Source organism: Hymenobacter sublimis (genome assembly GCF_023101345.1).
Classification (GTDB): Bacteria; Bacteroidota; Bacteroidia; order Cytophagales; family Hymenobacteraceae; genus Hymenobacter; species Hymenobacter sublimis.
This window is the reverse complement of the sequence record NZ_CP095848.1, coordinates 4544983-4602653: the sequence shown is the minus strand read 5'-3', so window position 1 is coordinate 4602653 and position 57671 is coordinate 4544983. Positions and strand designations below refer to the sequence as shown.

The 57671-nt window shown below is 60.2% G+C and carries 45 protein-coding genes (2 of these 45 only partly in view); 30 read left to right on the top strand and 15 right to left on the bottom strand.

The features are described 5' to 3' along the window. Both MWH26_RS19280 and MWH26_RS19275 read right to left on the bottom strand, forming a co-directional pair. A protein-coding gene (locus MWH26_RS19280; protein WP_247975546.1) for a PA14 domain-containing protein crosses the window boundary here: on the bottom strand, positions 1 to 2103 show its 5' portion. It extends 774 nt beyond the left edge of the window; the window shows 2103 of its 2877 coding nt (coding positions 1-2103); it begins with the start codon at positions 2101 to 2103; its stop codon lies off the left edge, out of view. A gap of 406 nt (positions 2104 to 2509) precedes the next feature. Further along, positions 2510 to 3088, bottom strand: a complete 579-nt coding sequence (locus tag MWH26_RS19275; protein WP_247975545.1) for a hypothetical protein — start codon at positions 3086 to 3088, stop codon at positions 2510 to 2512. A 160-nt stretch (positions 3089 to 3248) separates the two neighbouring features. On the opposite strand from MWH26_RS19275, the gene MWH26_RS19270 reads away from it, so the two are divergent. Next, on the top strand, positions 3249 to 4196 hold the full coding sequence (locus tag MWH26_RS19270) for a 3-oxoacyl-ACP synthase III family protein (RefSeq protein ID WP_247975544.1): 948 nt from the start codon (positions 3249 to 3251) through the stop codon (positions 4194 to 4196). Between the two features lie 99 nt (positions 4197 to 4295). On the opposite strand, the gene MWH26_RS19265 is transcribed toward MWH26_RS19270, so the two are convergent. Next, entirely contained in the window at positions 4296 to 6410 is a 2115-nt protein-coding gene (locus tag MWH26_RS19265) for a matrixin family metalloprotease (protein ID WP_247975543.1), read from the bottom strand. A 160-nt stretch (positions 6411 to 6570) separates the two neighbouring features. Between MWH26_RS19265 and MWH26_RS19260 the strand changes: the two genes are divergently transcribed. Further along, on the top strand, positions 6571 to 7254 hold the full coding sequence (locus MWH26_RS19260) for a hypothetical protein (protein ID WP_247975542.1): 684 nt from the start codon (positions 6571 to 6573) through the stop codon (positions 7252 to 7254). A 185-nt stretch (positions 7255 to 7439) separates the two neighbouring features. On the opposite strand, the gene MWH26_RS19255 is transcribed toward MWH26_RS19260, so the two are convergent. After that, positions 7440 to 8354, bottom strand: coding sequence for a DUF72 domain-containing protein (locus MWH26_RS19255; RefSeq protein ID WP_247975541.1), 915 nt, complete (start codon positions 8352 to 8354; stop codon positions 7440 to 7442). A 381-nt stretch (positions 8355 to 8735) separates the two neighbouring features. Between MWH26_RS19255 and MWH26_RS19250 the strand changes: the two genes are divergently transcribed. From MWH26_RS19250 to MWH26_RS19230, 5 genes are all read left to right on the top strand, one after another. Beyond that, positions 8736 to 9554 carry a septal ring lytic transglycosylase RlpA family protein gene (locus MWH26_RS19250; RefSeq protein WP_247975540.1) on the top strand — a complete coding sequence of 273 codons (819 nt, stop codon included), beginning with the start codon at positions 8736 to 8738 and terminating at the stop codon, positions 9552 to 9554. A gap of 168 nt (positions 9555 to 9722) precedes the next feature. Then, positions 9723 to 10349: an outer membrane beta-barrel protein gene (locus MWH26_RS19245; RefSeq protein WP_247975539.1), complete on the top strand. Its 627-nt coding sequence runs from the start codon at positions 9723 to 9725 to the stop codon at positions 10347 to 10349. A gap of 282 nt (positions 10350 to 10631) precedes the next feature. After that, positions 10632 to 11237: an outer membrane beta-barrel protein gene (locus MWH26_RS19240; protein WP_244694506.1), complete on the top strand. Its 606-nt coding sequence runs from the start codon at positions 10632 to 10634 to the stop codon at positions 11235 to 11237. 101 nt (positions 11238 to 11338) lie between these two features. Further along, positions 11339 to 13774 (top strand): penicillin acylase family protein, encoded by a 2436-nt coding sequence (locus tag MWH26_RS19235; protein WP_247975538.1) that lies wholly within the window; start codon positions 11339 to 11341, stop codon positions 13772 to 13774. A 51-nt stretch (positions 13775 to 13825) separates the two neighbouring features. Further along, positions 13826 to 14209 carry a hypothetical protein gene (locus tag MWH26_RS19230; RefSeq protein WP_247975537.1) on the top strand — a complete coding sequence of 128 codons (384 nt, stop codon included), beginning with the start codon at positions 13826 to 13828 and terminating at the stop codon, positions 14207 to 14209. Between the two features lie 78 nt (positions 14210 to 14287). Here the strand turns inward: MWH26_RS19230 and MWH26_RS19225 are convergent, their stop codons facing one another. Further along, complete coding sequence (locus tag MWH26_RS19225; protein ID WP_247975536.1) at positions 14288 to 15526, bottom strand: alpha/beta hydrolase family protein; 1239 nt, start codon at positions 15524 to 15526, stop codon at positions 14288 to 14290. 394 nt (positions 15527 to 15920) lie between these two features. Here MWH26_RS19225 and MWH26_RS19220 point away from each other — a divergent pair, with 394 nt between their 5' ends. The 3 genes from MWH26_RS19220 to MWH26_RS19210 all read left to right on the top strand — a co-directional run bounded on the left by MWH26_RS19220 (position 15921) and on the right by MWH26_RS19210 (position 18960). Next, positions 15921 to 16352, top strand: a complete 432-nt coding sequence (locus MWH26_RS19220) for a BlaI/MecI/CopY family transcriptional regulator (RefSeq protein WP_247975535.1) — start codon at positions 15921 to 15923, stop codon at positions 16350 to 16352. Continuing rightward, positions 16309 to 17730, top strand: a complete 1422-nt coding sequence (locus MWH26_RS19215) for a M56 family metallopeptidase (protein ID WP_247975534.1) — start codon at positions 16309 to 16311, stop codon at positions 17728 to 17730. The genes MWH26_RS19220 and MWH26_RS19215 overlap by 44 nt, the downstream gene beginning before the upstream one ends. Before the next feature lie 192 nt (positions 17731 to 17922). Further along, positions 17923 to 18960 (top strand): hypothetical protein, encoded by a 1038-nt coding sequence (locus MWH26_RS19210; RefSeq protein ID WP_244694502.1) that lies wholly within the window; start codon positions 17923 to 17925, stop codon positions 18958 to 18960. A 104-nt stretch (positions 18961 to 19064) separates the two neighbouring features. Here the strand turns inward: MWH26_RS19210 and MWH26_RS19205 are convergent, their stop codons facing one another. From MWH26_RS19205 to MWH26_RS19190, 4 genes are all read right to left on the bottom strand, one after another. Continuing rightward, the gene (locus tag MWH26_RS19205) at positions 19065 to 19757 is read right to left on the bottom strand and encodes a carboxypeptidase-like regulatory domain-containing protein (RefSeq protein ID WP_247975533.1); all 693 of its coding nucleotides are present in this window, start codon (positions 19755 to 19757) and stop codon (positions 19065 to 19067) included. A gap of 191 nt (positions 19758 to 19948) precedes the next feature. After that, a complete protein-coding gene (locus MWH26_RS19200) occupies positions 19949 to 20329 on the bottom strand; it encodes a hypothetical protein (protein ID WP_244694500.1) in 381 nt (126 codons plus the stop codon). A 64-nt stretch (positions 20330 to 20393) separates the two neighbouring features. Continuing rightward, positions 20394 to 20822 (bottom strand): hypothetical protein, encoded by a 429-nt coding sequence (locus tag MWH26_RS19195; RefSeq protein WP_244694499.1) that lies wholly within the window; start codon positions 20820 to 20822, stop codon positions 20394 to 20396. Positions 20823 to 21119: 297 nt separating this feature from the next. After that, the gene (locus MWH26_RS19190) at positions 21120 to 22691 is read right to left on the bottom strand and encodes a DHA2 family efflux MFS transporter permease subunit (RefSeq protein ID WP_247975532.1); all 1572 of its coding nucleotides are present in this window, start codon (positions 22689 to 22691) and stop codon (positions 21120 to 21122) included. Between the two features lie 80 nt (positions 22692 to 22771). Here MWH26_RS19190 and MWH26_RS19185 point away from each other — a divergent pair, with 80 nt between their 5' ends. Further along, complete coding sequence (locus MWH26_RS19185) at positions 22772 to 23158, top strand: four helix bundle protein (protein ID WP_247975531.1); 387 nt, start codon at positions 22772 to 22774, stop codon at positions 23156 to 23158. 69 nt (positions 23159 to 23227) lie between these two features. Here the strand turns inward: MWH26_RS19185 and MWH26_RS19180 are convergent, their stop codons facing one another. The 3 genes from MWH26_RS19180 to MWH26_RS19170 form a co-directional block, all read right to left on the bottom strand. Continuing rightward, positions 23228 to 24334 (bottom strand): HlyD family secretion protein, encoded by a 1107-nt coding sequence (locus tag MWH26_RS19180; RefSeq protein ID WP_247975530.1) that lies wholly within the window; start codon positions 24332 to 24334, stop codon positions 23228 to 23230. Between the two features lie 74 nt (positions 24335 to 24408). Then, entirely contained in the window at positions 24409 to 24834 is a 426-nt protein-coding gene (locus tag MWH26_RS19175) for a universal stress protein (RefSeq protein WP_247975529.1), read from the bottom strand. Positions 24835 to 24939: 105 nt separating this feature from the next. Further along, positions 24940 to 26280 (bottom strand): TolC family protein, encoded by a 1341-nt coding sequence (locus MWH26_RS19170; protein ID WP_247975528.1) that lies wholly within the window; start codon positions 26278 to 26280, stop codon positions 24940 to 24942. 239 nt (positions 26281 to 26519) lie between these two features. On the opposite strand from MWH26_RS19170, the gene MWH26_RS19165 reads away from it, so the two are divergent. The 8 genes from MWH26_RS19165 (at position 26520) to MWH26_RS19130 (ending at position 38961) form a co-directional block, all read left to right on the top strand. Beyond that, positions 26520 to 28613 carry a sigma 54-interacting transcriptional regulator gene (locus MWH26_RS19165; RefSeq protein WP_247975527.1) on the top strand — a complete coding sequence of 698 codons (2094 nt, stop codon included), beginning with the start codon at positions 26520 to 26522 and terminating at the stop codon, positions 28611 to 28613. Positions 28614 to 28881: 268 nt separating this feature from the next. Next, positions 28882 to 30246, top strand: a complete 1365-nt coding sequence (locus MWH26_RS19160; protein WP_247975526.1) for an McrB family protein — start codon at positions 28882 to 28884, stop codon at positions 30244 to 30246. 142 nt (positions 30247 to 30388) lie between these two features. Continuing rightward, positions 30389 to 31420 carry a 5-methylcytosine restriction system specificity protein McrC gene (locus MWH26_RS19155; RefSeq protein ID WP_247975525.1) on the top strand — a complete coding sequence of 344 codons (1032 nt, stop codon included), beginning with the start codon at positions 30389 to 30391 and terminating at the stop codon, positions 31418 to 31420. Between the two features lie 140 nt (positions 31421 to 31560). After that, the gene (locus MWH26_RS19150) at positions 31561 to 33210 is read left to right on the top strand and encodes a TldD/PmbA family protein (protein WP_247975524.1); all 1650 of its coding nucleotides are present in this window, start codon (positions 31561 to 31563) and stop codon (positions 33208 to 33210) included. A gap of 152 nt (positions 33211 to 33362) precedes the next feature. Continuing rightward, positions 33363 to 34697: a TldD/PmbA family protein gene (locus MWH26_RS19145; protein ID WP_247975523.1), complete on the top strand. Its 1335-nt coding sequence runs from the start codon at positions 33363 to 33365 to the stop codon at positions 34695 to 34697. Positions 34698 to 34879: 182 nt separating this feature from the next. Next, positions 34880 to 36529: a TldD/PmbA family protein gene (locus tag MWH26_RS19140; protein WP_247975522.1), complete on the top strand. Its 1650-nt coding sequence runs from the start codon at positions 34880 to 34882 to the stop codon at positions 36527 to 36529. Positions 36530 to 36669: 140 nt separating this feature from the next. Further along, positions 36670 to 37995 carry a TldD/PmbA family protein gene (locus MWH26_RS19135; protein ID WP_247975521.1) on the top strand — a complete coding sequence of 442 codons (1326 nt, stop codon included), beginning with the start codon at positions 36670 to 36672 and terminating at the stop codon, positions 37993 to 37995. Between the two features lie 264 nt (positions 37996 to 38259). After that, the gene (locus tag MWH26_RS19130; protein WP_247975520.1) at positions 38260 to 38961 is read left to right on the top strand and encodes a hypothetical protein; all 702 of its coding nucleotides are present in this window, start codon (positions 38260 to 38262) and stop codon (positions 38959 to 38961) included. 6 nt (positions 38962 to 38967) lie between these two features. On the opposite strand, the gene MWH26_RS19125 is transcribed toward MWH26_RS19130, so the two are convergent. After that, entirely contained in the window at positions 38968 to 39564 is a 597-nt protein-coding gene (locus tag MWH26_RS19125; protein WP_247975519.1) for a porin family protein, read from the bottom strand. A gap of 199 nt (positions 39565 to 39763) precedes the next feature. On the opposite strand from MWH26_RS19125, the gene MWH26_RS19120 reads away from it, so the two are divergent. The 9 genes from MWH26_RS19120 to MWH26_RS19080 all read left to right on the top strand — a co-directional run bounded on the left by MWH26_RS19120 (position 39764) and on the right by MWH26_RS19080 (position 56058). Then, positions 39764 to 40387 carry a DUF4159 domain-containing protein gene (locus tag MWH26_RS19120; protein ID WP_110978861.1) on the top strand — a complete coding sequence of 208 codons (624 nt, stop codon included), beginning with the start codon at positions 39764 to 39766 and terminating at the stop codon, positions 40385 to 40387. Between the two features lie 497 nt (positions 40388 to 40884). Continuing rightward, positions 40885 to 45765, top strand: a complete 4881-nt coding sequence (locus MWH26_RS19115; RefSeq protein ID WP_247975518.1) for a DUF8696 domain-containing protein — start codon at positions 40885 to 40887, stop codon at positions 45763 to 45765. Positions 45766 to 45837: 72 nt separating this feature from the next. Beyond that, on the top strand, positions 45838 to 46809 hold the full coding sequence (locus MWH26_RS19110; protein ID WP_247975517.1) for a PorP/SprF family type IX secretion system membrane protein: 972 nt from the start codon (positions 45838 to 45840) through the stop codon (positions 46807 to 46809). 493 nt (positions 46810 to 47302) lie between these two features. After that, complete coding sequence (locus tag MWH26_RS19105) at positions 47303 to 48280, top strand: AAA family ATPase (RefSeq protein ID WP_247975516.1); 978 nt, start codon at positions 47303 to 47305, stop codon at positions 48278 to 48280. Positions 48281 to 48536: 256 nt separating this feature from the next. Continuing rightward, entirely contained in the window at positions 48537 to 49409 is an 873-nt protein-coding gene (locus MWH26_RS19100) for a DUF58 domain-containing protein (RefSeq protein ID WP_247975515.1), read from the top strand. 67 nt (positions 49410 to 49476) lie between these two features. Next, positions 49477 to 50136, top strand: a complete 660-nt coding sequence (locus tag MWH26_RS19095) for a DUF4468 domain-containing protein (RefSeq protein WP_247975514.1) — start codon at positions 49477 to 49479, stop codon at positions 50134 to 50136. Positions 50137 to 50295: 159 nt separating this feature from the next. After that, positions 50296 to 51879, top strand: coding sequence for a BatA domain-containing protein (locus MWH26_RS19090; RefSeq protein ID WP_247975513.1), 1584 nt, complete (start codon positions 50296 to 50298; stop codon positions 51877 to 51879). A gap of 29 nt (positions 51880 to 51908) precedes the next feature. Further along, positions 51909 to 54200, top strand: coding sequence for a DUF4175 domain-containing protein (locus MWH26_RS19085; protein ID WP_247975512.1), 2292 nt, complete (start codon positions 51909 to 51911; stop codon positions 54198 to 54200). Positions 54201 to 54276: 76 nt separating this feature from the next. Further along, complete coding sequence (locus tag MWH26_RS19080) at positions 54277 to 56058, top strand: hypothetical protein (protein WP_247975511.1); 1782 nt, start codon at positions 54277 to 54279, stop codon at positions 56056 to 56058. Positions 56059 to 56072: 14 nt separating this feature from the next. Here the strand turns inward: MWH26_RS19080 and MWH26_RS19075 are convergent, their stop codons facing one another. Beyond that, the gene (locus MWH26_RS19075; RefSeq protein WP_247975510.1) at positions 56073 to 56264 is read right to left on the bottom strand and encodes a hypothetical protein; all 192 of its coding nucleotides are present in this window, start codon (positions 56262 to 56264) and stop codon (positions 56073 to 56075) included. Positions 56265 to 56414: 150 nt separating this feature from the next. After that, entirely contained in the window at positions 56415 to 56660 is a 246-nt protein-coding gene (locus MWH26_RS19070) for a hypothetical protein (RefSeq protein ID WP_247975509.1), read from the bottom strand. Positions 56661 to 56794: 134 nt separating this feature from the next. On the opposite strand from MWH26_RS19070, the gene MWH26_RS19065 reads away from it, so the two are divergent. Both MWH26_RS19065 and MWH26_RS19060 read left to right on the top strand, forming a co-directional pair. Next, positions 56795 to 57379: an RNA polymerase sigma factor gene (locus MWH26_RS19065; protein ID WP_188557839.1), complete on the top strand. Its 585-nt coding sequence runs from the start codon at positions 56795 to 56797 to the stop codon at positions 57377 to 57379. A gap of 75 nt (positions 57380 to 57454) precedes the next feature. Next, positions 57455 to 57671, top strand: partial view of a trypsin-like peptidase domain-containing protein gene (locus MWH26_RS19060; protein WP_244694469.1) — the beginning only. The gene runs 971 nt beyond the window's last position; only the first 217 of its 1188 coding nucleotides appear in the window; the start codon lies at positions 57455 to 57457; its stop codon lies off the right edge, out of view.

Genomic DNA, 57671 nt, shown 5'->3' with positions numbered 1-57671 from the left:
AGGCGAGGATGCCAAGGCTGCATTGTCCAGCCAGAGGTAGGCGGCGTCGTCGGAGGTCAGGTGCAAGGTGTAGGTACCGGTGGTGGGCACCAAGATGCGCCCCCGGAACCGGGCACTGAACCCGTCAGGGTCCTGCTGCCCCGTAATCTCACTCCAGCTTGCGGCGCTGCTGAAATCAATGGCCTGGGTGCGGTTGGTGCGCGTGGCCGCGGTGGAAGAGAAGAAGGTCAGATCATCGTTGAAGTAGCCCGGGAAATACTCCACGAACAAGCCCGAAGTAGCTACGGCGCTGTTGGCATCTACGCCGGCGCAGCCCACCGGAGCGGCGGCAACCACCTGCACGGTAAGCACTTGGGCAAATACGGCCGTACCACCAGAGTTGCGGGCGGCCACGCTTACGGCGTAGCTGCCTTCGGCTACCCCTGCACTAACCGAAAGCTGACCAGTAGCTGAGTTGATGGTAATGCCGGCTGGCAAATCGGCCGCGTTGCTTATCAGGTATTCTACCACGGCCGAAGAGCTGGTGGCCGTGGGCGCTACCGAGGTACCGCTGCGGCCAGTTGCCACGCGCAGGGTAGCAGGCGAGTAGTTCAGGGCCACTGCCAGCGGCAGCAGAGGCTGCACCGACGTGCAGAACAGGCTGCTGGGCACCACGGTCCGGGCCAGGCTCAGATCAGCGCTTTCATATTCTAGCAGCAACGTATTGCCCACGCCTTTGTCGCCGTAGAGCAGGGCAATATTGTGCAGGCCGGCGCTGAGTTTCAAGGTAACGGCTACGGTTTTGGCCGAGTGAACTCCGCCGTTGTTGATGGTGGCATTTGCCAGCACGAGCGGCGAGGCCAGGGCCGCGTTGTCGAGCCAGAGGTAGGCGGCATCATCGGCAGTGAGGTAGAAGGTGTAGGTGCCGGTTGCGGCCAGGTAGAGGCTACCCCGCTGGCGCAGGCTGAAGTTGTCGGGGGCCGTTTGGGAGCCCGTGGCTACGGGCAGCAAGTTGCCAAAGCTGTCTTCCAGGGGGAAGTTTATGTGCGCGTCCGTGCGTACCAAGCCGGGGGTAAGGCCGGTGAAGAAGTTCGGATCGTCATCGAAGAAGCCACTGAAGTACTCGGAGTACAGACCAGCCGCTGCGGTCTGCCCGCCGGGGTCAGTTCCGCCGCAGCCCGTAGGTAGGGGCGCCGTAACGGTGAAGCGAAAGACGTTGCGGAAGGTGCTGGTACCGTTGGCGTTGGTAACGGCCACGGCCACATCGTAGCTCCCTTGGGGCACGCTGCCGGAAGCCGTTAGCACACCGGTGGCGCTGTTGATGCTGATGCCCGCGGGCAGAGCGGCCACGTTGGCAATGGCAAAACCAGTGGGGGCCGCGCCGCCCGCCTGCACTACCGGGGTGCCGGAGCTCAGCGTAGTACCCGCCGGGAAGGCCCGCGCCGCCGGGCTATAGCTAATGCTTTGGGGTACAGGAGGTACCGGCACCAAGCCCGTACACAGCACCGAAGAAGGCACTACCTGGCGGGCGATGCCTGGGCCTTCGTATTCCCACACCAACACGTTTTCGCAGCAGTCGTCGCCGTAGAGAATCTGCACATTATGACGGCCGGCCGTCAGGGTTACGGTAGCAGTGCGCGTTAGGGCCGGGCGACTGCCCTGAATGGCAATCAGGGCCACATCCGGGTTAGGCGGAATAGCGGTTGCCTCGTTGTCGAGCCAGAGGTAGGCCGCGTCGTCGGAGGTAAGGTAGAAGGTGTAGGTGCCCGTGGTGGCAATGTTAAGGCTACCGCGCAGGCGCAGGCTGTAGCGGTCCGGGTCCTGGGCCGTGCCTTCCGAAATGGGCCGTAGGTCGCCGAAGCTAGCCGCAGTCGGGAAGTTCACCTGGGCCTCTACCCGCCGCAGGCCGGCCGGATTGGCATTGTCGGAAAAGAAACCAGTGTCATCAGCAAAGTACCGGCTAAAGTACTCCGCATATAAGCCGGTAGTGGCCGCTTGCCCCGCCGGGTCGGTGCCGGAGCACCCGCCCGCTTGTGCCTGTGCCTTTTGGGCCGGCAACCACCACAAACCACACAGCAGCACCACTAACCAGTAGTGCTTACAGGAAGAGAAGAAGTATTTCATCTTGTTATGATTTTGTATAACTAAGCCAGTATTTTTCTGCTACTAAAAGTAGATATAAAATATTTTGTTGCAAGATTTTAATTTTATATTGTATTAATTAGACAAGACGGTTTTCATTATTCTAAGCCCGCTGCACTGTCGTCACTCGATTGAAATGCTTTTCCGGCTCAGAATATCAAGCTTTTATCTTTTTTATAGGACAAAATTTTTTATTTCTATTACTCTCCGAATATTTTTCCTCTTTCGGACTGAACATAGTCTGCGTGGGGTGGCACCTGTGGCCTGATAGTAGGTTTTTACTGGCGTAAGTATCTACCCAAATAATACGGCCCCAACCCCTGCCGCCTTGGAGGCTAGGGAGTGGGGCCGTACTTTCTGCCGTTACCAAAAAAAGCTACTCTGTTAGCTAGAAGTCGAACAAGCCGCGCCGAGAATTGCTCTTTTGCTTGGTCTTCTGTTTCTTCTTGTCCTTGTCGCCACCGAACAGGCCGTTAAACAGGCCGTTGTTTTTTTCCTTCACCAGAATGTAGCGCACCGATAAGGCGGTGGGAAAACGCGCCCAATCGTCGGAGTTAAACTCAATGGTGGGTTTGAAATCAAGGCTGAGCACGAAGGGTGTAAAAGCCACCTTGTACTCTACCCCCGCCAGCGCATCAAGGCCCCCGAAGCCACCCGTGTCCTTGTTATTGCCCAGGTGGCCGCCGGCCCCGAAGTAGTAGTTCAGGCTAGGGCCCAAAATGCCGAAGTGCTGCTCGGCCAGCAGGGTAGCGCTGACCTCCCGCGAGCCTACCAGGGCCAGGCCTTCCAGGGTAGTTTTTTCCAGAACCTTTTGCTGTATGGTGAGGCCGTAGTTGTTCTTACTAAAGCGCAGGCCCGCGGCGGTGCGGTACTTCTGAGCGAAAGCGGAAGACGCTACCAAGGCGCCCGCCGCTACCAGAGCGGCCGTCGTTACCCGTCCCGGATAAGGAGAAGAAAAGAACATCATAATCTTATAGAGAGCCCACTGAACCTGAGCCGCTGGTGCGCGTTGAACGAGCAAGGCGTGCACAAAGTACGGGCCGCAGCCGGAAAAGGCGGCAACTTGCAGCGCAAGCGTGTACCTTGCCGCCTTATTCCTGCATTGCCTCACCCCTGCTTTCCTACCCGTGTACATTCATCAGGTGGCGGCCTATCTGCCCGCCGAAGTCATTACAAACGACCATTTTACGCGGCTAAACGGCCTTTCACACGAGTGGATTACGGAGCGTACCGGCATTAGGGCCCGCCGCAAGGCCGCCAGCGGGGAAAACACCAATACCATGGCCTTGGAGGCCACTCGCCGGGTGCTTAGCCAAACCACGGCCTTCCTTTCCGCTGAAGTAGACCTGATTGTGGCCGGCACCTACACGCCCCACGACACTATTTATACGGTAGCCCACGCCGTGCAGCGGGAGCTGAACGTGTCGGATATTCCGGTGGTCAGTATTTCCTCGGCATGCTCCTCCCTGCTAAACGCCGTGGAAATTGTGGAAGGCTACTTTGCCATGGGCAAAGCTAGCCGGGCCCTGGTAGTGGTAAGTGAGCATAACACGGCTTATAATAATGAGCAGGACACCGTAGCTGGTCACTTGTGGGGCGACGGCGCGGCGGCCCTGCTGCTCACCACAGAGCGCCTAGCTCCCGCTGACCTGCACGTGCGCAGCGTCCTGACTGGCGGGGCTGGTAACGTGGGCAAGGCCGACCATGCCGTAACCCTCAAGCCGGTAGAAAAAGGCATTGTGATGCCTCACGGCAAAGACGTATTTCTGCACGCCTGCACCTACATGACGCGCGTTACCCAGCAGATTATGGAGCGTAGCAATCTGGCCGTCAGTGACATTACCTACCTGATTCCACACCAGGCCAATCTGCGCATTACCAAAAATGTACTGCAGCAACTGGGTTTGTCGGAAGACCGGGCCGTTTCCAATATTGAAGAACTGGGCAACACAGGCTGCGCCGGCGCTGCCATTGCCCTAGCCGACACCTGGGCCCAGCTACAGCCCGGCCACAAGGTAGTCGTAACCGTATTTGGCGGGGGTTACTCCTACGGGGCCATGCTGCTGGAACGGTAGATAACTGTACTTACCTTATAAAAAAACCCGCTCGGCTGGCTGTAGCGGTGTTACTGCTACAACCGGCCGAGCGGGTTTTACTTGGGGTGTACTACTTGTTTATTCGATTTTTATGAGCGGCACAGTGCCCTTCGGGCCGTTGGAATCGTTCCAGCGCACCAAGTAGTAGCCTTGGCGCAACGGCGGGGGGACTACTCTCAGCCGGTTGAGTCCGGTTTGGTAATTCACCAACGATCCTCCTATATAACGCCCTACGGCATCATAAAAGCGGACGGTGAGCGTACCACCCGCAGCACCGATGTACTGCAGATTCAGTTCCGTGCCATTGCCAGTCAAGGGGTTAGGAAAAACCTGGAGTGTATTGACGGCGGTAGCATCGTCGGTGACGCCAACGGGTACGGCAGTGTCCAGGCTGTTATCGGGGCGGCGCAGGCGGAGGCGGTAGTAGTTCAGGCCGGCGGGGGCCTGCGGATCGAGCAGACGGTACTGGCCCGAAGCAGCACCTGCCGGCACCGAGCCTACTACCCGCCAGCCGGCCGTAGTATCAGATGAGGCCCGCTCCACCACAAAGCCGCTCAGGAAGCACTCGTTCTGGGTAGACCACTGCACGGTGGTTCCGATGCCTGCCACAAAGCTGGCGCTCTGCCGCGTTAGAGGAGCCGGCAGCATGGCTCCTACCTCACAAATTGGCGGCTGGAAGCTTCTGGTACGCAGCACGTAGCGCCCCCCGGCAATATCGCTGGCGGCGGCCAACACCCGGCTGCGCTGCCCGCGGGCAATGGCATAGTGCATCACAGCGCTGGGCAGAATCAGGTGGGAAAGCTGCTGGGCGTGGCCCAACTCGTGCACCGCCACCGACTCAAAATCGATTTGCGAAGCGGCCGGATTCGCTGGTCCAAACTGCCAGTTCGTTCCATCATCGAACTGCATATCCAGTTCATCCACGTAGAAAGTTACGTTCCCGTTGGGCAGGTAGCAGCCCCGGTAGTAACTGGTTGTGCGGCCTAATACGTTGGTGGGCAGCTCCGAGCCACTGTCAAAACCCACGGCATTCTCGCCGTCGTCGGTGGCGCCGCGGTTGGTACGCGGGGCGCCCACTTCCCAGTTAATGCCGGTCTGGCAGCGCCAGGTAGTCAACGCCCGTTGCCAGGCCGCCGTAGCCGCTGTATTGGCCGTGAAGGCTGTTTCAAACCGAAATGAGATACCCCCATTTTCGTTCTGGCCGCGGTGCGCAGGCACCACGCGCTGCCGGGTCCGGTTGTCCTGCACGTTGGAAGCGGCGTACACAATTTGCACCGCTTGCAGGCTGGTGACCAGCAGCTGGTCGGCGGAGGTTACGCGCACCGGCCCGGTACCGGCCGGGTTGCCCGTAGCGCTGGAGGAAGGCACGCGCACCTGAATCCGGGTGTCGGACCAGCTCACGTAATCGTCGTCGTTGACCTTGGTGAAGGTAGCCCCGCCGTCATCGGCATTCCGGAACTCCACCGAGCCGCTGCCCCGAGCGGCCCCAAAGCCCGTGCCCGTAATGGTTAGCACCGCGCCGGTACCGGCCGTCAGGCTAGTCGGCGACAGGCCCAGCACCACGGGCGCCAAAACCTTTGCGGCCCCCGCCGGGGTAGCCCGGCGTGTTAGGGCAGCTTGCAAGGCCTGGTTAGGTCTGACTTCCCGAGGCGTGGCCCCCGCCACGGTTTGGTAGAAGGCGGGCGTAAGCGTGGGGTAGCGCCGGAAAGGCTCGGCGGCGCTTGCAGTGCGCAAATCGTACTCTATGAATCCTTGCTGGCTGGCGTACACGGCCCACTCGGAGCCGGCCGGCACACCCGGAAAGGCGGCGGCTTCCAGAAAAAACACGCCCTGCTGCCCAACCCGCAGCGCTAAGGTGTTAGTGAGTAGTTGTCGGTCGAGGCCAACGGTGCCACCTTCAGTCACGACGGTGAGCTGAGCGGGCGCAGCGCCTTTCAGCTGCTTAAATACTTGCAGTTGATGGCGGGTGTAAATACGACCGTTGGCGGCCCGAAAGCCTTGGGCATCGAGCACCTCCGCCTCCACAATAAGGGGCACGTGGGCCGCGCGGGCAGCAGGGTTTAGGGGTACAAGCAGGCAGCGCGTTTCTGACTCGGGAGGAGCGACGGACGGGGCGGTGGCCGATTGCCCGCTCACAGACAAGGCAAACCAACTCAGCCCGGAGGCGACACACAGGAAGGGTAGAAATTTCATATGGCAGAAAAGGCCCCGGCGGAGCATGCCTGAAGGTACTGGTTTTGCCGGGCGAATGGTTGAGGTTTCAGCTTCTTTTTTACTTCTCTCCCTGCTACGTGCAACTATTCACAACGGCTGAAACTCCTCCCGCTGATTCCCTTCCAACCTCCTCTACCCTATGCTAAAGTTACCCCTGGTTACGCGCGGCACGCTGGCTGTCAGCTTGTTCTGTTTATCTGCGCAGTTGGCCGCTGCCCAAGCGCCCGATAGTACGGTCAGCGTCGCGCCGGCCACGTCGCAAGGCAGTGGCACGTTGCTTAAGCTTGGCACTGGCATCACCCGCGGCTTTTCGGTGGGTGGTTTCTCGGGGGTTACGTTACCGTTGGTGCTTGGGGCTGAGCATCATCTTAGCCCGGCTATATCTGTGTATGGCAATGCCTTCAGCGGCTTTTTTCTGGGCCCAAACCCGCGCCGATCCGACGGTTCCAGCCCTTACATACTAGGTGACTTCGGCTTTGATGCTGGCGTACGCTATTATTACGGCCAGGAAAAACGCCGGCGCCAGGGCAGAGTTACGGGACCATTTGCGGGCAATTATCTGGCCCTGCAAAGCACCTCGCTGTTCAATTCTCACTACGTTGGCTCGCCCTACCGCTACTCCACCCTAACCTTATTATGGGGTATGCAGCGCCGCATTGGAAAGTATGGCTTGTTTGATGCCTACGTAGGCGCGGGGCTGGCCCGCGAGCGACTGTATTATACGGGAGGATTTAGCCCCACATCTTCTCGAATCCGCACCAGCTTTGCCCCCGAAATCGGCATTAAATTCAGCCTGGGAAGCCGGCTGACCTCTAACAAGTAGGGCGCCCCTAGCAACTTACCAAGTTGTATTACTCTGCTATTCGGAATAGGAGCAAGAAATTTAGGGTAGCCCCTGACTGGACGCTCAGCTTCCGTACTCCTGCTCGGAATGACGTAGTAATACAGCGTTTCAGACAGAGGTTAAAAAGAAGGCCCTTGACTACAAGTAGTCAAGGGCCTTCTTTTTTAAAACAAGCTACCCTGCACCGGTTGCGGAATCACGCGGGGCGGCTGCACGGCCATACCCGTCAGCTCGTGCAGGCGGCGCAAGAAGTGCTCGGCCCAGATGGGGGAATGCATGATATCCTTTTGATGAATAAACACATAGGCAGTGTGCAGCCCGGCTTCCAGCCACCCAGCAATGCGCGCGGCCCAATCGTCGGCGCGGCGAAAGTCGGAGTCTACCAACCCGTGCCCATTAAGCCTTACGAAAGCTACCGGCGTGGTTAGGCGCATGTGCAGGGCATCACGGCGGCCGGCCACGTCACTGAGTACGAGCGGTTTGTTGAGCGCCTCTAACATGGCCGTAACAGAAGCCAGCAACTCCCGATTAGCAAACCAAGCCGGATGGCGCAACTCTACGGCCAGGGGCACATAGTCGGGAAAGTCGAGCAGGTAGCGTTCCAGCCGGGGCAGGTGCTCCGGCCCGAAGGTGGGTGGCAGTTGCAGAAAGGCGTGTCCCAACGTGGGCCCCAGGCCCTCAATGGCCCGGCAAAAGCTCAGCGTCAGCTCATCGGCGTTATACAGGGCCCGGTCGTGGCTGATGATTTGGGGCAGCTTGGGGCAAAACCGAAAGGTAGCGGGCACGGCCTCCCGCCAGCGGCGCACGGTAGTAGCGTCGGGGATGCGGTAGTGGGTAGTGTTCAGCTCGATACCATTGAACTGCCGCCCGTAGTGATGGAGGTAGTCAGCATCCCGAATGCCCAGGGGAAAGTAACTGCCCAACCAAGCCTTATTGGTCCAGATGGGGCACCCTACGTGCACGGCCGGAGGGGCCGGCTGCGTAGGTAGTGCCCGGGCCAGCACCACCGGGGTTTCGGGGTGGTCGGCGGGCAAGCGAAAGTCAACGTAGCGTAGGTCGGAAAGGCGGCCAAAATCCATTCCCGAAGGTACGGCGAAAGCGCCGTAAAAGCGTGTCGCTATCGGGGGCCTCTGAGTTGAAATCCGTACCTAGTGCTTAGCATATTTCCGTGACTTTTGCAACCTCGCTATGAAGCATCTGCCAGCCAAGAAGCCAAAATTTTTTAACCGGCAGATAGTCTTATTTCAAACCGGCCTTGGAAAACAACTAAAAAGAGTGCAAAAGTCGACTTAGGTAAACACAATCAGGTATTTTACACCGCTATAACTGATTATTTAAATGCAAAATTTATTAGAAAAGGTCAATTTTAAATCAGGAGGCATCTTGTATACGGACCTCTTTGGGTCCCGGGTTAGGTAGACGGTTCTAGCTTTGTCATACTCACCAACCAATGAGAATGGATGAAGTTGAATCTACGACTGCACATCTCGGGCTTGATGACGGCCATGCTCTTCGTGCTGCTAACGGCCTTCTCGGTCTCGGCACGTTCGATGGGCGTATGTGAAGATGAAAAAGCCCCCGCGGCCGCCGCTAAAAAGGCGACCGTCCTCCGTGGCCGGGCCTCCTGGTACGGCCGCGAACATCAGGGTCACCGCACCAGCAATGGCGAGCGGTTCGACCGAAACAAGTACACTTGCGCCCACAAAACCCTGCCTTTTGGCACCAAGCTGCGCGTTTCTAACCCCGCTACTGGTAAGTCGGTGGTGGTGCGTGTTACGGACCGCGGACCGTTCCGCCACCAGCGCATCCTTGATTTGTCGGAAGTAGCTGCCCGCCCTTTGGGCATTGTAACCCACGGCGCCGTATCGGTGGTTGCGGAGGTAGTAACACCAGAAACGCCCCTGGGCCCCACGGAGGCCCCCACAGACTTGGCCACCCTGGCCTCCGACTCGACGGTAACCGTTGGCCTGCTCACCGATATCCGGGCGGGTTCCTCCGAAGCGCAGGATGTAGCCGTTACGCCTGAGCCAACCGCTACCTTTATTATTCAGGCCGGTACCTTCGGTGACGTACGCAACGCCCAGGCAGTAATAAACAAAATCCAGGGCGCTGAGCCCCAACTGTTGGTTACGAGCGTAGCCGCTAACGCCCCCGATGGCCGCGCCCTGAACCGGGTAGTAGTTGGCCGCTTTGCCACCCAAGCCGAGGCCGACGCAGTGCGCCAGCGCCTAGCCCGTCTCGGCATTGCTGGGCTAGTCCGCCAGGGCGAAAACCTATAACTACGGATTCAGGCGAATTTTTGGGCGTACACCCATTCGTTATAAATGCCCTACCTCCTTCTGCCAGCAGAAGGAGGTAGGGCATTTATAATAGACTCTTTACAGCGTATCAGTATACCAGAACGCGCGCGGCGGCGTTAGCGCCAGCGTAACATTCAACTTCTATATATGAATATCTTACCTATCGGCATTCTGGTCGGTATGCTTGCGGCTAGCTCAGCGGCGGCTCAAACTGAAAAAGGCCACACGTATCTGCGGCTCAGTGCCGGCAACCTCAGCTACTCGAACCAGGATCAAAATCAGTTTGGGAACGAGTACCGCCAGATTTTCGGGTCGCTCTACCCGGCGGTCAGCCGGTTCGTGGCCGACAACTTCCTGGTGGGCGCCGAAATTCCGCTCAGATACGGCCACACCCGCTATGAGGAAGCGTTTATACAGATTCCAGGCGTTAGATCCGCAAGTCAGGTTGACGTTGGATTGGGCCCTTTTGTGCGCTACTATCTGCCTGGAACCAGCAACCACCGCTTTTTTGGGCAGCTAAACGGCAGCTTGGGTTGGCAGCGGCAACGCCAGATATCCACCGATGACTACCCCACCGGCACCCGCACGATCAAATTTGAGCGGACCATCGACTACCAGACCTACGGCGCGGCTCTGGGCTACAACTACTTTATTACTCCGGGCGCGGCCCTGGAAGTAGCGGCGGGGTACGTGCGCAGTACCCTCGGCCCCGACCGCACCAACGGCAGCCTAGATATTCGCGCGGGAATAGCTGTAGTATTACCCGCCGACTAGCACATCGCTTTATCAGGTACAAGACGCGGCGTTACCTGCTTACAGGGGCAACTTGTTACCACCGCCACCCGGGACGAAGCTGACACCGGGTGGCACTGCCCGGCCCGGCTTGGTATTACGGAGCAAGTCCAGCAAGGCGAGAATTTATAAACTGTCCTTCCTTTTCCGACCTACGCAAAAAGCCGCTGCCCCCTTAGGTCAGCGGCTTTTTTGCGGGTAACTGTTCACATTACACCGCTTGTCCTTTATATTTAACAATTCTTATATATCCACTTTTTTCCAATGAAGAAGATACTTCTACTTGGGCTGAGCAGTACGTTAATGGGCGCGGCTTTCGCGCAAACCGAGAAGAGCAGCACTTATTTAGGAGCTAACGTAGGCAACTTGAGCTACCGAAACGACGGAGGTAGCAACGAATTGGCCGTAAATGTGTATCCAACGGCCGGTATTTTTCTGGCCGATAATCTGTTGCTGGGTACCGGCGTACAGGTGGGCTATGAACGGCTGTCGTTCGACAACTCGAGTCAGAAATACCGGGGCTATACCACCACGTTAGGCTTGTTGCCGTTTGTGCGCTATTACCTGCCGGGTACCGGGTCCCACCGTTTCTTTGGGCAGGCACAAGGGGGCGTGGTTTGGACACGTTCCCAGGTAACTATCGACTACAGTACCGGCGAGAACGACGAGCGGAAAGCCAAAAACCATAACTCTGCTTTTGGAGCAGCGCTAGGGTATAATTATTTTCTGACGCCCGGAGCTGCTCTTGAAATTACGGCTGGCTACCAGCGCAACACCAATGGCCCTGAGCGCACCATCGGGCTGCTGGACATACGGGCGGGCTTTGCAGTGTTCCTACGAGGAAAGCAGGCGGCCATTACGGCTCAGTAATCCGCCCAGCTTAGGGAAAGCCGGCGCGCAACTACTCATTACGTTGCGCGCCGGCTTTTTTTGTCGGATGTTGAGTGAGCTTTAGACTTTGTTCTCTGCGTATGCTACGTTTCCTCAGGCCTGGCCTGGCTCTGCTCGTTACGCTTACCCTGACGTGGGTGCTGACCACCAAACACGGCGACGTGCCGCCGGTAGCCCGCCTGCTCAGTCCCTACCGAGGTTTCTGGCAGAATGGTGAAACGGCCGCCGATTTTCCGGCCCAGCAAACCCTACAGCTGCCTGGCCTGCACCAGCCTGTTCGGGTTCGGTTTGACGACCGACGGGTGCCTCACATCTTCGCTCAGAACGACCACGACCTCTACTACGCCCAGGGCTACCTCACGGCCCGCGACCGGCTCTGGCAGATGGAGTTTATGACCCGGGTAGCGGCCGGCCGTATTTCGGAGGTAGTAGGCCCCAAAGCCCTGGAATACGACCGGTTTCAGCGGCGCATGGGCCTACCCTATGGGGCCGAAAACTCCCTGCGCTCCATGCTGCGCAATGACACCACCCGCCTGGTGCTAGAGTCGTATTCCGAGGGCGTTAACGCCTACATCAGCAGCCTGGCGCCTCAGGACTACCCCTTCGAGTACAAGCTGCTCGACTACGCCCCCGAGCCCTGGCAGCCCCTAAAGTGCGCCCTACTGCTCAAACTCATGGCCTGGGACCTGAGCGGCCGCTCCGACGACCTGCGCATGAGCAATATTCTGCGCAAATACGGCCCCCGAGTAGTGCAGGACCTCTTTCCGAACTACCCCAACCGCGAAGACGCCATTGTGCCTCCTGGTACGCCCCTGGAATACCCGCCCCTACCCGTACCAGCCACACCGCCTTCTTTCACGGCGGCCCTGAGCGGCCGGCTGCCCCAGCAGGAACCCGACCCGGAGCTGGGCTCCAACAACTTTGCGGTGGCGGGCCGCCGCTCGGCCTCGGGGCTGCCGCTGCTGGCTAATGATCCGCACCTACAGTTGAATTTGCCCAGCATTTGGTACCAGGTGCAGCTGCATGCTCCGGGACAGAACGTGTACGGAGTTACCATTCCGGGTGCGCCCGCTGTTATCATCGGCTTTAATGAGGACGTGGCCTGGGGCGTAACCAACGTGGGTGGCGACGTGCTGGACTGGTACCAACTCAAGTTTCGGGATGCCAGCCGCCGCCAGTACTGGCACGATGGCAAGTGGAAGCCGGTGCGCCAGGTAGTGGAGCATATTACCGTGCGCGGCCAGCCCGACCTCCTCGATACGGTCCTGTATACCCACCACGGCCCGGTGGTGTACGACCAGAGTGAGAAGGTTTTCAACAAGCAGACGCCCATCCGGCACGCCATGCGCTGGACCGCCCACGATGGCGCCAACGAGGTGCAGGCCTTTTATAAGCTGAACCACGCCCACTCCTACCAAGATTACCGCCGCGCCCTGCGCACCTACAGCTCCCCGGCTCAGAACTTTATCTTCGCTGATAACCGCAACGAAATTGCCATTCAGCCCAACGGGCGCTTCCCGCTAAAGTGGCCCGACCAAGGCAAGTTCATCCTCGACGGCACGGATGCGCGCTACGATTGGCAGGGCTGGATTCCGATGGAGCAGAACCCGCACGTGAAAGACCCCGCCCGGGGCTTCGTGTCGTCGGCTAACCAGCCCTCCGCGGGCCTCGACTACCCCTACTACCTCGGCTGGGATTACGCCCCTGCTGACCGGGGCCACCGCATTAACGAGCGATTGGCCCGCATGCAGCGCGCTACCCCCGACAGCCTGCGGATGCTTCAAAACGATAACCTGGGCATCACGGCGCGACAGTTGCTGCCCCGGCTGTTGTCGTTGCTGGCGGCCGCACAGCTTTCACCGGCCCAGCAGCGGGCGTACGCGGAGCTGCAAAAGTGGAACTATTACTACGAGGCCCAGGCCATCAGTCCCAGCATTTTTGAGCTGTGGTACCTAAACTTGGTAGAGCAAGTCTGGGATGATGAATTTGGGAGCGAGGCAACGGGCCTGGAAATGCGGTATCCATCCCGGGCCCGCACCCAGGAGTTGCTGCTGCACCAGGATACCAGCCGCTGGCTAGATGACCACCGCACGCCCCAGCGCGAAACCCTACCCCAGTTAGCCCTGGAATCTTTCCGGTTTGCTACTGATTCCTTGACGCGCAAGTTTGGCCCCCTGGGGCCGAAGTGGGCCTGGTCCAACCAGAAAAGCACCGACATCAACCACTTGGCCAACCTCACCGGCTTCGGGCGGCAGGACATTGCTTGCGGCGGCAGCCCCGTGAGCGTGAATGCCACTGGGCCACGCAACGGGCCCTCTTGGCGCATGGTGGTGGCGCTGGGTCCGCAAGTAAAAGCCTACGGCATCTTCCCCGGGGGCCAGAGCGGCAACCCAGCCTCCGCCTACTACGACGACATGATTGACACCTGGCGGGTAGGCCAGCTCGACGAGTTGGTGTATCTGCGGGCCGCTGACGAAAACCACCCCCGTCTGCGCGCCGCCTGGCGACTGGAGTAGCCCACACCAGCAATTTGCGGCTGCTTTTCCCCTGACTTACTACTCCCTTTTATGTCTCGCTTTTGGTTTCTGACTTTTCTGCTTTTTGTGCTGTGCTCTTTGGCGCAGCTGGTGCTGCCGTGGTGGAGCATTGTGCCCATCTGCTGTGGGGTAGCGGCCTGGCGCGGCGGTAATGGGGGCCGGGCGTTTCTGGCGGGTTTACTGGGAGCTGGCCTTAGCTGGTGGCTGCCGGCGTTGTGGCTGCACACCCACGGGGCGGCCCGCTTGGCAGCCAGGCTAGCTACCCTCCTACCCCTGGGAGGAAATGGCTGGACGCTGGTGTTTGTGAGCGGGCTGTTGGTTGGGCTGGTTGGCGGCTTGGCCGCTCTTAGTGGGGCCTGGACCCGACAAGCAGTAGCACCTCACGCCGAACAACCATCGGCTACTCGTTTCTAGCAAGTAATCAGCGCGCAAAAAAGGCCCGCCTGCTGAAGTAACAGGCGGGCCTTTTTTATAAAGTATTATCAGACAGCTTTAATACTGAGAAATGAAGGCAAAGGCCTGGAGCGTGTAGGTACCCACCGAAGTAAAGTGGTTACCGCCCTGAATGGGCTTTAGCTGCACCTGGGTGGCTCCGCGGGCCCGCATGGCATTGTAGGCATCCTGGGAGTTGAAGAAGGGCACGTAGTCATCGGCGGTGCCGTGGAAAAGCGCTAGGGGCGCTTTGGGCCGCCAGTCGTGGAGGTCGTTGTCGCGGAAGGCGGCCGTGAGGGGGGCATCGGTGTTGTTGAGCACTGCCTGCTTAAAAGAATCGGCGAAAAGTTGGGAAGGCAAGCTGGGCACGGAGCTGAACGGATTTGCCTGCAGGCGGGTGGCGTAAGGCTCTTTGAAATAGGCGGACAGCGGCCGGTTCAGCCCGTACACGCGGTTGTACGTCGTGAGGACCCACACGTAGGTGCTCAGAAAATTCAGGGGCTGATCCGACTTTAGAATGTACTGGGCAAAGGCCGTTTTGTGGTAGGCACCCGCGCCGGGGGCACTGGCCGTAACTGGCAGTTCAGCGGCGTACTTCTCCTCCAGCAGCTTGTGCAGGGCCATAGTGGCGTAACCGCCCTCCGAGTAGCCCAGCAGGAAATTCTTCTGATTTACGGCAATGTTCTGCTGCTTACAAAACTCCCGGGCAGCCCGCAGCATATCGGCCGAGGCTGAGGCCAGGGAAGCCCCATGCTCGTAGGGGTGGTGCTGGGCCTTGGAGGCGCCGTAGCCAATGTAGTCGGGAGCCGAAACCACGTAGCCCGTAGAAGCCAGCACTGAAACCGCCGACCACAGCTCGCTGCCGGAGTTGTAGTAGGAAGGCGCCCGGTCCTCATCATCGGGCCGCAACGTGCCGTGCTGGTAGCTGATTACCGGCAGCGCCTGCGTGGTTACGGGCACCAGCACCGCACCCGAAGCCGTAATGGCCTTGCCATCGGTGTTGCGGGTGGTATAAGTGAGGCGGTACACCTTAATGGGAAAGCGGGCCAAGGCCCCTACTAACGGAATGTCGCCTACCCGCCCGGCCAGAGTAGCCGTGCTGTATTCCCCAATTAGGGTACTACCAACCAGTACAGTAGGGGTAGGTTCCGGGGTAGGTGGGGGCGCGGTAGGGCTAGCCGCCGTGGGCTCCGGCGAGTTGCTTTTGCAGCTAGGAGCCACGAGCAGCAACATGCTCAGCCACAGCAGGCAGTTGCCCGCCGGACGAGCCAGGACGCGGCGTAAGGAAGGTATAGTCACAGAGGAAGGTTTTGACAATGAAGTATCTGGAGCCTTAACACCGTCGGCAGCCAGGCTTGTTCCTGCTTTACTACTATCGGGTACTATTTACACGGCCAACTAGAACGGTAGCAAGTACTTTTTTAGGCTGGGCACACGGCACAGTACACTATATAAGGAGTGCCCAGTCAGTAGTTAACAGTCTACGGGCCGCAGCCGTGGTGCTTGCCCGAATTAGGGGGGTAGGCTGGCGGCGTCAGCATGCCAGCTGATTCAGCTGCTGCGCAAGCGCATCTTCTCCAGAAGATAACGCGCAATGGCTACTTAAAAAATGACTTTGAACATGTTTATCTAAATAATTAGTTTTAAAACTAAAAATATAGTCATACATTAGAATCACACTAGCACATCCTTCATGTCTGACCCATCATTTCCAGAGCTTACCCGCGCCGAAGAACAGGTAATGCAGGTACTGTGGCTGCGCGGCCCTTCTTTCGTGAAGGACGTGGTGCCGGAGTTACCCGCCCCTACCCCGGCCTACACCACCGTTTCCACCATCATCCGCATTCTGGAGCAAAAGGGCTTTGTGGGCCACGAAGCCTTTGGGCGCACCCACCGCTACTACCCCCTCATTGCCCAAGACGAGTACCGCCGCTTTTCCCTGCGCAAGCTGCTGGGCGGGTACTTCGGCGGGTCGTTTACCCGGCTGGTTTCCTTTTTCGCCAAAGAAGAAAACCTCGATACCCAGCAGCTCGACGAGCTGCTCCGTCATGCCCAGTCATCTTCTGCTACCCCGCCGCCCGATGCTGACCCTCCTACTCCCGACGACCCCAACCGACCTGCTTAACTGGCTGGTGCAAAGCACGCTGGCCTTGGGTGCAGGGTGGGCCTTTTACTACCTCGCCCTGCGCCGGGAGCGGTGCTTTCACTATAACCGCCGGTTTCTGCTGCTAACTCCCTGGCTAGTGCTGGCGCTGCCCGTGCTGCTGGAAGTTGCGGCCCCGGCCCTCACGGGGTTACTCCCGCGCTGGGGCGTTTTAGCAGGCAGTTCCCTTCTGGCTGGCGGCCTGCTACCTACTGTGCGCATCACCGCTACCGGCACCCGGCCCGAACTTTCGGATGTGTACTTGCTGGCTTGGTTGCCCTTGCTCTATCTGCTGGTAACCCTGGCGCTGCTAGCCCGGCTTGGCCTGCAGGTGCTGCAGTTGTGGCTAACTACCCGCCGCTGGCCGCGGCAGAAACACCCCGATTACATCCTGGTGCTTACGGGTGGGCAGCGGCCGGTTAGCTCTTTCGGGCGCTGGGTGTTCTGGGATGAAACCGCTTCGCTCACGTCCGCCGAGGCGGAAGTCGTGCTGGCCCATGAGGTAGCGCACGTGCAGCAGCGGCACACCCGGCAGCGGCTGCTGCTGGAGGTGGCGCGGGCCCTGCTCTGGCCCTGCCCCTTCGTGCACTTGTACCCCCGGGCTCTGGAAACTACCCACGAATTTCTAGCCGACTCAGCCGCGCTAGCCCCTTCTGCTGCGGCCACACCTACGGCCGCCGCCGAGCTGTACGCGGCGCTACTGGCGCGCCTGGCCCTGCGCCAGTTCCACCCTACGTTACCGCTTACCCATTCCTTCACTCAATCTCTCATTCTTACCCGTATCCGTATGCTTACCTCTCAATCTCCTATTCGGCGCTGGAAGCAGTGGCTGGCCCTGCCCCTGGGGGCGGTACTGCTGCTAACCGTTGCCTGCGAAAAAGCCACGTCTCCAGCCAATCCGGCCACCGCCGCCCAAGACAATATGCCGGCACCGCCACCGTCGCCGCTCGCTGAGGAAGCTCCGGCCCCACCGCTGCCACCCGCCTACACCTATGTTGAGCAGATGCCAGAGTATGCTGGAGGTTCAAAGCAATTGCTGGCTGATATTGGGAAGCTAGCCCAATACCCCGCCGTGGCGAAGGCAGAAAAGTTAGGTGGCCGAGTGTTTATAACATTTATAGTAGCCGCCGATGGCTCCCTACAGAATATTTATATCAGGGAAGCAATTCAAGGCCAGGTTAAGGACTTCGGCGCAGATGGCGAGCAGATGGTAGCTACCCTTACTACGCCCGCGGCACAGGCCTTAAATGAAGTAGCGCTGAACGCCGTACGTAACCTACCAGGCAGGTGGCAGCCTGGCCGCCAGGATGGTAAGGCCGTGGCCGTGTTATATACTGTTCCTATCACCTTTACCCCCTAAAGGCAGGGTAGCTCAGGCCCGCCTTCCGGCTTCAGGTGTTGCCAAGCCCTGAAACCGGGAGGCGGCGTTGCTTCCCATTAAAACCCTATTAAATACTAGTTGAAGACCACCTACCAGAAGTATACATTCCACTTTTCAGCCGGAAACCCGCTACCTTAGAGGCTGTCTTCGCCTTCAATTCGTTTTCCTTCAGTGTCTTATTTCCGGACCTTCACCCGCCTGACGGCCCCCGCGCTGGCTTCCCTGGGCCTCGCCTTTACCCTCACTACCTTGTCTGGCTGCGGCTCCCGCTCCGGCACCGACGCGGAAACTCCCTCCACCGCCGCCGACTCGGCCAAGCCCGTGGTAGTAGACACCGTCGCGCTGAAACGGGCCGCCATGCAGCGCGACTCGCTTAAGGCGGACTCCATTGCCAAGAAAAACGGCCAGCTGCCCGGCGCCATTCTGCCCGGTCACCGCATTGTGGCTTTCTATGGTAATATCCGCTCGAAGGGCATGGGTATTCTGGGTCGGGAGCCCAAGGAGCAGATGTTCCGCAAGTTTGCGGGCGTGCTGAAGGAGTGGCAAGAAGCCGATCCATCGATTCCGGTGCAGGCCGCTTTGCACAACGTAACCATCACGGCCCAGGGCACGCCCGGCAAGGATGGTAAGTGGCGCCTGATGAACTCTAAGGCTACCATTGAGGAAGTGCTCAGCTGGGCCAAGGAGCACAACTGCATCCTGTTTCTGGACGTGCAGCCGGGTCACAGCACCCTGGAGGCCGAGTTGCCCAAGCTGGAGCAGTACTTGAAAGACCCCATCGTGCACTTGGGCATCGACCCGGAATTTTCGCTGGCCACCATGCCCGGGGTGCGGCCCAACCAGAAAATCGGCACTCTTGATGCCAAGGACGTGAACTTCACGGTAAACTTCCTGGCCCGCATTGTGAGCGAAAATAAGCTGCCGCCCAAAGTACTGACGGTGCACCGCTTCACTCGGAAGATGATTACCAATTACAAGAACATCAAGCTGGACCCGCGCGTGCAGATTGTAATGCACATGGACGGCCACGGTGAGCCGACCCTAAAGAAGGACTCCTACCACGATTACATCCAGACCGAGCCGGTGCAGTACACGGGCTTTAAGCTGTTCTACGAGTACGATGCCCGGCCCAAGCCCCACCACATCATGACGCCCAAAGAGGTGCTATCTGAGCTAACGCCCAAGCCCCTCTACATCCAATATCAATAGTCTAACCAGCAATCAGCCAGCATAAAAACCCCTCCACGCTACCGTGGAGGGGTTTTTATGCTGGCTGATTGCGCAACCCATGGGTTACTAGCCTAGCTGGCGGTTTAGAAAAACAACCACCGGTGCCGTTTGGCGGGGGCAGCGGCGGCCATTTCTGGCTCGCGCGGCACCAGCGTTACGTTCTGGGTGTAGCTGCCCCGCAGGGAAAGCTCCTCGTCGGCGTAGCCGCCGTAGCCATATTGCAGCTTGGTAGCTTGGCTGGCTGGTAGGCGCAACGCGTAGTTACCCTGGGCATCGGTGCCGGTACCGCGGCCGGTAGCTTTATCGAGCACCGTGGCTCCCACCAAGGGGCGGCCATTTTCATCCAGAATGCGGCCGTGCACCGTTACCATTCGCATACTGGCTATGCTGCTGGCCTCTGCTACTGCAGCCTCGCTAAGGGCAGCTTCGGTGGGGGTAGTGCCAGTGGCGGGCAAGTTGGTAGCCGCCATAGAAACGCCCGCCAGCAGACCGGCACCGGCCACCAGTGTAGCCGCGCGCCGCCGAAAGCGCTGGGGCTCCGTCCGAATCAAGTCAAACTGACGCTGCACCCAGCCCACGGGCCGTACTTGCTCGCCGTCTTGCTTCATTTCATGAAAGCGCACCAGGGTGTTGTCGGCCAGTTGGTGGTTGCGTTTCAGGTACTTATCTACCGCCGCAATGTTTTCGCTTGACAAATCGCCGCGCAGGTAGGCGTCGCGGTACACGGGCAATAATTCACCCGTTTCAGGATGAAAAGGAGAAGAGGTTAATTTCATGCTCTGCTGGTTTTTAAGGGTGAATAACTTGTAATACACAGCACTTGCCCGGGTAGTCCGAAGCTGGTTTGTGGGCGAACGGCTGTATCTGGTTCTCGCGTTGTTTAAACGCCTGTCTACAATAGTGAAGAACTCAGAAAACGCCGTTCAGCCACCTCAAACTGGCCGTCGCTACCGCGTCGCCGGCTACCTTATTTGAGCAGTTCGGCCTGCTGGCGCAGCACGTCGCGGGCAATGGCCAAGTTGGTGTCGCGGGAGTTCACGGCCAGGTAGATAAACTTCTTACCGCCTTCGGCCAGGTTGATGAGGTGAATCTGGTTGGTGAGCGTGATAAGGATATCATCAATGCTTTCACCCTGCAGCTTCAGGGCCGTCATGGCCTTCTGCTTCTGACGCACAACCTCGGTGTTGTAAGCGGCGGCCGTTTCGGGGTTCAGTGAGGCAGAGTTAGAGTGGGAAGCCAGCGACATGCCCGACTGCACGTCGACGATGGCAACGGCTAGCAGTTGAGGCAAATCATTGATGATGTTCTGGACGGCCTGGCCGGCGGCATTATTAGTAGAGTACGCCATGAAAAAAGTGTGGTAACGGGGTTGAAATGAAGACTTAGGAAGTGAAAGAGGTGCGTAGCGTAGGCTAGTGGCTGTGCGTGCGCAGCACGTCGCGGGCAATGGCCAGGTTAGTGTCTTGTGGACTAACGACTAGGTATAAGAGGTGCCGTTCGTCGTGGGTAACGCGCAGCAGGTGTAGCTGCTCCCTTAGCGTGATGAGGATGTCCTCGATTTTCTCGTCGGGGAGGGCTAATGCCTGAATAGCCCGGCGCTTTTGGCGTACCACCTCAGCGTTATGGGCTGCCGCTTTAGCGGGCGCTAGCTTCGGCGAATTGCTATGAGCTGCCAGTGCCTGCCCACTGTCAATGTCGATGACGGCTACGGCCAACAGTTCCGGCAGGGCCGCCCGGATTGCCTCCAGCCGAGCTTTGGCTTTGGCTTGCTGCCCCGACTCGCCCGGCGCGGGTCCGGGCTTTACTAACTCCTGCAAACGGTTGAGAAAAGGGAGAGCCATAAGTTGTCTAATTCCCTGATTCAGATACTCGTCAGAAGAACGTGATGCTAAGGTGGCGGGTGTTCACCCGTTTAGCAACCAGCATCCTAAGTAGCTGTCTCTATTTTAGACAAGTGAGCGTCAAAACCCCGCCAATGAATGCAATAGCCGGGTAGAAATATTTCCCAAAAAGAGAAAAATTGTACCAACATGCTTTCCACCTCTCTCATCATAATCATACACCCTCAAACACCTCACGTGAAAAAGCCGGTCCCGCTGGGACCGGCTTTTTCACGTGAGGTGTTTGGCGTGCGGTATCTAGTGGGCCGCGTTCAGGTCTACTTTCTCTCCTGGCTTGGGGCGCTGCACCAGCAGAATTAGGGGTAGGCACAGCAGGAAGAAGGCACCAATCATCAGGAAGGTTTGGGCGTAGGTGATGATGGAGGTCTGCTTCATAATCATGCCGCCCAGGGCCGCGTAGGCCTGTTGTTGGGCATCGATGAAGCTGGCGCCTTTGCTCATGAAGCTGGCCGTGAGACCCTGCAAGCGCTGCTGAGTTTCGGGGTCATAAAGGGAAACGTTGGAGGAAATACCCTCTCGGTTCTGGGCAATGGAGCGCTCCAAATACGTGCCGACCAGCGCTACCCCAAACGAGCCGCCGAGCTGGCGAATCATGCCGGTGAGGCCCGCGGCCTGCCCGGCATCCTTGCCACTGATACCCGACAGCGACATGGTGGTGATGGGCAGAAACAGCAAGGCCAGCCCAAACCCGCGCAGAATAAGTGGCCAGAAGAAGTCACTCTCACCGGCCGTGGGTGAAATCTGGGTGCTCATCCAGTAAGAGAAAACGAAGAAGACCGTGAAGCCGACGGGCAGAATGTATTTCTGCGGGACGCCGCCCTGAATCATCTTGCCCACCACCGGCATCATAAAGCCCGAAAGCAAGGCCCCCGGCAGTAATAGGTAGCCCGTCTGCTCCGCCGTGAAACCCAGAATGCGCTGGCAGAAAATTGGGAATACGAACACCGAAGCAAACAGCCCGAACCCCAGAATAAACGACAGAAACGCCCCGATTGCCAGGTTGCGGCTGCGCGTGAGCACCCGTAGGTCTACGATGGGCTGCCGGGCCGTCAGCTCACGCCAGATAAAGCCCACCATCCCAACCACGGCCATCAGGGTAAAGAAGTTGATGTACAGGCTCTCGAACCAGTCCTCAGTTTCGCCCTGCTCCAGTACCAGCTGCAAGGAGCCTACCCCCAGAATCAGCAGGAAGATACCCGCCCAGTCGATTTCGCGCAGGGGCCGCGGAATGGCGTTCCTGATGCGCTCCGGGTCGCGGATAAACAGCACCGTGAAAATAGAGGCGAGAATACCCACCGGCACGTTCACGTAGAAAATCCAGGGCCAGTCGTAGTTATCCACAATAAAGCCGCCCAGGGTAGGACCAATGGTAGGACCAATGATGACGCCCATGCCGAACAGGGCTTGCCCCAAGGGTAGCTGCTTGGGCGGAAAAGTGTCAATGAGAATAGCCTGGGAAGTAGCCATGAGGGCGCCGCCACCAATGCCCTGAATAAAGCGAAACACCACCAGCTCCCAAATGTTGGTGCTTTGCCCGCAGAGCATGGAGGCAATGGTGAACAGAATCACGGAGAACAGGTAGTAGTTTTTGCGGCCGAACTGCTCGGCCAGAAAGCCCGTCATCGGAATGACAATCACGTTGGCAATGCCGTAGGAGGCCACCACCCAGCTTACTTCCTGCTGCGTGGCCGAGAGGTTGCCCATCATCTGGGTTAGGGCCACGTTTACAATGCTGGTATCAATGAGCTCCAGCAAGCAGCACATCACCACCGTAATGACGATGATCCACTTGGTAAATCCGGTTTCCATGCGGTGAAGTTGTGAACTTGTGAAGTTGTGAAATAGCTGGCTTTCGTAGCTTGATGCGCTATTTCTAACTCACAGTGTATATGAATGATGAACTACTGCCATTGGCAGCTCAGCTATCTTTTAATGAAGATATTCGAGGACGTACCAAGCAGGCGTCATTGCGTGTAATCCGACTGTTTCAGCAATTACCCCGCACTGGTGAAGCAACTATTTTAGGCAAACAGCTCTTGCGTTCGGCTACTTCAGTGGCGGCTAACTTTCGGGCAGCTTCACGAAGCCGTTCCAAAGCCGAATGGTTTGCCAAACTGTGTATTTGCGTAGAAGAGGCCGACGAAACCCTATTTTGGCTAGAATTAATCGGCGACGCCAATATTTTCACGAAGCCTCGCTTAACTGCTCTGGAGAAAGAATACACAGAAATAGTGTCCATTCTCGCCACCATTCGCAAGAGGGCAAAGGCGAAGTAGTGAAGTTGTGAAAGGTGAAATTGTGAAGTAACAGAACGTCAATTCACAATTTCACCTTTCACAACTTCACTACTTAGTTTTCACAGTCGCTACCACGCTCATGCCGGCGCGCAGGGGGTGTTCGGGGTCTACTTTGTCGAGGACGATTTTAACGGGTACGCGCTGGGTTACTTTCACAAAGTTGCCGCTGGCGTTATCGGGCGGCAAGAGGGCAAAGCGGGCGCCGGTAGCAGCCGAGAGCGACTCGATGTGGCCCGAGAATTCCTCGTTGGGGTAGGCGTCCACTTCTACGCTCACGGGCTGGCCCACGCGCATGTTCTCGAGCTGGGTTTCCTTGAAGTTGGCAATAACCCAGGTGTTGCCGCTGGCTACCAGGCCCATAAGCTGCTGGTTGGGGCTTACTACCTGGCCGGGCTGCACGTTCTTCTTGCTCACAATGCCGTTGCCGGGAGCCGTAATGGTGGTATAGCTCAGCTGCAGACGCGCATTGTCCAGATCAGCTTGGCGCTGCTTTACTACGGCTTCGGCCACGGCTACCTGCTGGCGAGCGGCCGTTACCTGCTGCTGAGCCACGCGCACCTGCTGCTCAGCTGTAGCCCGCTGGGCCGTCGTCGACTTCAGGTTGGCCTGCACGGCGTCGTACTCGCTTTGCGGGATGATGTCTTCCTTGCGCAGAAACTCACTGCGCTTCAGATCTTTCTGCAGACGGGCCCGGTTGGCCTCGCTTACCCCAATGGTCGTTTGGGCGGTGCTGACGTTGGCCGTGGCCGTACCTACCCCGGCGCGCGCGGCTACCACGTTGGCCTGGGCCGCTGCCAGGGCGGCTTCGGCGGCATTTACGCGCTGCTGGTAGTCGGCGGGGTCAACGGTTACGAGCACGTCGCCTTTCTTCACGGGCTGGTTGTCTTCAACTTTCACTTCGAGCACCGGACCCGAGACGCGGGGCAGAATCGGGTACACGTCGCCTTCTACTTGGGCGTCGTCGGTTTCCTCGTGGGTTTGGCCGAACTGGTACCGCTGCCAGCCGAAATAGCCGCCCACCAGCAGTACCAAAGCCAGGATGATAAAGATAATTGGGCGCTTGGAGCGGCCTTCGGGCTGCTCGTCTACTACCGGCTCATGAGCCGCGGGTTGGGTAGGCGCTACGGCCGAATCGTGTTGAACGGGAGTTGCCATATGGGTACTTGGTTGTTCGTTGTCAGAGGTTGGAAGGGAGGTCCGGCGTTCAGCAAACGAGGACGTTCAGGGTACTAGGCCGATTGGCGGTAGGCGGTGGGGCAGCCAGGCTTTACCAGCAGCGTCACGCAGGAGGCAGTTCGCACCACGGTTTCGGCGGTGCTACCCATCAGAAAGCGGGTAAGCCCCGTTTGGCCGTGCGCTCCGATAACAATGATGTCGGCCGGATGGCGGCGCGCTTCTTCCACGATTTCGCGGGCGGCCTCACCGCGCAGAACAACGGTAGTTACTTGAGCGCCAGCTGCCTGTGCGGCTTCCCGGCACAAAGCCAACTGGCGAGCCAGCGCCACATCATGCCCCACACCAGCGGTAGAGCTGAGCTGCGGCTCTAGCACGTGCAAAAGCCGCAGCTCAGCCCCCGTACCCGCCGCCAGCGCCGCCGAGTACTTCACCACCGCAGCAGTAGCAGCCGAAAAATCAACCGGACAGAGGATGGTCATATAGTGAGGTGGTGAAATAGTGAAATGGTGAGTTTGATGCGTTAATGGCGCGAACAGGAGAAGCTGAACGGCAACTCACTATTTCACCATCTCACAATTTCACCGCTACCAAATCTGCTCGCCGGTGGCGCGGCGCAGCTGGTACTGGCCGAGGGTGTAGTTGTAGATGGCTTGCAGGCGCGAGAGGCGCGACTGAGCCAGCTGCGTTTCCGCGTCCAGTACGTCCAGGTTGCTGCCTACTCCGTAGCGGTAGCGGGCTTTGGCCCGGGTTAGGGCGTCAGCGGCCTGCCCGATCTGAACCTGGGAGTTGTCGTAGCGGGCGGTGCTGGTTTGCATGTTGTTCACAGCCTGCAGTACATCGGCGCGCACTTGCTCCTGGGTGTCCTGGGTGCGAGCCTGAGCGCCTTTGATGGCCGATTGCGCGGCTGCCCGCTGGTAGCGGTTCCGGTCGCCGTCGTAAATCGGGATGGAAAGCTGGGCGCCGGCTACCGTGTTAAAACGCACGCGCTCCAGGTTGGGCACGATGTAGCCGTTTTTCCCTCCGGCCTGAGCTAGCACCGTGAGGCTGGGCTTGTTGCTGGTTTCGGCCACGCGCAACTGGGCGGAAGCAGTTTGCTCGGCGTCCTTAGCCAGCTTTACTTCGGGCCGGTTCTCTGCGCCTTTGGCCAGCGCGTCCTCTACGTTCACGGGTTGCGGGTTGTACTCAAAACGGCCGCGCACCGGCGTTACCGCCGACTCGGGGCGGTGCAGCAGGCGGGCCAGCTGAATTTCCTGGTTGCGCAACTGGTTTTGCAAGTCGATGCGGCGGTCCTGAGCCTGGGCAATGCGCACCTGCGTGGTTGTCACGTCGAAGTTGGTGCTTACCCCACCTTGCACCCGCTTCTCCATTTCGCGCTGGTGCTGGCGCAGGGAAGCAATTTGGGCGTCCTGCACCCGAATGGCTTCACGGGCGAACAGAATGCTGTAGTAGCTCTGGGCGGCGGCAAAGGCCAAGTCGCGGCGGGTAACGTTGATTTGGTCGGCGGCCGTGAGCGTCCGGCTCCGGGCCGCTTCAATGGCTGCGTTGGCGCGCCCAAAGTCCAGCACCGTATACCGGGCCGTCACGTGCCCGTCGTAGTTGTTATTGGGGGCCAGCTGAAAACCGGGCTCATCGGGGTTTAGCTGCAACTTCACCTGCGGATCAACGCGGGTGTAGCTGACGGTGCCATCTACCACGGGCCGCAGGTAGGTACGGCTCTCATCGAGGCGACTTTGGGCCTGGTTTACTTCTTCCTGCAGGGCATTAATGGCGGGGTTAGCATCAAGCACCGAACGCACGGTAGTTTCCAGCGACAGAGAATCACTAGGAGTTGCTGCGGATAGCGGCACCTGTGCGTGTGCCGCACTACCCACCAGCAACCCGAGGGTAGCTAAAAATGGGGCAGCGTATTGAGGTCGGAAAAGCATATCTGAAACAGCGTATGGATGTCCGCCTGTTACCCAACTACGTGCCAACCCGTTAAAACCCCTTTAATCTAGCTCAAAAACACTGATTCCGATCAGTAGAGCCACAAAATAATTTTACGTAGCTACCTAGTTAGCTTATTAAACTGCATCCTGATTTCCTTATATATCAGGATATCCTATGTATATTTCCTGAAATTTAAGGAATAGTTACGCGCATTACCTCCATTTGCCGCTTTGCCATGCCTGACCAAGATGACTCGCTTCTTCTGTATCTGAATGATGCCATTGCTACCACGCGCAACAAGGAGGACCTATTTCGGAGTGTAACGGAAAAGCTACGGCTAATTTTTCCCTTCGACGCCATTACCATTCTGACCCTGGACACAGAACACCAGTACCGCCGGATTTTTCTGCGCGACTACCTGGGTGAAGTATTGCTACCTGATGTGCATGCGCACCAACCAACTCGTACGTCGGTAGAGGGCACGCCTATTGCGCTTTTTCTGCGTCAACCCCGCCTGCACCAGTATGATTTGCAGGAATTTATGGCGGAGCACGGCGAATTTTCTCCCTTCCGCAACCTACTGGAACGGGGCATGCGCTACATTACGGTGGTACCCCTACGTACCAGCGGGCAGCTGATTGGCCTGCTGTCGTTGGTGGCCCGGCGACGGCCCGAATTGTCGGAATTAGACGCGGATCTGCTGGAAAAAATTGGTAGTCTGGTAGCAGTGGCCGTAACCAATACGCTGGCGTTCGAGGACATTGCCCGCCGGGAGCAGGAAAAAACTATGCAGCTGGCTCTCAATAATGCCCTGCTGAGCATCAAGGAGCGCGAGGAGCTTTTCCGGACTATTGCCACCGAAATCAACCGGGTAGTGCCGCACGACTACTTCGGGGTGCGGGTGCGGGAGTCCCGCTCCCCGGTGCGCGCCTTTGCTGAGTTCAACAAGCAGCCCGATGGTACCTTTCTGGCCCTGGATGAGAACCGCTACGATGATTTGCCAAAGTCGGAAGCTAGCAAACAGGCGGTAGTGGAGCTATTTTCGCGGCCCGGCGTGTACGTGGGGGCCGATTTTGAGGACCTCGCCCAGCGCTACGACATGCTCCGTTACATTCGGGAGCAGCGCGGCACCCGCTCTATTCTGTGCGCGCCCCTGGACGTGGGCGACGAACAGATGGCGGCCCTTATTCTGGCCAGCCACCAGCCGCTGGCCTTCACGGAGGAAACTCTGGAGCTAATTCAGACCCTGGTGCCCCAGATTCGGCTGGCTGTCCAGAACGTGTTTGCCTTCGAGCAGATTGACGCCCTGCGCACCCAACTGGAGCGGGAGCGGACCTACCTCATCGACGAAATCAATACCACTGCCGCCGCCCGCCTCGACGATTTTGTGGGCGGCAGCGGCGTGATGCAGCAAGTTTACACCCGTCTGGCCCAGGTAGCTCCCACTGACACCACCGTGCTCATTACCGGCGAAACCGGAACCGGCAAGGAGCTGGTGGCCCGAGCCCTGCATAATCTGTCGCCGCGCAAGGAGCGGGCCCTGATTAAAATCAACTGCGCCGCCTTGCCCGCACAGCTAATTGAAAGTGAACTATTTGGTCACGAAAAAGGCGCCTTCACCGGGGCCCACGACCGGCGCATCGGTAAGTTTGAGCTGGCTGACAAAGGCACGATTTTTCTGGACGAGGTGGGGGAGCTACCCCTCGATCTGCAAGCCAAGCTGCTGCGGGTGCTGCAGGAAAAAGAGTTCGAGCGTATTGGTGGCCGCCGCGTCATTCCGACCGATGTGCGGGTAATTGCGGCCACAAACCGGGTGCTGGAAGACGAGGTGGCTGCCGGCCGTTTCCGCGCCGATTTGTACTACCGCCTCAACGTGTTTCCCATTAAGCTGCCGCCCCTGCGCGAGCGGCCCGAGGATATTGAGCCGCTGATGCGCTACTTCCTGGAGCGCTTCACCAAACAGATGGGTAAGCCTGTGCGCGGCCTGCGCGAGCGGGACCTGAAAGCCCTGCGCCAGTACGGCTGGCCCGGCAACGTGCGCGAACTGGAGCACGTGCTAGAACAGGCTGTCATTGTCAGCCAGGGGCCGTTTTTGGAGTTTGCGGGCTTCTCCGCCGCTGCCCAAGTAGCCCCAGCCACTCCCGAAACTGGCGGCCCCATCAAAACCCTCAAAGACCAGGAGCGCGACCATATTCTGGCGGCCCTGCGCCGCACGGGCGGCCGCGTCAGCGGCCCCAACGGCGCCGCCGTCCTCCTCGATATTAACCCCAAAACCCTGGAAGCCCGCATGAAAAAGCTCGGCATTCAGCGGACGGTGGAGGTGAGATAGTGAAATAGTGAGTTGGTGAGTGAGTTGTCATGGCGAGCAGAGCGACGCCATCTTTCATCTCATGTGCCTTAAACCTAGTAAAGTGACAAGCCCTTGACCTACGGTAGCGTTGAGGATTTATCACATTTAGAGGGGTGTACAGTGGCCACGACGGATAGCGTCGGACCTCCTGGCTATGACAACTCACCATTTCACCACTTCACAATTTCACCAACCCTCCGGGAGCAAACGCGGCGGCAAATACGTTTTGCCCGTACTTTAGAACCGGATGCCGACTCCCGACCTCGACCCTACCCACCTCACCCGCGACCAAGTTATTCGGGCCCTTCAGCAGATGGACCTGGATGGTCCGCGCATGCCGCTGAGCACCGTCTACGACCTAGTCTTCATGGGCAAGCGCTACGCGCCGCGGGCCGTGGCCCAGCTGGCGTTTCGGCTGGCTACGGAGCAGCCCGAAGCAACCTGGCCCCTACCGGCTGGCGCGCCTACCAACCGGGTGCTGGAGCAGCTCGACTTCACCATTGCCACCAAGCGCCCTACCCTCGAAAACTCGCCCCTATTGGATGGCGATGTGGCCGCCCAGGAGCAAATGCAGGAACTCTACACCGGTGCTACCCGCGAAACGCCGCCTGCCAAAGTCAAGGGAATTAAGCAGGTAGCTCCGACCGAAAAATCTCCAGCCGAACCAGCTTCTGCCTCTGACCCGCTACCTGCGTTCGAGGTCCAGGAACCAGCCGCCTCCTACCAGCATTCCACACCAGAACCCTACGACCAAGCAATGGCGTTGGCGGAGCTGTTTATTTCAGCGGAAAAGCTGGCTGCCACCCTGGCAGCCCTGCGCCGCCGCCGCAACCTGATTCTGCAGGGGCCGCCCGGTACGGGCAAAACGTATTTGGCCCGGCGGCTGGCTTGGCTGGAACTAGGCGCTACCGACGCGGCCCGCGTGGAGCTAGTTCAGTTTCACCCCAGCTACAGCTACGAGGACTTTGTGCAAGGTTTCCGGCCCGATGGCGCAGGTACTTTCCGGCTACAGAATGGCATCTTGGTGGATTTCTGCCAGCGCGCTGCCCAGGACCCGGAACGGCCTTATTTTCTGCTGATTGACGAGTTGAACCGGGGCAACGTGGCGCGTATTTTCGGGGAACTGCTGCTCTTGCTGGAAGCCGACAAGCGCGGCCCCGCCCACGCCGTGCGCCTACCCTACGCCCCGGCCGGTAGCCCGCCCTTTTTCGTGCCAGCCAACGTTTTTCTCATTGGCACCATGAACTTAGCTGACCGCAGCCTGGCCCCGCTCGATTACGCCCTGCGGCGGCGCTTTGCCTTCGTGAGTTTGGAGCCGGAGTTTGGCGCCCCCCTGCGCGAGTTACTGGCGGCCCAGGGCGTACCCGCTGCTGTCAGCCACCGGCTTACCACTCGCCTGGCCGCTCTCAATCAGGTAATTACCGACGACCCGGACCTGGGGCCAGACTTCTGCATCGGGCACAGCTACTTCTGCCAACCACCCGCTGAGCCTGCCGCCGCTGCGGAGTGGCTGCAACTGATTCTGGAACAGGAAATTGAGCCTCTCCTGGATGATTACTGGCTCGACCAGCCAGCCAAGGCCACCCAGCAAAAGAAAAAGCTGCTAGCGTAAGCCGTGCTAGGCAGATGCTACTTGTCCTTCCAACGCAGGAGGAATCTGAGTTTATCGGCAGGCTCTACAGGCTAACCCAGATTCCTCTTCCTGCTCGGAAGGACAATGTTAGGAGGCCCTATCCTCACACACGTTTCTTTGTATGATTCCCATTCAGAACCTGTACTACCTGCTCTGCTACGCCTGGAACCGGCTGCCGGAGCAGCAGGAACTGCTGGCAATCAACACGACCACCTTCCACCGGCCCCTGGAACTGCTCACTCACGTCTTGCTGACGGGCACGCGCCGGCTGATGCACCGGGGCCTACCGGTGGCGTACACGGAGCGCACCGAGGAGCTGACGGAACTGCGCGGCCGGGTGCAGTTGGCCCCTACCCTAAGCCAAAACCTACTGTCGCGCGGCCGGGCCATTTGCACGGTAGATGAGCTAAACCAGAACACAGCCCTGGCCCGACTGGTACTCGGCACTTTGCAGCAGCTGAGTCGTACTCGTAGCCTACCCGCTGCTTTGCGCCAGCAAGTACGCGCGACCATGCGCCGCTTCCCGGATGCGGTGCTGCCCGAGCCGCCCAGCGCGGCTACGTTGCGGGCCGTGCGCCGCCTGCGGCCCACTGGGCTAGCAGGTTTCCTACTGAACGTGTGCGAGTTAATTCAGCAGAGCGCCCTACCCACTCCCGATGCCGAAGGCCCAACCCGCTTCCGCGACTTCCGGCGCGATGAGCGGCTGATGGCGCTGCTTTTTGAGCAATTCGTGCGCAATTTTTACCGCTTGGAGCAGCGCCAGTTTCGGGTGCTTTCCGAAACGATTCAGTGGCAGGCCGAAGCCGAAACGGTCGAGGCCTTGCACCTGCTGCCGGCCATGGTCACGGATACTACCCTGGAAAACGAGCAGCGCAAAATCATCCTCGACACCAAGTATTACGCCGCCGCTCTTAAGCCCCGCTACGACCAGCACAAGCTGATTTCGCCCCACCTCTACCAGCTCTACGCCTACCTTCAGAACCAGCCCCGGCCTGCTGAGCAGCAGCTAGAAGGCGTCCTGCTGTATCCGGCCGCTGCTCACGCCGTGGATGTGCGCTACACGCTCGGGGGGCATCCCGTCCGCATTGTTACGGTGGACCTGGCCCAGCCTTGGCAGCAGATTGCCCGCGACCTGCTAGCCTTGCTTGATTAAGGATTTGGCAACGGATTCCGAGGTTCTTTGCCTATAATGCAGCCTCGCTACGGCAATTGTGTCGTTTGGTTGCAATTGGCGGGCCTTTGGCCTTAACTTCCTTCGAATTTCCTTCCTCCATCACCCAAACCATTACCTTCTTGAAACGACGTGACTTTGTGGGGCTGACCGGCCTCGCTACCGGGGCCATGTTCCTGCCCGCTATTCCGGGCCTGGGCGGCGACCTGGTAGACCCTGCCCGCCTGCTGGAGCAGGTAGATCCGGCCATCAAAAAGCGCTTGGCCGACGCGGCCCTAAACGCGGCTAAATCGGCCGGCGCTTCTTATGCTGATGTGCGCATTGGGCGCTACCTCAACCAGAGTATCTTCACCCGCGAAAAGCAGGTCCAGAACATTGCCAACGGCGAAAGCTACGGCGCGGGCGTGCGGGTGCTGGCCAACGGCACCTGGGGTTTTGCCGCCACCAACACCGTAACCGAAGCCGGCATGGCTAAGGCCGCCCAACTAGCCGTGCAGATTGCCAAGGCCAACTCCAAAGTGCAGAAGGAGCCCGTGAAGCTGGCCCCCCAGAAAGGGCAGGGCGAAGTAGCCTGGAAAACCCCGATTCAGGTAAACGCTTTCGAGGTGCCGATCAAAGACAAGGTGGACCTGCTGCTGGCCGCCAACGCCAAGGCCCTCGACAACGGCGCTTCCTTCGTGAATTCGGCCCTGTTTCAGATCAACGAGCAGAAGTACTTTGCCTCCACCGATGGCTCCTACATCGACCAGGACATTCACCGCATCTGGCCGAACTTCAGCGTCACGGCCATCGACCGGGCGTCGGGCAAATTCCGCTCCCGCGAGGCGCTCAGCTCGCCCATGGGCATGGGCTACGAGTACATGCAGCCCAAGGCCCAGGACCAGATTGCCGGCCCCGCCGGCACGGGCCTGGTAGGCTACAAGTATAGCTACGACATGCTGGCCGACGCAACGCTGGCCGCCAAGCAGGCCAAGGAAAAGCTCACGGCCAAAAGCGTAACGCCCGGCAAATACGACCTAGTGCTAGATCCTAATCACCTGGGCCTGACCATCCACGAGTCGGTGGGGCACCCGCTGGAACTGGACCGTGTGCTGGGCTACGAAGCCAACTACGCCGGTACCTCCTTCGCTACCCTCGACTGGCGGGCCAAGAATCAGCCCTACGGCTCGAAGCTGGTGAATATTGTGGCCGATAAGCGCCAGCCCGGCTCCCTGGGGGCGGTGGGCTACGACGACGAAGGCGTGCCAGCCAAGGAGTGGAACCTCATCAAGGATGGCAAGCTGGTGGACTACCAGAAAATTCGCGACCAGGCCCACATTGTAGGCCAGAATGAGTCGGATGGCTGCTGCTACGCCGACTCCTGGAGCACGGTGCAGTTTCAGCGTATGCCCAACGTCAGCCTCAAGCCCGGCGCCGCTAAACTCAGTGTTGATCAGATGATTGCGGGCGTAGACAAGGGCATTTACATTGCCGGCCGCGGCTCCTTCTCCATCGACCAGCAGCGCTACAACTCCCAGTTCGGCGGCACGGTGTTCTACGCTATCGACAAAGGCAAGATTACGGGCATGCTCGAGGACGTCGCCTACCAGACCAACACGCTAGAGTTCTGGAACTCCTGCGCCGCCATCTGCGACGAATCGGACTACCGCCTGTTTGGCTCCTTCTTCGACGGCAAGGGCCAGCCCTCGCAGGTGTCAGCCGTGAGCCACGGCTCGGCCACTACCCGCTTCAACGCCGTGAACGTCATTAACACTGCCCGCAAAATCGGATAAATTTTAACCCCACCCCAACCCCTCCCCGGTGGGGAGGGGCTTAGGTTACTGTGGCAACATCAGCGCAAAGCTTCGTTGCGATGGTAAAATAAGCCCCTCCCCACCGGGGAGGGGTTGGGGTGGGGTCCTCACTCCGCACATTCCAAATAGATATGGCCATTCTTTCCCAAACCGAAGCCCAGGGCATCCTCAAAAAGGTACTGAGCTTCAGCAAAGCCGACGAGTGCGAAGCCACGCTCAACGGCCAAACGGGCGGCAACGTGCGCTCGGCCCGCAACGCCATCAGCACCAGCGGCGGCATTGATAACGTGGCCCTGACGGTGGAGTCGCGCTTCGGCAAACGCTCGGGGGTAGCGACCTGCAACCAGTTCGACGACGCTACCCTGCGCAACTGCGTGCAGCGGGCCGAGGAAATTGCCCGCCTCGCCCCAGAAAGCCCCGAGTACATGCCCCTGCTCGGTCCTCAGAAATACCTGACCTCGCCCAACAGCTTCGCCAAAAGCACCGCCGACATCACGCCTGACTACCGTGCTACCCAGGTGGGCGCCAGCATGAAGCTTTGCGACGAGAAAAAGCTGACTTCGGCCGCCTTCCTCAACGACTCAGCCGGGTTTGTGGCCAAGCGCAACAGCAAGGGCCTCGAAGCCTACCAGCAGGTATCGGGTTTGGAGTTCAGCATCACGGTGCGCACTCCGGACGGTACCGGCTCGGGCTACGCCACTGCCGACTACAACGACGCCAGCAAGTTTGACGCCCGCCGCCTCACCCAAATTGCGGCCGACAAAGCCGCCGGCTCGCGCAACGCCCAGGCCCTGGAACCCGGCAAATACACCGTTATTCTGGAGCCCGCTGCCCTGGTCGCCAACACCGATGCCTCCCTGTTGGCGGCGCTGATGGGTGCCCTCGACGCCCGCAACGCCGACGAAGGCCGCTCTTTCCTGAGCAAAAAAGGCGGCGGAAACCGCAAGGGTGAAAAGCTGTTCGACGAGCGGGTAACCATCTACTCCGACCCCATGAACGCCGAAATTGCCGGCCTCGGCTTTTCCGGCGACGGTCGGCCCCAGCAGAAAATGACCTGGATTGAGAAGGGGGTAGTGAAAAACCTCTATACCTCGCGCTACTGGGCCCAAAAGGCCGGTATTCCGGACATTCCGCGCCCCGGTGGCTGGATTATGGAGGGCGGCACCCAAAGCACCGCCGACCTCATCAAAGGCACCCAGCGCGGCATCTTGGTGACGCGCCTCTGGTACATCCGCCCCGTTGACCCCCAGACGCTGCTATACACCGGCCTGACCCGGGACGGAACGTTCTACATCGAGAACGGCAAGATCAAGCATCCGGTGAAGAACTTCCGCTTCAACGAGTCGCCAATTATCATGCTCAACAACCTGGAAGCTATTGGCAAGCCCGTACGGGTAGGCGGCAACCTGGTGCCCCCGCTGAAAATCCGCGACTTCACCTTCACCAGCCTCTCCGACGCGGTGTAGTACAGCAACGAAAGTGGTAGGACGAGGCCCTGCGGGCGACTCGTCCTACCACTTTCGTTGCTGACGCCCGCTCAAGTTCTGGCGTCCCGCGTGACCATCGTTCAACGAGAGTGGTAGGACGAGGCCCTACGGGCGACTCGTCCTACCACCTATTACTTCTACCACTCTCAACTTCTACTCCTTTGAACAGACGTGATTTTGTGGGCGTAACCGGTCTGGCGGCCGGGGCGCTCTGGCTACCGTCGCTGCCCAGCTTGGGCGGCAACCCGGTTGACCCGGCCCAGCTCCTGGAAGGGGTAGACGTGGCAGTGAAAAAGCGCCTGGCCGATGTGGCGTTGAACACAGCTAAATCGGCCGGGGCTACTTACGCCGACGTGCGCATTGGGCGCTACCTCAACCAGGGCGTGTTCACCCGCGAAAAGCAGGTCCAGAACATCGTTAACTCGGAAAGCTACGGCGCCGGGGTGCGGGTTATTGCCAACGGTACCTGGGGTTTTGCCGCCACGAACACCGTGACGGAGGCCGGTATTGCCAAGGCCGCCCAGCTGGCCGTGCAGATTGCCAAGGCCAACTCCAAGGTGCAGAAGGAGCAGGTGAAACTAGCGCCCCAAAAGGGTTATGGTGAGGTTTCCTGGAAGGCGCCCATCAAGCAGAACGCTTTCGAAGTGCCGATTAAGGATAAAGTGGACTTACTGCTGGCGGCCAATGCCAAGGCCATGGACAACGGCGCTAGCTTCGTAAACTCCGTGCTCTTCCAGGTGAATGAGCAGAAGTACTTCGCCTCCACCGACGGCTCCTACATCGACCAGGACATTCACCGCATCTTCCCCACCTTCGGGGTGACGGTGGTAGACCGTAGCTCGGGCAAGTTCCGGAGCCGGCAGGCGCTTAGCTCGCCCATGGGCCTGGGCTACGAGTATCTTACGCCCAAGGCCGAGGACAAGGTAGCGGGGCCCCAGGGCTCCAACGTCATTGGCTACAAGTACAGCTACGACATGCTGGAAGATGCTGCCCTGGCCGCCCGCCAGGCCAAGGAAAAGCTCACGGCCAAGAGTGTAACGCCCGGCAAATATGACTTGGTGCTAGACCCTCACCACCTAGGCCTGACCATCCACGAGTCGGTGGGCCACCCGCTGGAGCTGGACCGCGTGCTGGGTTACGAGGCCAACTACGCCGGCACCTCCTTCGCTACCATGGAGTGGAAAGCCAAAGGCCAGCCCTACGGCTCCAAACAGGTTAACATCGTGGCCGATAAGCTGCAAACCGGCTCCCTGGGCGCGGTGGGTTATGATGACGAAGGCGTGAAAACCAAGGAGTGGATGCTGATTGACCAGGGCAAGCTGGTGGACTACCAGAAAATCCGCGACCAGGCCCACATCGTGGGCCAGAACGAGTCGGATGGCTGCTGCTACTCCCAGTCGTGGCAGGATGTGCAGTTCCAGCGCATGCCCAACGTGAGCCTACGCCCCGGCCAGCAGAAGATGAGCGTAGACGACATGGTGAAAAACGTGGACAAGGGCATTTACATTGCCGGCAACGGCTCCTTCTCCATCGACCAGCAGCGCTACAACTCCCAATTCGGGGGGCAGGTGTTCTACGCCATCGACAAAGGCAAGATTACGGGCATGCTCGAGGACGTCGCCTACCAGACCAACACGCTGGAGTTCTGGAACTCCTGCGCCGCCGTCTGCGACCAGTCGGATTACCGGTTTGCGGGCTTCTTCAACGACGGCAAGGGTCAGCCCAGCCAGAGCTCCGCGGTAAGTCACGGCTCTAGTACTACCCGCTTCAACGCCGTGAACGTCATCAACACCGCCCGCAAAATCGGCTAGCCTTTCTAGCTGTCATTCCGAGTGCCGCGAGGAATCTCGCGTGCTGACGTTGTAGTGGTAATCAAACGTCAGCACGCGAGATTCCTCGCGGCACTCGGAATGACGGTCTGGTTTTCTCCACATTCTGTCCATTCAATAACATGGCCATTCTTTCCAAAGACGAGTCACAGGCTATCCTGAAAAAGGTGCTGAGCTTCAGCACGGCCGACGAGTGTCAGGCCAGCCTGCAGGGCCGCACCACTGGCAACGTGCGCTACGCCCGCAACTCGGTAAGCACGGCTGGCGGGGCCGATAACGTGTCGCTGGTGGTGGAGTCGCGGTTTGGCAAGAGGGCCGGCGTGGCTACCTGCAACCAGTTCGACGATGCTACCCTGCGCCGCTGCGTGCAACGGGCCGAGGAAATTGCCCGCCTCGCCCCCGAAGACCCCGAGTACATGCCCCTGCTCGGTCCCCAGCAATACCTAACTCCGGTCAGTTACGCGGCCAGCACCGCCGCCATCACCCCCGACTTTCGGGCCCAGGTAGCCGGCGACAGTATTGCCCTGTGCGCCGCCAAGCAGCTCACGGCCGCGGGCTACCTCGAAGACGGCGCTACCTTCCAGGCCCTGCGCAACAACAAAGGTCTGGAAGCCTATCAGCAAAACACGAACATCGACTTCTCGGTGACGGTGCGCACGCCCGACGGTACCGGCTCGGGCTACGCCGTGGCTGATTTTACCGACGCCAGCAAGTTCAACGCCAAGGCCCTGACGCAGATTGCGGCCGACAAAGCCGCCGGCTCGCGCAATGCCAAAGCCTTGGAGCCCGGCAAGTACACCGTGATTCTGGAGCCCGCCGCCCTAGTTTCCGATGAAGGTCTGCTGAACAACTTGGTGTACAACTTCGGGGCCCGCGAGGCCGACGAAGGCCGTTCCTTCCTCAGCAAGAAAGGCGGCGGCAACCGCACCGGCGAAAAGCTCTTCGACTCGCGCATCACCATCTACTCTGACCCGCTGAACGCCCAAGCCCCTGGCGCCGTGTTCGACGGGGAAGGACTACCCGTAAAGCGCATGAACTGGGTAGAGAAGGGCGTGGTCAAGAACCTGTACTACACCCGCTATTGGGCCCAGAAAACGGGTAAGCAGCCCACGGCTTTTTCCGGCAACTTCATCATGGAAGGCGGCACCCAGAGCGTGCAGGACCTGATCAAGAGCACGGCCAAGGGCATTTTGGTGACTCGCCTCTGGTACATCCGCGACGTAGATCCGCAGACGCTCTTGTTCACCGGCCTGACTCGGGACGGAACCTTCTACATCGAGAACGGCAAGATCAAGCATCCGGTGAAGAACTTCCGCTTCAACGAAAGCCCCGTGATTATGCTCAACAACATCGAGGCCATCGGGAAACCCGTGCGCCTCGGCGGCAACCTGGTGCCCCCGCTGAAAATCCGCGACTTCACCTTCACCAGCTTGTCGGACGCGGTGTAACAACACACATGAAAACACTGTCATTCCGAGCAGCGCGAGGAGTCTGGGTTGTCCTTCAGAGGTTAATCCAGATTCCTTGCGCTACTCGGAATGACAGTGTTTTCATGTGTGGAAGAATAGTCTTTGTTTCTGGCTGGATACGTGCCATTCCAGCGTCCTATAAGAAGATTTCCGACGAAACACCGCCTCTTCCGGGGAGTTACCAAATAAGGAGGACACTGACCATATTTGCCCTATCTACATCTATTTATCTCTGTTACCCTTATGTACGCATTCGTGCGCTTTGCCCTCGTGGTTGGCTTTACTGGCTCTGTGTCCTTATCGACAATTTCTGCGGCCAGAGCCCAAGCACCGTCCGATTCCAGCGCCTGGCACGATACCAGTTCCAAAGCTCGGCATGGGCTGGCAGTAGCCAAGACCACAGATGGCAAAACCGTTCGGTCGTATTTCCCCGTCAACTGTATTGGGTTCGAGGAGAAAATAAGCTACTTCAGTCGTAGCCCCGAGGTGCGGCCCTTCCCGCGCATTCAGTACGTGGACGTTAAAAAAATAGCTTCGGCCACTATCCGGGGGCATCAACTGGAAAACATGGCCGCCGCCGGCGCCCCCGATGTGCTGGCCCTACGCCTAATAGAAGGCCCCGTTGAGCTGTTTGCCTTTAGTGGCTCGGTGGGCGACCAAGTACCCCTTATTTTCTCGGTACTGAATCCGGCCTTGGCCGCTCCTACCCTACTGGCTCACTTGGGCGGCAGTGCTATTGAGCGCAACCGGTGGTTTGTGCGCCGTAACGGCCAGCTATTAGCCCTTACCCACGGTAATTTTCGCCGACTTATGAGCGAGTATACCGCCGATTGCCTAGCCGTCAGTACGCAAATCAAACAGGGCAGCGAAGGTTTTCACTACAAAGACACGCCCCAGATTATCAACCTCTACAATCAGTTTCTGCGGGAAACGGCCACTCGGTAGGCCGTTTTAGTCATTATCAAACTGTAGGGCCACGTAGGCCTGGATTACGCGGTTGCGCAGGCGGGAGTCGTTGGCGCCGCTCAGGTTTTTCACGTCGTTGATGTCGTTGACGCCGGCGTTGAAGCGCCCGCCCAACAGGAGGTTACCCAGCTTAAGCCCCGCGCCCGCGCACAGGCTTAGGTCGCCACGCTTGTAGCCGCTGTAGGGGCCGTTGCCCGAAGACGACACGTTCAGGTCGCCGCTGGCATCCTTGCGCAGCAGCAGCCCAAATTGCGGCCCCGCCTCCACGAACACCGGTCCAACCGTGACTTTGGCTAGTACCGGCAGGTTGAGGTAATGTAGCTTGGCATCGTAATTCCCGACGGCATCCTTAAAAGAGCTTCCCTGCAGGGAGTACAACAGCTCCGGCTGAATGGATACGGGCCCAATTAGCTCAGCCTCGTAGAAGACGCCGGCGTGGTAGTAGGTTTTGTAGGTGGTAGAAGTAGACCCCAGGTTGTCGCCATCGAGCACGGCGGCATTGACACCAGCTTTGATACCAAATTGAGCGTGGGCCGATGTCGCCAGTAGCAGGGCCGTGAGAAAAATCAGGACGTGTTTCATAGTGCAGGTAGTGAGGAGTTTATAAAAGAACCACTTGCCTGCTCTAACGAAGCCAACGCCCTTGGGGGTATAGCCGCGCTTTGCAAAACGCAACCCTTTGGGGCCGGGCCCGAGAAAAATCTATCTTCGTTGCCGCCCTAGTAAGCCACCTTCCGGGCGGGGCGGGGTCTTTCGGCCGTTTTCCTATCTAGATTCCTTCATGCCCGCTCCTTTCACCTTCGTGCGTCTGCAATACCGCTCCGGCGACTGGGATGCGGTAGATGAGCGGATGCCAGCCAACCTGCTGCACTCCTTGGTGCAGTACACCAAGGTACCCGTGAATGCCAAGGAAAAGGTAGTAGCTCTCGACTCGCCGGAGTTATTTCGCTACCCCTTCTGCTACCTCTCGGGCCACCGGCTGGTGCAGTTCTCGGCTCCGGAAAAAAAGAATTTCGAACAATACGTACGCGGCGGCGGCTTCGTGTTCGTGGACGACTGTAACCACGACATCGACGGGCTGTTTGCCCGCTCTTTCGAGGAGCAGATGCGGGTGTGCTTTGGGGCCGGGGCGCTAAAGAAATTGCCCAAAACGCACCCGATTTACTCCCAATTCTTCAAGTTTCCCGAAGGGCCGCCCAACACCGGCTTCGAGCTCAACGGCTGGGGCGATGACCTAGTACACGACTACCTAAAGGGCATCGAAATCAACGGCCGCCTAGCCGTGCTCTACTCCAACAAAGACTACGGCTGCGAGTGGGACTACGACTTTCGCAACAAGCGCTTCCTGGCCGAGGACAACACCAAGTTTGGCGTTAATATCATCCTCTACGCCCTCACGGCCTAGCTTTAACCGCCCCGCTGCAAGCAAGGGCGGCTTGTGCCGTTAGCTAGCTCGCACTAACAACCAAGACCTAGGGCTTCCTACTTAAGATGGGCTCTAACTGAAAAAGAGCAGGAACTTGAGCTTGGGTTTGACGCATATGTTTCGTCACCCGAACCGGATACTAAGTGTCCCGCTTCAATCGTTTACTTATTAGGGGAACGTCAGCGCCCGAGCGGCTCGGCATGATGGTTCTATCTCCTACTTCTACCGGACTGTTTGTGGGGCCTGGATACTGCATTCCAGTTCAATGAGGCGGAAGTAAAGGGGCAAGAACTTCGTCTAGCACTATTCGGACATTAGGTTGCACAAACCTGGCCAACAGTGTGTAGCTTTACTGAAACCGGCTAGCAGCTCTTTTCTGCAGAAATTGACCATTAGGCTCCGTTTCTGCAAGGCGGTTAGTGCTACTTTTTTTACCGCCTACCTGCTTCCCCGTCCTCCCACTCACCTGCCCCACTATGCGCGCAGAACTATCGTACCGCACTCATAATCAGCTCTTTATTATATCCACGCTTAGTCGGCTGCTACGCGGCTGCACCCAGCGCTTGAGCGGGCAGATGCGTCCGGCAGCCTGGCTGCTGGCGCTGCTGCTGCTGAGTGGCACCACCACAACCCTGGGGCAGACCACGCCGTCCTCGCCGGAGTGCGCGGCCGATGAGAAGTTTGCCAACACATGGTACTTCGGTTTCAAGGCGGGGCTGGACCTCAACCAGGCCTCGGCCGACTCTCTTCCGAAAGTACTCACTGATGGAGCGATGGATGCGCCCGCCGGCTCGGGGGTGATGTCGGATAAGGACGGTAAAATCCTTTTTTACAGCAACGGCGAAACCGTTTGGAACGGCGACGGTACGGTGATGACCAACGGCACGGGACTGGCCGGCAACCGCTTCACCACCGATGGCCCCCTACCCCTTAAGATGCCGGGCATCCCGCAGCCGGGCCAACCAACGCGCTACCTGCTCTTCACTTTGAATAGCACCGTGGGCCTGAGCTATTCGGAAATAACTATTCCCGCGGGTGGTGGGCCGGGCACCGTGGTGGCCGCCACCAAAAACACGCCCCTGGCCCGCGGCACGGCAGAGAAGCTCACGGGCGTATTTCATAAAAACGGCTGTGATATCTGGGTTATTACGCACGGCTGGGGCGACGCCAAGTCCGGCAATGACAACCGGGGCGACGCCTTTCTGGCCTACCGCGTGCGGCAAGCAGCCGGCTATGTAGGTCCGGTTCTCATCGACGCGCCGATTCCCTCCACGGTAGGCAGCCTGCACGCGCCGAGCGTGTCGGCCCTGGGCTACAAAGGCCAGATGAAGGTGACTCCCGATGGCCAGCGGCTGGCCCTGGCCCGCTATAGCGAAGTGGTAGGCGACAGCAGCAGCACCGTTGAGCTGTTTGGCTTTGATACCAGCACGGGCCAAGTGAGTGCCAACCCACAGGTTCCGTACATCGTGGACAGCGGCGAAGGGAAATACTATGGGGTGGGGTTTTCACCCGGCAGCTACCTCTATGCCACGGTGCGCAACCCGCCCAAGCTGCTGCAATTCGATATCAGCGGCCGCGGGCCAGTTACCAAGCAGGACATTCCGCTCAAACAGAAGACTCCGGCCGACCTAGGCTCGCTGCAGGCCGCGCCCGATGGCAAGATTTACGTGGCCCGCGACAACCAGCCTGCGCTGGGCTTCATCTCCTATCCAGACTCGCTGGGAGCCAAGGTCGGCTACGCCGACGACAGCCTGCAGCTGGGCGGCCGCCTGAGTGGCCTGGGCCTGGTCAACTTCAACCAAAGCTCCTTGCTGCGCGTGGGGCCCAGCGCGGAGATAACGGGTTGTCGGCAGATTACTTTCACGGCCCCGCCCATTGACTTCGATAATAAGAGGTACCTATGGACGTTTGGCGACGGCACTACCTCAACCGAAGAGAATCCTGTTCATACGTACGCTACGCCCGGCAACTACACCGTAACGCTGCGCATCACAACCGACTGCTTTTGCCGTGAAAGCCCAGGCCTTATTCAGGTACCGGACTTGCCGGTACCGGGTAGCATTGCGGCACCTCAGACACTGTGCGCCGGCACTGCGCCGGCCACTCTTACCAGCATCGCCAGTGCTTCCAGCGACGCCGACCTGCCGCTTAGGTACCAGTGGGAATCCTCGACGGATAACACCACTTTCACGGCTATTACTGGAGCGAATGGTCCTACCTACACGCCCCCAAGCTCGCTGCCAGTCGGCACAACCTATTTCCGTCGGCGGGTACAATTGCTGCTGCCTGACCAGTCAGGTCCTTACTGCGAATCCCGCACTACCGCTTCGGTAGCCATTACGGTTCTGCCCGCCCTGACGCCGGGCAGCATTGCCGCCAACCAAACCGTGTGCGCCGGCAGCCCCGTGGCGCCCTTAACCAGCACGGCCCCGGCCACGGGCGGCACCGGCACGTTCGCCTACCAGTGGGAATCATCGACGGATAACACCACTTTCACGGCCATATCCGGCGCTACGGGCGAGACCTTCACGCCTGGCGCACTAACGGTTACTACCTATTTCCGCCGCCAGGTACTTTCTGGGGCTTGCACCACCACGCCTTCCAACGTTGTGACAATAACGGTGGTGCCGGCTTTGGTGGCCGGTACCATTGCCGCTAACCAAAGCATCTGCGCGGGTGGTACGCCTGCTCCCCTCACCAGCGAAACCCCAGCGACGGGTGGCGCGGGCACCATTGACTATCAGTGGGAATCGTCGGCGGATAATGTGACTTTCGCCTCAATTAACGGGGCCAACGGGCCAACGTTTGCGCCCGGTACGCTCACGGCCACTACCTACTTCCGGCGGCGGGCAAGCTCAGGTACTGCCTGCGCTCCGGTTGTGTCCAATGTGGTTACCATCACCGTGGCACCGGCCCTGACAGCGGGTACTATCGGCTCGGACCAGACGCTGTGCCCCGGCGCTACCCCCGCCCCACTCACCAGCACGGCCCCGGCTGCGGGCGGCACCGGCGCGCTGGCGTATCAATGGGAATCATCCACGGACAATACTACTTGGACCGCCATACCCGGAGCTACCAGCGAAACCTTCGCGCCTGGCGCACTGACGGTTACTACTTACTTCCGGCGGGCCGCGACGTCAGGTGCCTGCGGGCCGGTGTACTCGCCTGCCGTTACCCTGACGGTGCTACCCGCGCTTGTTGCCGGCAGTATTGCCGCCGACCAAACTGTGTGCGCGGGTGCAACGCCGGCCCCGCTCACCAGCGCAGCCGGGGCCAGCGGTGGTACGGGCACATTCGCTTACCAGTGGGAATCATCGGCGAATAACTCGACCTGGACGGCTATAGCCGGAGCGACCAGCGCCGACTACGCGCCGGGCCCGCTCACGGCTAGCACGTATTTCCGTCGCCGGGTTACGTCGGGAGCCTGCGGACCGGAGTACTCCTCCTCCGTCCTGATTACGGTGTTGCCCGCCCTGACAGCCGGTACTATCGGCTCGAACCAGACGCTCTGCCCCGGCGCTACCCCCGCCCCGCTCACCAGCACGGCCCCGGCTGCGGGCGGCACCGGCGCGCTGGCGTATCAATGGGAATCATCCACGGATAACTCGAACTGGTCGGCTATTGCCGGAGCCACTGGCGAAACCTTTGCCTCTGGCCCACTGACGGGTACTACCTTTTTCCGGCGGCGCGTAGCTACCGGGCCCTGCGGGCCGGTCTTTTCCAATGTTGTCACGCTCACGGTGCTGCCTGCCCTCACAGCCGGTACCATTGGCAGCAACCAGACGGTGTGCCCCGGGGCCACCCCGGCCCCGCTCACCAGCACAGCCAGCGCCAGTGGCGGTACGGGCGCGTTTGCCTATCAGTGGGAATCTTCGCTGGATAACTCGACCTGGACGGCAGTAGCGGGTGCCACCGGCGAAACCATCGCCCCCGGTCCGCTCACGGTTACTACGTATTTCCGCCGCCGGGTAACATCGGGGGCGTGCGGGCCGGAGTATTCGCCTTCCGTGGTGCTGACGGTGCTGCCCGAGCTTCTTGCGGGTAGCATCAGCGCCGATCAGGACGTTTGCGCGGGCACTGCGCCTAATCCGCTCAGCGGCGGTGGAGCCAGCGGTGGCACCGGCACGTTTGCCTACCAGTGGGAATCTTCCACGGACAACTCGAACTGGTCGGCTATTGCGGGGGCCACTACCCCAACGTTTGCGCCCGGTCCGCTGCAAGCCACTACCTACTTCCGGCGGCGGGTAACGTCGGGCACGGGCACCTGCGCCACGGCGGTTTCCAACGTCGTAACGATTCGGGTGACGCCCCTAGTGACGCCCACCGTGACCCTGGCTACCCCGCCCGTGCAATGTCCCGGCACACCGTTGCCCTTCACGGCTGTGGCAACCAATGCGGGTACTGCGCCTACGTTCCAGTGGTTTGTTAACAACGTGGCCGTAGCCAGCGGCCCTACTTTCACGAGCAGCACCGTAGTAACCGGCGACCAAGTGCGGGTGCAGGTGACGCCCACGGCGGGGCTGTGCAGCACGGGTCCGGCCGTGGCCACGGTCACCGTTACGCGCACCCCTACGCCCCAGCCCACCCTCACGATTACGGTGCAGCCGGGCGGGCCCGTGTGCTTGGGCGCCCCGCTTACCTTCAGCATTGCCAACGTAACGGAGGCCGGACCTACCCCCACCTATCAGTGGCAGGTGAACGGCAGTGACGTAGCCGGGGCTACGGGCCCGGTATTCACCAGCACTACCCTGCGCGCGGGCCAGATCGTGACCCTGCGCCTGCGCACTACCAACATCTGCGCCCAGCCCGTAACGGCCGTTTCTAATGGCATACCCGTTCAGATTCAGCCACCAGTTGACGTGGATGCAGGGCCCGATCGGGAGATTCTGGCCGGTACCTCCATCACGCTGGAAGGCCGCGCCGATGGTACCTACCCCGTGCGCTGGACGCCCGCGGCGGGCCTAACCTTCCGGGGCGACTCCTTGCGGCCCGTGGCCTCGCCCAGGGTAACAACGACCTACACCCTCTCGGCCGGGGCCGGTGGCTGCGCCGATTCTGACCAGGTGACTATCACCGTGCGGCCGGCCATCCGCATTCCCAACGCCTTCTCGCCCAACGGCGACGGGCGCGACGACACCTGGCAGATTGAGTTCATTGAGCAGTTCCCCGACAACACGGTCAGCGTGTTCAACCGCTGGGGCAACCGGGTATTCTCGGCCAACAACTACGGTCGGGCCAACGAGTGGCGCGGCGACATCAACGGCCAGCCCGCGCCAGTGGGCACCTACTACTACGTGGTCGTCACGAAAGGTCCGCTGGGCAAGTCCTACAGCGGGTCCATTACCATTCTGTATTAACGAAGCGCCCGGCCGGGCTCAGGAGGTCTGGCCGGGTACTTTTTTCGACAAGACTTTACGGCAATTTCTGCTATGAAAAAAGCCCTACTTCTACTGCTACTTCCGCTGCTGTTGCTGGCGGCCGGGCCGGCTCTGGCCCAGCAGCAGGCCCAGTACAGCCAGTACATGAACAATAACTACATCCTCAACCCGGGTACTACCGGCGTGGAGGATTACATCGACGTGAAAACCAGTTACCGCACCCAGTGGACGGGCCTGGAAGGCGCACCCAAAACCTACTACCTCACGGCCAGCTCCTCGCTAGGCAAATGGCGCAGCACCAGCAAACGTACCCTGCACGACCGGCGCCGACCGTTCCATGCGGTGGGCGGCATGGTGTATCGCGACGTAACCGGCCCCACGAGCCGCACCGGCGCCTACCTTTCCTACGCCTACAACTTGGTGCTGACTCCTAAAATTCGGGCGGCGCTGGGCGTGTCGGCGGGCATGCAGCAGTTTGCCGTCGATGGGCAGCAGCTGCGCTTCTACGACACGACCTCCTACGCGGGCAGCGCCGCCTCACGGGTGTTGGATGGCTCCATTGGCCTGTGGGTGTACAGCTCTAACTTCTACGTGGGCATTTCGGGAGCGCAGTTGCTGGGCAACAAGCTCGACTTCTCCTACGAGCTCAACGGGGAAGGTACGGGCACGGGCAACACCCTGAAGCGCCACTACTTTGCCACGGCCGGGGTGCGGGTGCCCCTCAGCGACGATTGGTCGTTGGTGCCCTCCGTGCTGGTGAAGGCCGTGAACCCTGCCCCGCTCTCCCTCGATATCAACGCCAAGCTCAAGTACCAGGATCTACTCTGGGTTGGCGCATCGTGGCGGGCTTTCGACTCGGTGGTGGGCATGGTGGGGCTAAGCTACGAGCAGCTGACGGTGGGCTATTCCTACGACGCCGGTCTTTCCGAACTGGCGGGCTACCACGGCGGTAGCCACGAGGTACTGGTGGGCCTGCGGTTAAAGAAAAAAGCCCAAGTGGTGTGTACCAACCGGTTCTGGTAGAATCATAACCTACTACCTAGCAGGCAAATAGACAGGACGAGCGTCTCACTAGTTGTTCCGGCCGGGTTAAGTTGACAGTTAAGACAAGCACGTCATGCAGAGGCGGAGCCGAAGCAGCTCGCGTGGTGCCATTGAGGTAGTAACTCTAGCATCAGCGCGCTGCTTTGGCTCCGCCTCTGCATGACGGTCTGTTTATTTGGAAGCTGACTTTTGCGTCCTGCTTACCTAGCTCCTACAGCTTACTACCTTGGTAAGCTGCCCGGTGAAAGCAAGAGGTGCAAGCTAGCCTAACCCAATGAAAACAGCGGGAGTGGTTGCGTATTACGGTTTGAAGTAGATACTTGCGGCGCAGGGCGCTACCTAATCAGGCAGTTTATGGGTTAGCGGCCGAATAAAATGAGCCGTTACCCTGGGCCCGACGCATCCTTGCGGCGCTATATCTGACTTTGTCCCAGCGCATCCTTCTTCTCTCCCGATTTTCAACGCCGTTTCCGTGACCGAACAAGACGTTACTCGCCTCCTTCAGAAAATACCACAGCTCAAACAGGAAATCGGGAAGGTCATTGTGGGCCAGCAGCAGGTGCTGGATGAAGTATTAGTAGCCCTGCTCGCGGGGGGCCACGCCCTGCTGGAAGGCGTGCCGGGCCTGGCCAAGACCCTGCTGGTGCGCACCCTGGCCCAGGCCACCGACCTACCCTTTCGCCGCATCCAGTTCACTCCCGACCTGATGCCGACCGACATTCTGGGTACCGAGATTCTGGAGGAAGACCACGGCACCGGGCACCGCTCCTTCAAGTTCAACGAGGGACCCATTTTCGCCAGCCTCGTGCTGGCCGACGAAATCAACCGAACCCCGCCCAAAACCCAGGCGGCCCTGCTGGAAGCCATGCAGGAAGGCCACGTAACGTATGCCGGCCAGGAGCACGCCTTGCCCAAGCCCTTCTTCCTGCTGGCCACGCAAAACCCGATTGAGCAAAGCGGCACCTATCCTCTGCCCGAAGCCCAGCTCGACCGATTTCTGCTCTACATCCGCATTGGTTACCCCACGGAGCAGGAAGAGCTGGCCGTGCTCAGCGGCACTACCGGCACCGTGCGCCAGCAGGTGCAGCCCGTGCTGGGTGGCGAGGACGTGCGCCAGCTCCAGCAGCTTACGCGCCAAGTGAGCATTAGTACGGAGCTGCTGAGCTTGGTAAACCGCCTGGTGCGCGCTACCCGTCCGGCTACCTCAGAAGTCAAGTTCATCCGCGACTACGGCCGCTGGGGTGCGGGTCCGCGCGCCGGGCAGGCCCTGATTTTATGCGCCAAAGCCCGGGCCCTGATTCACGGCCGCTTCGCCGCTACCCTGGAAGACTTGCAGACGCTGGCTCCGGCCGTACTGCGCCACCGGGTGCTGCTAAACTTCAACGCCGAAGCCGAAAACCTGACCACCGATGACGCCGTGCGGGAGCTACTAAAGGCGGTTTCCCTGTAAGGGGTGAAAGTAAAAGTTGGGGGTAGTTTTTAGGAGTAGTTTTCACTGACCCTATAAGGCCGTCATGCTGAGCTTGCCGAAGCATCTCTACCGCTTCATTGTAGTAATGACCGAACCGAGCGGGAGAGATGCTTCGCTACGCTCGGCATGACAACCGTAATGGTAAACAGTTTATAATCATCAAGTAGCAAATCCTATCTAACAACCAGCAACTCCTACCCTCTCCTCCTTCCTACCCTCATACCCTATTTAAAACATGCTGACTCCCGAACACCTGCACGCTTTGCACAACCTGCCCCTGGCCGCCAAGCGGGCGGCGGAAGGGCTGCTGCACGGGGCCCACGCCAGCCGTCGGCGCGGGGCGGGGCTGGAGTTCAGCCAGTACCGGCCCTACCAGCCCGGCGACGACCTGCGCCGGCTGGACTGGCGCCTGGCCGCCCGCTCCGACCGGTACTACCTGCGCGAGTCGGAGGTAGATACTAGCCTAGTCGTGCACCTCGTGCTGGACGCCACGGCCAGCATGAACCACCGCGACGATAACGGCCTGACCAAGCTCGATTATGGCCGGTTGCTGTGCGCGGCCCTGGCCTACGTAGCCAGCCAGCAGGGCGACGCCGTGGCCCTTACCATTCTGCACCCGGCCGGCCTGCGCCACCTGCCGCCCCGCGCCGATGCCCGCCAGCTCCCGCGCCTCTACCACGCCCTGGAAACGGCGGAGGCCGCCGGCTCTTTTCCCGATGCCGCTACCCTGGCCCCGCTAACGGCCCGCCGGCAGCCGGCCCTAACCATCTGCGTGAGTGATTTGTACGAGGAAGAGGGAGAAATAGAGCGGCTCCTGACCCGCCTGCGCGCGGCCTCCGGCGAGGTGCTGCTGCTGCACCTGCTGGCCCGTAACGAGTTAGCCTTCACCTTCCGCGGGGCCGTTACCTTCGAGGATCTAGAAACCGGCCGCACCCTGCAACTCGATGCTGATCAGCAGCGCCGAGGCTGGCAGCAGCACCTGCAGCAGTGGCTCCGCGACACGGCCCAGCGCGCCCGCACCCACGGCTTCGACTACTACCAGCTTAGCACAGCCGAGCCGCTTACCAGCGCCCTGCGCGAATTTCTGCGCCGCCGTAGCCTCGCGTAGGCAGTGGATGGCCTAAGTTCGGTCGAATATTTGCTTCACCTGATATTCTACTTATTCCCTCAGGTATATGAAGCATTATCTTCTCCTTGTTGCTCTCAGCATTATTTCTCACGTAGCTCAGGCCCAGCGCGTGCGCCCGCTGCCGGTAGTGCCCGTGGACAGCGCCAGCCAGCGCATCTGTTACCGGGGCACCTTGGCCGCGCCGGCCCTGCCCGCCACTGAACTCTACGGCCGGACGCAGGAGTGGCTGGCCCGGCAATTCGAAGACTACGACGCCGTGGTAAAGTTTTCTGACCCCGGTCGGGGCATCCTGATGGGTCAGGCCATTGTTCGGGCCCACGGGCCGGCCCAGAAAAACCAATTTGCGCGGGAGTTTAACCTGCTGTTCCGCTTTTGCTTTCGGGTGCAGGCGGGCACCCTGCGCTACGAGCTAACGGATATCAGCTACCCCCGGTATACAACCACTTCCGCCGCCGTCGATGCGGGCAACGGGCTAGCGGCGGATGGGCTAGTGGGCTGGCTGCGGCAAGATGAGTTTTCCCGCATCAGCACCAGCGAAGCGCAAACCTACCGGCAGCCCGTGGAGCCGGAGTTGCGCGACTACGACCAGTATACGGAGAAGGGTGCGCCCCGGCCCCGCATGCTCCAGCAGTGCCATGGCATTCAGGAGGCCATGACTACGCTGTTGGCTTCGCTGAGCCAGGAGCTGGTTAGCTCCCGCCTCTAGAGCAAGTAGGGAGCCTGCATTTGTCTGGTAGTTGGTGGGGTAGCCGCAACGCCCGTGGTTAAAGTTGTGTCTGTGATTCGGTTTGACCTACTTGTAGCCCCGTTCCCTTCTTCCGCACCTAGCGCCCGGCTGGGCGCCTGACCAGAAACTGCTTTTCCCTTGCCCCACCTCTTCTTTCAACATGCCACCGCCGGTTGGCTGGCCTTATTGGGGCTGGTGGTACCGCTGGCTATTTACCTCTGGAATCGGCGGCCGGGGCGGGTGGTGCAGGTGGGCAGCGTGCGGTGGCTGGAAGCGGCAGCCAATCGGCGCCTACGCAACATCAGGCCGGAGCAACTGCTGCTGTTCTTGCTCCGCGCCGGTATTCTGGGGCTACTGGCCCTAGCCCTGGCAGGTCCGGCCCAGCGCCAGCCCCTACCCCCGCTGCGTGGACAGGTGCTGCTTAGTGCGGAAGCAACACCCGAGCAGGTAGCCACCGTGCGGCCGGTGCTGGATTCGCTCCGGCGGCGCGGCTTTGAGCTGCGGCGGCTAGGTTCCCACCAACCCATCGGGGGGCCCGTTGCCTGGGCTACCGTGGGGCTCGGCGAGGCAGGCACAGCCCCCAATTCAGCTTCTTCTATTTCCACTGCCCCGCCTACTACACTTCCGCTCAACCTTTGGAGCGCCGCGCAACAAGCCGCTGATTCTTTGCCAAACCGGCCGCTGGTGGTAGTAGCGCCGCTTACGCTGGCCTCTTTCGCGGGCACCCGCCCATCCTTGCCCGCGGCCGTGCAGTGGGTGCCTCTCCCCCTCCCCGATTCCGTGACGTGGCCCGTAGCGGCTTGGCGCCCCCACCCCGACAGCCTTGGGTTGCTGCTGGCTAGCGGTGGCGAAACGGGCATTGCCTTCCGGCGCGTCCGCCGCTCGTGGCCCGCTACTAGCGGCCCCATTACCGGGCTGGGGCCCGGGGTGCAGGTACAATTTGATGCGGAGCAGCAGCAGTTTACAACGAAGAACGCCCGCAATATCAGCCAATCATTGCCTTTCCTGAACCGGCCCCCGCGGCTGGCTGTAAGCTATGACGCGGCCCATGCTTCTTCGGCCCGGGTGCTGGTGGCGGCGTTGCGGGCGGCGGGCTCCGTGCTGCCGCTACCACCGCAGCTAGCCGTTACTACCACCGCTCCGGCCGCTACCGATTCGTTGGACTGGCTTTTCTGGCTGCGCGACTCACCCGTTCCGGCAAGCTGGTCGGCGCGGGTTGGGGCAGGGTTGCGGGTGTGGCAGGAGGCCCGGGGCGGTGGGCAGGCCGTGGCTAGCAGTTTTTCGCCCCCCGGCAGCGCCGCGCCCATTCGGCTGCTACGGCTTGACACCACCCAGGCCCTAAATTCAGCCGCCAATATCTGGCCTCTGGCTACGGGCCAGCCGCTACTTTCCCTGCGAGCAGCCGGCACGGGCGGCTGGTACCACTTGCGCACCCGCCTCGACCCTACCTGGAGCGAGCTGGCCGACAGCCCGGAGTTGCCGGCACTTTTCCTACCCTTGCTGCTGCCTCGTACTACCGCCGCTTCTTCCTTTTCTGACCCGCGGCCTATGCCCCTGGCCTACCTCCAGCCCGGCCCGGCTGCCCAGCGCCCAACCGTTTCCGCGCCGCCCCTCCGGGCACCGGAGCGTGACTTAGCGCCGTGGGTGGTCGGTGCAGCCGGGGTACTGTTTGGCCTAGAGCGGCTGCTGGCTTCCCGGCGGCCCAGCCAGCAGGCCGCCTGAATTCATTTCTGAACCCGCTGCCTTTTCGCATGAGTCCGCTCACCGCCACTGTTTCTGCCCCCGACACCGCGCTGCGGGCCGCTCACCGAGCCTGGGCCGCGCGCCGCACCTTGGTTCTGCTGATGCCAGCCGGGGCGGTGGCTGCATTGCTGCTGCTGACGTACCTGGGTTGGCCGGCCCTGCAACCCGCGGTGCCGGTGGCCGGCGCCGTGGCCGCAGTGGGACTGGGCTGGTTGCTGTGGCGCATTTGGCAGAGCCCCTTACAGCACGTAGCCCGCCGCCTGGATCGGCTGCATCCTGAGTTGGAAGACAGCACAGGCTTACTCCTACGTCCCGGCACGAGTCTGAACTTGTTGGAGCAGCTGCAGCAGGAGCGGGTTGTAAGCCGGCTGCCTCAACTAGCTGCGGCGGCCCCCCTTATTCCTGTTCGGTTCAAAGGCCCCTTGCTAGTTACGGCCGTGGCGCTCCTGCTGGCGGCCCTGGCCTGGTGGCAGCGCCCCGCCGGACTCGTTACGAGTAGTGCAGCGGCTGGCAAGCCCGTACCGGTTCGGTTTGAAAACCAGGCAACCTTACCTGAATCGGCGGCCCGCATCCTAGAAACCCGCTTGTGGGTAGTGCCGCCCGCGTACACCCGGCGGCCCGCCCTGGCCCCAACGGAAGCCTCATTCCGCTGCATTCAAGGCAGCCGAGTGCGCTGGACGGTGCGGGTAAGCCGCCTCGGCAAAACCCCGCCCGTGCTGGAGCTGGGCCGGCGACAGTTGCGCCTGCGCGCGGTGCCAGGTCGCCCCACCGAATTCGTGGCCGAGGCTACCCTGTCGGCTTCCACCTTGTACCGGCTGCGCTTTGCGGGGCAGGTTTCGGAGGAATATGCCATTGAAGTACAGCCCGACCAAGCCCCCACCATTCGCCTAATTACTCCGAAAGCCTACACCCTGGTGGAGTTTGGGCGCCCCCCGCAGGTAGCAGTGCGCGCCCAATTGCAGGATGATTACGGCCTGACGCGCGCCCGGCTGGTGGCCACCATTGCCCAGGGCCAGGGCGAAGCCGTCAAGTTTCGGGAAGTAGCCACCGACCTGAGTGCGGCGTTGCGTGGTCAGCCCACGAGTATCAGCGTACAGCACCTGCTCCGGCTGCCAGCCCTGGGCCTTACGTACGGCGACGAGGTGTATTTCTACCTGCAGGCCTGGGACACTCACCAGCAGCTTACCCGCTCCGACACGTACCTGGTGCAGTGGGAGGATACCACCGTGCAGGAAAGCGCCCTGGATGTTTCCCTGGGCGTGAATGCCAAGCCGGCCTACTTCCGCAGTCAGCGCCAGATCATCATTGACACCGAAAAGCTGCTGGCCGAACAAGCCAGCCTCCCGGCGCCTACCCTGCTGGAGCGCGCTAACGGTATAGGCTTCGACCAGAAGATTTTGCGCATGCGCTACGGCAAGTTTTTGGGCGAAGAGGCCGATGAAAATATTGGGGGCGCTACCCGTCCGCCGGTGGCAGATGAGCCGGCCGAGGAGCCGGGCCTGGGCTCCGTAGTGGCCGAAGACCACACCGAAGCCGCGCCGGCCGCTACCCCCAAGCTCACCGACGGGCACTCGGCCGATGATGGCCACGACCACGGCCACACTCCCCCGTCAACCGATGCCCCGGCCGGTGCGGCCCTTACTGCCGAGCTGATGGAGCCCTACATCCATCACCACGACGATTCCGAAACGGCCGACTTTCTAGAGCCAGCCGTAAAGGCCAAGCTGCAAGCCGTGCTCAGCCAGATGTGGGAAGCCGAGTTGCGCCTGCGTACCGGTCGGCCCCGCGAGGCTCTGCCCTTCGAGTACCGGGCCCTGCGCCTGCTAAAGCAAGTGCAGCAGCAAACCCGCGCTTACGTTAAAAAAGCGGGCTTTACGCCCCCGCCCATGCCCGAAGCTACTACCCGCCTCACCGGCGACCTAGCCGGCACGGCCGCTCCCCAACTTCGGCGACAGGTGGCGGCCTCACCCCGCCAGCCCGTGGTGCGGGCTGCCCTGGGCGTGCTCACCCAGCTGCGCGAACAGCACCGGCCAACCAGCGCTGCCACCACGCTTGACCAGGCCGGGCAGGAACTAGCCCGCGCGGCCCTGCAACAGCCGGGTCGCTACCTCAGCGCCCTGCGCGAGCTACGCCGCCTGAGCACGGCCTTGCGCACTGGGCAGCCCGTTCCGGAAGCGGCCCTACCGGGCATTGAACGGGCCCTAACAGAGCTGCTACCCCCTGCGCCCGTTACGCCGCCCCATCCGCAGGCTCCAAGCAACCGCCTAGCCCGGCGCTACCTTCAGGAGCTAAGTCGCTGAGGTAGCAGCGGCCCCTACCCGTTCCTATCTTGGTCTTATTCACCCATTTCCCGCCGCTGAGCCTTTTTTCTTACCGATGCTGTACTTTCTTGCTTTCTGTCTGCTGCTGGCGGTGGCGCTAACCGTAGCTGCCTGGCGCCGGGCTGACCGCCGACGGCGGGTGTTGCGGATAGGAGCCGGACTACTAGCAGTTGCGGGGCTTTGGCTGGCAGCTTACCCTCCGGTTCGCACCCAACAGCATCCGGCTACCCAGGCAGCTATTCTTCTCACTGATTCCTATTTGCCGGATACTTTACGCCAGCTGCTAGGTCGCCTGGCTCCGGGTACGCCCGTGTGGCGCTACGCGGCCACCGCCCCCGACACGCCTACCCTTAGCAATCTGCTTGCCTTACGTCAGCGCCTGCCTCAGCTGCGTGCCGTGCATGTGCTGGGCCAGGGCGTGCCCGCCGCCGACGTGTCGGCGCTGCAAGGCCTGCAGGTCGTCAGTCATTTGCCACCCGTGGCCGCGGCTTTCCATTCAGCTGCTTGGCCCCGGCAGCCTGAGCTGGGCCAGCCGTGGTCTATTGAGGGCTACTACCAGGGAGAAGCTGGGGAGCCGGCCTGGGTTAGCTTGCTGGCCGCGGGCGCGGGCCGCGACTCGGTGCAGCTGCCCAAAGGCCGCGGCAGCTTCCGGCTCCGCTTTACCCCCAAAACGACCGGGCGGGCGGTGTATACCCTAGTTGCACGCCAGGATGGCCAGCGCCGGGCTCAGGAGCCAGTACCCTTGGAAGTACGTCCTACCCGGCCCTTGCGCGTGCTGTTGCTGGCGGCCGCGCCGTCGTTTGAGGTTCGGTTTCTGAAGAACTACTTAGCGTCCCAGCAGCACGCCGTGGCCTTACGCACGGGACTAAGCCGGGGCCTTACGCAAACCGAATTTCTTAACTTCCCTACCCCCCCAGACCTCACGCGCGTCACCTCCCCTTTGCTGGGCCGCGTGGAGGTTGTCATAACCGATGCTACCTCTTTGGCTTCTTTAAGCGGCACCGAGGCCGCTGCCCTTGCTCAGGCAGTGCGCACTGGCACGTGCGGGCTGCTGCTGATAGCGGATGCGCCGGCCTTGCCGCGAAGTTTACCAGGAGGAAGCAGTCTGTTTCAGCTACAGCCCCGGCCGGCAGCGGCTATGGCCTCTCCGCAGCTTCTGGCCTGGCCGGAGGCGCCGGCTCGCCTGGCTACACTGCTGCCGGCAACGCTTCGCGCTACTACTGGTCTGCGGCCGCTTATTACAACTTCGCAGCAGCAGCCAGTTGCCGCAACCCGCCGCATTGGGCTGGGTCAGGTAGTTGTCACGACGGCTACGGAAACGTTTCCCTGGTTGCTGCAGGGCCAGCAGTCGGCGTACGGCGCCTATTGGAGCCGCTTGCTGACGGCTGTGGTGCCCGCCGCGCCGGCGGCATCGGATATTCAGTTGGCTACCTCCTGGCCGCGCGTACATACGCCCCTGCTGGTTCGGGTTACAGGCTCCGCTAGTGCTGCGCTGCGCCTGCGAGCCGCCGCGGCGCAAACGCCCGTCCGGGTGGCTTTGCGCCAGGATGAGCACGTGCCGGAGTGGGCGTCGGCGCCGTACTGGCCGGCAACCAGCGGCTGGCACGAGGCCCAGGCCGGAACTGCCCGCGACTGGTTTTACGTGTTCAGTCCCGCGCACTGGCGCGGAATTGCCCAGCAAGAAGGGCAACGTCAGCTGGCGCTGCTGCCTACCACGCTACCCCAGCAGTCAGTTACGGAGGCCACAGTTACTACCCACACGGCTTGGCCTCGTTGGTGGGGATACCTGCTGTTTTTGGTATGCGCTGGCTTGCTGTGGGTAGAGGAAAAGCTGTAGGCCTCGGCCGCTGGCTAATAGCGGATATCGGGGTGCCCGCTAAGCTGCTCCTGCTGGGGGTTGCCAATCAGGTATTCCCCTACCCACAGTAAGTGCGCGGGCACTGCATCAGGAGCGGGAGCCGCTAGGGCGGCGCAAGGAATGCCGGCGGTAGCGCTGCTGGCAGCGGTAGTAGCCGGCTCTTCTGAGGATGATAAAACGGACAAGTTGGTACGGAACAGACGGAAGCGGACCCAGGCTGCGGAGTCCGGAAGATAGAGCCGTGTGTGGACGGCATCAGCCTACCGAAAAGGCCCGAGCTCCGCTGTGCGGAACTCGGGCCCTAGGAATAACGTACCGGCCAAACCGGCACGTAATTACTTCTGCTCGGTGGTGGTAGTCGTGGTGGTGCTAGCCTCCGTGGTAGTAGCAGCGGGAGCAGCAGTAGCAGCAGCCGTGGTGTCCATGGTAGCAGCCGTGGTGTCGGTGGTAGCCGGAGCCGTAGCCTCTACCGAAGTAGCTTCAGTGGAAGTGGTAGTTTCTTCAGCTTTCTTCGACTCGCAAGAAACGAGGGTAGAAGCGAAAACAACGGCCAGGGCGGATACCTTCAGGAGGTTCTTCATTTTGGTAGTAGGTTTGGAAAATTTTGTCCGAAAAACGCCCTTCATACCCGTAACAACGAATGGTAACCCAACAGTAGAAATTATTTTTTTACTGGGTTACCAAGCCGGGCTCAACGTATTAAGCAACAAAGCGAATGGGTAAGGGACAACCTGCCTACACTGATGAGGAATTCGTAGCCGCCATCCGGCGCGACGATGACCGGGCGCTGGCGCAGCTCTACCGGCTGCACTTCCCGATGATTTCGCACTACGTGCTGCAGAACAGCGGTACCGAGGACGAAGCCAAGGACGTGTACCAGGAAGGAGTCATGGTATTCTATGAGAAGGTACGGGAAGGCTCCTTGGAGCTCAGCTGCCAGATCAAAACATACCTCTACGCCGTATGCCGCCGCCTCTGGCTGAAACGGCTCACCGAGAAAACCCGCTTTGGCGGCCGCCTTGATGACCATGAGCCCTACCTCGAGACCGGTGCCGAAGCCGACCTGGAAGTAGCCGAGGAGCGCGACCGGCAGCTGGGCACCATGAGCCAAGCCCTGGAACGGATTGGGGAGCCCTGCCGCTCGCTTTTAGAAGGATTTTACCTGCTCGATAAGTCGATGCAGCAGCTTACCACGGAGTTTGGCTACACCAACGCCGACAACGCCAAAAACCAGAAATACAAGTGCCTGGTACGACTTAAAAAACTGTTTTTCAGTCAGTATCAGGAACACGAGACCTAGCCACGGTGGTTAGCAATAGGGAAGTAACGGCTTATGTGGCTACTGCTTTCTTTGCCCTGACTGCCACCCCCCGAAATGAAAACCGAAGCTGATTATTACGCTTTATTTGATGCTTACCGCGCGGGCACTCTCCCCGACGATGAGCGCGCCGCCCTGGAGCGCCGCCTCAGCGCCGACTCCGAGCTGGCCCGCCGGCTCCAGGAATTTGAGGAGCTGACCGGTACGCTCACGGCCTACGGCCGCCGGCTGGCGCTGCGCCGAAAGCTGCACGCCATCCACGCCGACATGGATG

What these genes read in the sequence shown, in the direction of transcription:
- MWH26_RS19275 (WP_247975545.1), bottom strand. Translation starts at nt 3,088, where the DNA reads ATGATGTTCTTTTCTTCTCCTTATCCGGGACGGGTAACGACGGCCGCT.
- MWH26_RS19265 (WP_247975543.1), bottom strand. Translation starts at nt 6,410, where the DNA reads ATGAAATTTCTACCCTTCCTGTGTGTCGCCTCCGGGCTGAGTTGGTTT.
- MWH26_RS19260 (WP_247975542.1), top strand. Translation starts at nt 6,571, where the DNA reads ATGCTAAAGTTACCCCTGGTTACGCGCGGCACGCTGGCTGTCAGCTTG.
- MWH26_RS19255 (WP_247975541.1), bottom strand. Translation starts at nt 8,354, where the DNA reads ATGGATTTTGGCCGCCTTTCCGACCTACGCTACGTTGACTTTCGCTTG.
- MWH26_RS19250 (WP_247975540.1), top strand. Translation starts at nt 8,736, where the DNA reads ATGAAGTTGAATCTACGACTGCACATCTCGGGCTTGATGACGGCCATG.
- MWH26_RS19245 (WP_247975539.1), top strand. Translation starts at nt 9,723, where the DNA reads ATGAATATCTTACCTATCGGCATTCTGGTCGGTATGCTTGCGGCTAGC.
- MWH26_RS19240 (WP_244694506.1), top strand. Translation starts at nt 10,632, where the DNA reads ATGAAGAAGATACTTCTACTTGGGCTGAGCAGTACGTTAATGGGCGCG.
- MWH26_RS19235 (WP_247975538.1), top strand. Translation starts at nt 11,339, where the DNA reads ATGCTACGTTTCCTCAGGCCTGGCCTGGCTCTGCTCGTTACGCTTACC.
- MWH26_RS19230 (WP_247975537.1), top strand. Translation starts at nt 13,826, where the DNA reads ATGTCTCGCTTTTGGTTTCTGACTTTTCTGCTTTTTGTGCTGTGCTCT.
- MWH26_RS19220 (WP_247975535.1), top strand. Translation starts at nt 15,921, where the DNA reads ATGTCTGACCCATCATTTCCAGAGCTTACCCGCGCCGAAGAACAGGTA.
- MWH26_RS19215 (WP_247975534.1), top strand. Translation starts at nt 16,309, where the DNA reads ATGCTGACCCTCCTACTCCCGACGACCCCAACCGACCTGCTTAACTGG.
- MWH26_RS19205 (WP_247975533.1), bottom strand. Translation starts at nt 19,757, where the DNA reads ATGAAATTAACCTCTTCTCCTTTTCATCCTGAAACGGGTGAATTATTG.
- MWH26_RS19200 (WP_244694500.1), bottom strand. Translation starts at nt 20,329, where the DNA reads ATGGCGTACTCTACTAATAATGCCGCCGGCCAGGCCGTCCAGAACATC.
- MWH26_RS19195 (WP_244694499.1), bottom strand. Translation starts at nt 20,822, where the DNA reads ATGGCTCTCCCTTTTCTCAACCGTTTGCAGGAGTTAGTAAAGCCCGGA.
- MWH26_RS19190 (WP_247975532.1), bottom strand. Translation starts at nt 22,691, where the DNA reads ATGGAAACCGGATTTACCAAGTGGATCATCGTCATTACGGTGGTGATG.
- MWH26_RS19185 (WP_247975531.1), top strand. Translation starts at nt 22,772, where the DNA reads ATGAATGATGAACTACTGCCATTGGCAGCTCAGCTATCTTTTAATGAA.
- MWH26_RS19180 (WP_247975530.1), bottom strand. Translation starts at nt 24,334, where the DNA reads ATGGCAACTCCCGTTCAACACGATTCGGCCGTAGCGCCTACCCAACCC.
- MWH26_RS19175 (WP_247975529.1), bottom strand. Translation starts at nt 24,834, where the DNA reads ATGACCATCCTCTGTCCGGTTGATTTTTCGGCTGCTACTGCTGCGGTG.
- MWH26_RS19170 (WP_247975528.1), bottom strand. Translation starts at nt 26,280, where the DNA reads ATGCTTTTCCGACCTCAATACGCTGCCCCATTTTTAGCTACCCTCGGG.
- MWH26_RS19165 (WP_247975527.1), top strand. Translation starts at nt 26,520, where the DNA reads ATGCCTGACCAAGATGACTCGCTTCTTCTGTATCTGAATGATGCCATT.
- MWH26_RS19160 (WP_247975526.1), top strand. Translation starts at nt 28,882, where the DNA reads ATGCCGACTCCCGACCTCGACCCTACCCACCTCACCCGCGACCAAGTT.
- MWH26_RS19155 (WP_247975525.1), top strand. Translation starts at nt 30,389, where the DNA reads ATGATTCCCATTCAGAACCTGTACTACCTGCTCTGCTACGCCTGGAAC.
- MWH26_RS19145 (WP_247975523.1), top strand. Translation starts at nt 33,363, where the DNA reads ATGGCCATTCTTTCCCAAACCGAAGCCCAGGGCATCCTCAAAAAGGTA.
- MWH26_RS19135 (WP_247975521.1), top strand. Translation starts at nt 36,670, where the DNA reads ATGGCCATTCTTTCCAAAGACGAGTCACAGGCTATCCTGAAAAAGGTG.
- MWH26_RS19130 (WP_247975520.1), top strand. Translation starts at nt 38,260, where the DNA reads ATGTACGCATTCGTGCGCTTTGCCCTCGTGGTTGGCTTTACTGGCTCT.
- MWH26_RS19125 (WP_247975519.1), bottom strand. Translation starts at nt 39,564, where the DNA reads ATGAAACACGTCCTGATTTTTCTCACGGCCCTGCTACTGGCGACATCG.
- MWH26_RS19120 (WP_110978861.1), top strand. Translation starts at nt 39,764, where the DNA reads ATGCCCGCTCCTTTCACCTTCGTGCGTCTGCAATACCGCTCCGGCGAC.
- MWH26_RS19115 (WP_247975518.1), top strand. Translation starts at nt 40,885, where the DNA reads ATGCGCGCAGAACTATCGTACCGCACTCATAATCAGCTCTTTATTATA.
- MWH26_RS19110 (WP_247975517.1), top strand. Translation starts at nt 45,838, where the DNA reads ATGAAAAAAGCCCTACTTCTACTGCTACTTCCGCTGCTGTTGCTGGCG.
- MWH26_RS19100 (WP_247975515.1), top strand. Translation starts at nt 48,537, where the DNA reads ATGCTGACTCCCGAACACCTGCACGCTTTGCACAACCTGCCCCTGGCC.
- MWH26_RS19095 (WP_247975514.1), top strand. Translation starts at nt 49,477, where the DNA reads ATGAAGCATTATCTTCTCCTTGTTGCTCTCAGCATTATTTCTCACGTA.
- MWH26_RS19085 (WP_247975512.1), top strand. Translation starts at nt 51,909, where the DNA reads ATGAGTCCGCTCACCGCCACTGTTTCTGCCCCCGACACCGCGCTGCGG.
- MWH26_RS19080 (WP_247975511.1), top strand. Translation starts at nt 54,277, where the DNA reads ATGCTGTACTTTCTTGCTTTCTGTCTGCTGCTGGCGGTGGCGCTAACC.
- MWH26_RS19070 (WP_247975509.1), bottom strand. Translation starts at nt 56,660, where the DNA reads ATGAAGAACCTCCTGAAGGTATCCGCCCTGGCCGTTGTTTTCGCTTCT.
- MWH26_RS19065 (WP_188557839.1), top strand. Translation starts at nt 56,795, where the DNA reads ATGGGTAAGGGACAACCTGCCTACACTGATGAGGAATTCGTAGCCGCC.